Below are 54,392 nucleotides of genomic sequence, written 5' to 3'. Positions count from 1 at the left end.
TGCTTGACCGCCTGGCCGCAGCGCCCCACGTACAGGGCGCCGCGGTCGGGGCCGCGCGTGCTGCCGGTCGTCAGCGTGGCGTCGACGGCGCCGTCGAGGTCACGCGCCGCCACCGCGACCTCGGCGAGCTGCTCGGGGGTCTTGCGCGCGACGGTACGGCCGGACGACAGCGAGAGGCCGATGCCGCAGAACCTGCACTGGTCGTCGTTGCCCCAGTAGGCGCAGTGCTGCACGACGGTGCTCGCCACGGAGTCCAGGTGCAGGAGGGCGATCTGCCAGTACGGCACGCCGTCGGCGGTGCTCAGGTCGTAGAAGCGCGGACGGCGCTGGGCGGAGGCGTCGGCGAGCCGTACGCCGTCGCGGTAGATGCCGTACCCGTCGTCCTCGGCGCGCAGGACGTACGGGGAGTCCTTGGCGATGCCCTCGGTGGGCGCCGTGACGGGAAGCCCGTCCACCCAGAGCATCCCGCAGTCGGTGGGCCCTGCGCCGCCGGTGCGTCGCTCCATCTGCGCCTCGAGCCGCAGACCCCGGGCCTGGAGGTCGAGGATGAGCTCGCTGACATCGGTAGCCGTCACGACAGGCACCTCCCGTGCCGTACGACCGGATGCCCCGATTCTACCAAGATGGGATCGGCGTTAACTTTCCGATGCGAGCGCCTGCCGTACCTGGTCGATCGCGGCGAGCCAGGCGTCGCGCGAGGTGAACTCCTCCACGTGGACCGCCTCGCCGGTGACCTCCAGCCGGTAGGTGATGACGGGCACGGCGACCACCGAGCGGACCATGACGGTGCCGGTCGGGACGTGCACCTCCACCCACCGCGCCGAACCGCCGCGCCAGGCCGCGTCGTCGGGCTCCTCGAGAATCGCCCAGTCCAGGCCGGCGGCGCGGGCGCGCTCCACGGCCTGTGATCGGGAGGCGGTGAGCAACTCGCGGAACCGCTGGGACATCGCGGCCTCGATCACCAGCTGGGCGTCGAGCCCCTCCACGGAGACGCCCACCTCGTCGAGCCAGCCGCGCATCTCGCCCTCCGCGGCGGCCAGGGCCGCGTAGTCACCGGCCAGGGACAGGCGCCGGGCGAGCGCCCCCACCAGCTGCAACGCCCGCTGGTAGCGTTCGGCGTCGATCATCGCGAGCGGGAAGAGCCGGTCCTCGGCCGCGCGCAGCCGCCGGGCGAGCTCGGCGTACTCCGCGGGGATGGGACTGCTTGGCAAGAGCTTCACTCGTTCACTATCGTCAGTGTGACAAGTCGGATCCTAGACGGCATTCGGGTGATTCGCCAGGACGGCGAAGGGTGGACCCCGTGAACAGGACTGCGGTCGTCACGCTGGGCGGCGACGTCTCCACGCGCCGGGGACGGGCGGGGGCGGCGTGAAGCCGGCCGTGCGCGTGCTGCGCGACACCTACCTGGACTCGGTCCTGCAGCTCCTCGGCGCCCGGGCGATGCGCGGCGCCGACGGCGTGGAATGGGCGACGGCCGTGATGGCGACCGCGGCCAACCTCGACGCGCTGCGGCAGGAGGGGTTCGACCCGCCGGAGGCGTCGCCGTACGACCTGGTGCTCGCGGTGCGGGCCGGCGACCCGGAGGCCGCCTTCGCGGAAGGTGAGCGGGCGATGTTCGGCCCCCGCGAGAGCGGGCCGGCCGAGCAGCACCCGCGCTCGCTGGCGGAGGCGCTGGAGCGCCGGCCTGGCAGCACCGTGGCGGTCGTCTCCGTTCCCGGCGACTACGCCGCCCTGCACGCGCACAAGGCCCTCGGTCGCGGCCTGGACGTGCTGCTGTTCAGCGACAACGTCTCCGTCGCCGACGAGATCGCGCTGAAGGACCACGCGGTACGGCGGGGCCGCCTGCTCATGGGCCCCGGCGCCGGCACGGCCGTGATCGACGGCGTGGGGCTGGGGTTCGCCAACGTGGTGCGGCCCGGGCCGGTGGGGATCGTCGCGGCGGCGGGCACCGGGGCGCAGGAGGTCATGTGCCTGCTCGACCGCGCCGGTGTCGGCGTGTCGCAGGTCGTCGGCCTGGGCGGGCGCGACCTGACCGCCGAGGTGGGCGGGCGCATGGCGGCGCAGGCCGTCAAGAGGCTCGACGAGGACCCTTCGACGGAGCTGATCCTCCTGGTGTCCAAACCGCCCGACGAGCGGGTGATGCGGCGTGTGATGGCGGCCGCGCGCACGACGGCGATGGTCACGGCCCTGCTCGGGGTGGCGGGCGAGACGCTCGAAGGCGGCGTGGTCAGGGCGCTCGAGCTGCTGGGCAGGCCGGTGCCGTCCTTCGACCGGCGGCACGGCCCGACCGTGGACGTGGCCGCCTCCCGTCGGGCACCGGGGCGCACCACGGTGCGCGGGCTGTTCTCCGGCGGATCGCTCTGCTACGAGGCCATCGCGGTGCTGAGCGGCATCCTCGGCCCCATCTGGTCCAACACCCCGATCGACCCGGAATGCCGCCTGCCGGCGCCACCGGGTTCCCACGTCTGCCTGGACCTGGGCGAGGAGGAGTACACCAGGGGCCGGCCGCATCCGATGATCGATCCGGGGGCACGCGTCGAACTGCTCCACGAGAGCGGGCCCGACGTCGCCGTGGTGCTGCTCGACGTGGTGCTCGGCCATGGCGCGCATCCCGACCCGGCGGGGATCCTGGCACCGGAGCTGGCCCGCCTGGACGGCCCGCAGGTCGTCGCCCACGTCCTGGGCACCGCGCGCGATCCGCAGGGATACGACGAGCAGGTACGCGCGCTCGCCGAAGCCGGATGCGTCGTCACCGAGACCGCCGCGGGCGCGGCCCGCGCCGCGGCGGCGATCGCCCGCGGCGGGAGCGCCTCATGAGGCGTGTCGCGCTCCTCACCTACTCCACCAAGCCCCGCGGTGGGGTCGTCCACACCCTCGCGCTGGCCGAGGCGCTGGCGGACCTGGGGGTCGACGTGCACGTCTTCGCCCTGGGCAGCGAGGGCTTCTTCCGCCCGCTGAGGGTGCCGTTCACGCTGTTCCCTGTCACGGTCGCCGGCGACTCCCTGGAGGAGAAGGTCTTCGCCTCGGTGCAGGCCATGGTCTCGGGGCTGGCGAAGGTGGCCGGCGACTTCGACGTCCTGCACGCCCAGGACTGCATCACCGGCCGGGCCGCGCCGCAGGTGCACCAGCGGGTGGTGCGCACCGTGCACCACGTCGACGACTTCACCACGCCGGCCCTCGTCGACTGCCAGCGCCGGGCGATCCTGGAGCCGGACCACGTTCTGGTCGTCAGCGAGCACTGGCGCCGCGTGCTGCTCCAGGAGTTCGGGGTCCGCGCCCAGGTCGTGCGCAACGGCGTCGACCCTGCCAGGTTCCCGCCGGTCAGCGCGCGGCGGCGGGCCGGCCTGCGCGCCTCCGTCGGCGCGGCGGACCGGTTCCTGCTGCTGGCCGTCGGCGGCATCGAGCCGCGCAAGGGCAGCACGACGCTGTTCCGCGCGCTGGCCCTGCTGCGGGAGAAGCGGCCGGTGCTGGCGATCCTGGGCGGCCAGTCCTTCCGCGACTACGAGACCTACCGCCGCGACGCGCTGGCGCTGCTGGACGGCCTCGGCCTGGACGTGGTCCAGGTGGGGACGGTCTCCGAGGAACTGCTGGCGGCGTGGTACCGCAGCGCCGACGCCCTGGTGTACCCCTCGATCGAGGAGGGGTTCGGCCTGGTCCCGCTGGAGGCGCAGGCCTGCGGTCTGCCGGTCGTGGCCAGCGACCTGCCGGTGTTCCGCGAGTTCCTCACCGACGGCGTGGACGCCCTGCTGCCCGCCGTGGGCGACCCCGAGGCCCTCGCGGCGGCGCTGGAGCGGATCATGGCCGACGAGGCGCTGCGCGCCGTCCTGGTCGAAGGTGGCCGCCGGGTCGTGCCGCGTTTCACCTGGGCGGCCACCGCCGCCCGGCACGCCGAGATCTATCGGTCCATCGCGTGATCGTGGCCGGCGGGGCGGGCGGCGAGGAGCGCCGCCCGCTCGCGGACCTGCCCCTCGACCGCGAGCACCCGTTCCAGCGCCTCGAACCAGCAGACGTAGTACGGGGCCTGCGGCCGGGCCGCGATCCGCGCGATCAGCGCCTGGCGGAAGTCCTCCCAGGTGAAGGCGCCCGCCTCGCAGGCCGCCACGGCCAGGCCGAACGCCCGGCCCTCCCACGGCTCGGCGAACACCAGCTCGCCGTTCGAGCGCGGCGGCGCCGCCGGGCTGCCGACGTCCAGCCGGATGGGGAGCGTCATGGCGTCACCTGCGCCACGCCCACCATCGCGTCGCGCGTGACGAGCGGCACGAGCTGGTCCTCCGGGAGCCCTTCGGTCCCGGGCGGCCGGGCGGGGAGCACGAAGTAGCGCACCTCCGAGCTGCTGTCCCACACCCGGACCTCGACGTCCTCCGGCAGCCGCAGCCCCATCTCGGCCAGGACGGCTCGTGGCTCGCGGACCATCCTGGACCGGTAGGCGGGGTCCTTGTACCAGGAGGGCGGCAGCCCGAGCAGCGGCCAGGGATAGCAGGAGCACAGCGTGCAGACCACCACGTTGTGGACGGCGGGCGTGTTCTCCAGGACCACGATGTGCTCGCCCTGCGGCCCCTTGTAGCCGAGCTCGGCGACGGCGGCGGTTCCGTCGGCCAGCAGCCGCTCCTTGTATCCGGGATCCGTCCACGCCCTGGCCACCACGTGCGCGCCGTTCAGCGGCCCGACGTCCCTCTCGTACATCGCGATGTACTTGTCCATGACCGCGGAATCGACCAGGCCGCGCTCGACCAGCAGCTGTTCCAGCGCCTCGACGCGCAGCTCGATCGGCACCCGTTCGTCCGTCATGGCGCCTCCTCCAGGTAGTCCTCGTAGAGGTCGACGTTGAGCGCGGACGGCTCGGCGTCCGCGTCGAACAGCTCGGCCGAGGTGAAGCGCACCGTGTACACCCACTGCGGGTTCTCGCCCTGGAAGTGGGCGTTGGTGTCGGGCAGGACCTGCGCGGGCTGGACGATCACCACGGTGCCCGTGTGCCCCATCACGTACCGCGGCAGCCGCGTGTGCCCCGGCGGGTCGAAGGCCCTGGCCCGTACGGCGGCGCCCACCGCGAACCGGGGCGCCGACGACACCTCCCGCAGGGAGCCCGCGGCGGTAGGGGCGTAGTCCGGCCTGGTCGGCTCCGGCGGACCCGGCTCCTCGGCCGTGCCCCCCGACAGGTTGGCGGCCCGCGCCTCCACGGTCCCCGGCGCGATGATCGAGCTGTCGAGGAGCAGGTTCTCCGCGCCGTGCAGCCACCGGCCGTAGTAGCCGTCGTCCAGGTAGTCCGGCCGGTCGAGCCGGTTCATCGCGTGCCGGAAGGCGTCGAGGTTCGTCCCCGACAGCCGCATCGACAGCAGGGCCAGCGCGAAGGCCCTGGCCTGCCAGGGCTCGGCGAAGACCGGCTCGTCCGGGGTGGGGACGGGCGCCCGTCCCCAGCCCTCGGTGCCCCCCATGTCGTGGATCCCGGTGGCCTTGCTGATGCCGGTGGCCTTGTTCATCGTCGCCTCCCAGCCGCCCCGCCGGGTGGGGGCTCGCCCGCACCCCGGCAGCGGGCGGGTGCTAGACCGTCCAGGTGTTCAGCTGGAACGCGCCTTCCTTCCACGCGGTGAGCGCGGCGTCGAGCACGTCGAGCGGGTTGAACGGCGTCACGCCGGGGATCAGGTCGTCCTCGCGGAAGCCGTACAGGGCGCCCATCGCGAACCGGCAGGCGTAGATCGTGGCGCCTTCCTTGATGAGGGTCTTGATCTGGTTGTTGATCGCGAGGTGCCCGGGGAAGGCTTCCTGGCCGACGCCGGGGTAACCCCGCGTGCCCGACGCCAGCAGCACGCCCGGGCCGTACAGGATGATGCGCACGTCGAAGCCCTTGCGTACCAGGCGCGTCGAGGTGAGCAGGTTGACCAGGGCCACCGAACCCTCGTACGGGACGGTGTGGATGAAGACGTAGGCCTTCTGCCCCGCCTCGGCCCTGACGTCGGTGAACACCTTCTCTTCGGTGTCGTACAGGGTCTCGCCTTCGGCTGGCAGCTCGGTGGTGACGGTCTTCGGCATGGTGACCTCCTTGACTAGACGGCCTTGACTAGACGGCGGGGCCGGCCGGCGTCGTCGGCCCGGGCCAGTGGCGGCGGTGGCTGCCGGGCATGGCGGCCAGCACCCTGCGGCGGACCGGCCACGGCGTGAGCCGGTAGACCGGGACGAAGATCCTGCGCCAGAAGAAGGGGCCGCGGGCCGGCGGCGGGGCGGTGCCGTGGGCGCGCGCCACCCGTGCCTGCGCGTCCCTGAGGAGGCACTGCTGGGCGTTCTCGCGCAGCCATCGGCTGATCACGTCGCCACCCCGGCTTGCGCGGCCGTCACGATGGGCTCGTTGAGCGCGCCGATCGGCGGTGAGTAGACGTTCTCCATCGACGCCAGGTCGCGCAGGGTGATGCCCTTCCTGACGGCCAGCGCCAGGAAGTCGGCCCGCTCCTTGATCCCCTCGCCGCCGACCATCTGCGCGCCGATCAGGCGCAGCGTCCGCGGCTCGGCCAGGAGCTTGACCGTGACCGGCCGGACGCCGGGGAAGTAGCGCGCCCGCGAGATGCCGGTCGCCTTGCCGACCACGTGCGGGACGCCCAGCGCGGTGGCCGTCACCTCGCCCAGCGCGGCCCCGCCGATCATCCACGTGCCCGCGACCATCCCCCACGGCACGTAGACCGGCTGGTAGGCGCGGTCCCCGCCCGCGGCGTTGGTGCCGGCCACCTTGCCCTGGGCGTAGGCGTGGCTGCCGGTCAGGCCCTGCAGGGGCAGCCCGCCCAGCCCGTGCGGGATCTCGCAGACGTCGCCCGCGGCCCAGACGTCCGGCGCCGACGTGCGCATGTGGTCGTCGACGACCAGCCCTCCCGTCATGCCCGTCCTGAGCCCGGCGGCCACGGCCAGCGCGGTGTTGGCCACCTTGTGCGTGGCCACCACGACCAGTTCGGCGGGCAGTTCGCCGTCGCTGGTCGCCACGGCTCTGACGTGCCCCTCGCGGTCGCCGGCGAAGCCGCGGAGCGTGGTGTTCCAGTGCATCGTCACGCCCATGTCGGCCCAGGACTCCTGCACGGGGGCGACGATGTCGGGATCGCACAGCTCGCCGAGCGCCCACGGGTGCGGGTCGACGACGTGCGTGTCGATGCCGCGGTGGGCCAGGGCGGTCACCATCTCCAGGCCGAGCGGGGAGGCTTCGACGACGACCGCGTGCCGTACGCTGTCGAGGATCTTGTCCCACTCCATGGCCCTGCGGATGTTCTTGACGTAGTACAGGCCGCTGAGATCCTCGCCTGGCACGCCGGGGGGTTCGTAGTCGAAGCCGGTGGCGATGACCAGCGCGTCGTAGCCGACCTCGACCGGGCCCGCGTCCGGGCCCTCGACCTGGACGGTCCGGGCCGCCGGGTCGAAGCCCAGCACCGTCGTCTCGTACCTGACGTCGATGCCCGCGTCGACGTAGGCCTGCTTCTCGGCCAGGAACAGCGACGCGAAGTCGGGGATCTCCCTGCCGTGCACGTACGGGATGCCGCACGGGCTGTATCCCACGTCCTCGAACGCGGTGTAGACGATCACTTCCGCCGCCGGCGCAGCGGCCTTCGCCGCCCCCGCCGCACCGATGCCGGCGGCGCCCCCGCCTATGACAACCGTCCTCCGTGCCATGGACTCGACTCCCGCCCGTACGGCACAATGTTCGTACATTATAGAGGACTTCACGTTGACTATCCTGCATGGCGCTTCGTGATGGCAATGACGAGGGGATTTCATGACCGAGGGTCACCAGGTCGACGAGATCGTCAGCCAGATCGGCCCCAAACTGCGCGCGCTCCGTACGGCGCAGCGCCAATCCCTGCAACAGCTGGCCGCCGTCAGCGACGTGTCCGCCGCCGCCATCCACAAGATCGAGCGCAACGGGATGGTTCCGACGATCACCACGCTGCTCAAGCTCGGAGCGGCGCTCGGCGTCCCCGTCCGGTACTTCGTGGAGGAGGACGAGCAGCCGTCGGAGCCGGTGCACTACACCCCGCGCGATCGGCGCCCCACCGTCTACACGCCGCACGAGGGCCTGGCGCTGGCCGGGATCACCGGCTCCTACCGGCAGTTCCAGACGGCGGCGGCCATGGCGACGGTCACGCCCGGCGCCTCCAGCGGCGCCAAGCTCATGCAGCATCCGGGCGAGGAGCTGGTCCACGTCACCGAGGGCACGCTGACCTTCCGCGTGGGCGATCACACCTTCCCGCTGTCCGAGGGTGACTCCCTGCACTTCTCCGGCGAGGTGCCGCACCGCTGGGCCAACGACGGCGACCAGCCGGCCAGGGCGATCTGGATCGCGCTGCGCAACGGCTAGCCGGCCGTGGTGTGGCGGACGGTGATCCGCGGCGGTACGCGCAGCGTGTTGGTGACGTAGCAGACCCGCTGCGCGGCCTCGACGAAGCGCTCGGCCTGCTCGTCGGTGAGAGAGGAGACGACGTCGATCGCGATGTCGCTGTAGCGGGTCCCCTCGTAGGTCCCGGTGACGCTGACGTCGAGCGCGGCCGGCTCCTCGCCAACCTTCCTGGCGCTGTGCACCAGCGCCAGCGCGAAGCACGACGCGACGGCCGCCAGCAGGTAGTCGGTGGGCTGCGGGCCGGTGTCGGTGCCGCCCGCGCTCTCCGGCTCGTCGACCAGCAGCCGGAAGGAGCCGGCGGTGACGTCGACCCGGTAGCCGCCCCGCCACCGGGCCTCGACCGTGCGCGTGCTCATCGCGCCTCCGCCAGCGCCAGCAGCGCCGCCCGGAACGCCGCCGCGGGCGCCGTCGCCACGCCCGCGCCGATCTGGCCGGACCCGTCGCGGGCGTGCAGGATGCCGGTGTTGACGCGTGGCGTGATCCCGGTCTCGACCACCTCGCGAACGTCCACGCCCAGGGGCGTGCCGCGGAAGTCCGTCACGGGCAGCTTGAACCTGGTGCTCTCGGCCACGCAGATCCGGCGCATGTCGCCGGTGACGCGGGCGGCGTCGGCCATCGAGCCGCCGAGGAAGGCCGCCACCGCGGGCGCGCCCGCCGTCGCCGCGCCGCCGAGCCCCACCAGTTCGAGCACCGCGCTGTCGCCGATGTCGGGCGCGCCGTCCCGCGGCCCGTACCCGGCGTGGAACAGCGCGGCCTCGACCGGCGGGCTGCCGGCGACGAACCATCGCCGGTCCCCCGCCAGCTTCACGCCGTACGTCGTGCCGTTGCGCGCCATCGTCGTGACGACGCTGGACCCCTCGACGCGCTCGGCCGACAGCGTCAGCGCCTTCGCGCCGCCCATCGCCAGCGTGAGGAAGAACAGGTGGTTGGCCGACAGGTACGCGGCCAGCGGCACCGCGTCGTCGAGCGCGGCGATCTGCGGCAGCATCGAGCGCAGCAGCAGGTTGGTCGACGCCTGCACGCGCATGTGCACGTCGTCGCCCATCTGCACGCCCTGGGCGGCGATCGCGAACACGTCGATCGGCCCCATCCGCGCCACGATCTCCCTGAGCAGCGGACCGGCCACCGTACGGAGGAAGACGAGCCGCTCGACGGCCGCGGCCGACTCCCTGCCGAGCCAGGCCGTGTCGCCCGGCCCCTGACCCAGGGGGGCGAAGGCGCGCGTGCCGCCCGCGGGATCGTCCACCACCCAGACCGGCATGCTCGGCCCGAGCGCCGTCGCCAGCGGCACCACGGTGTCGTGCTCGTTGGCCGAGGCCGGCTCGACCTGCCCACCGGCCAGCAGCCGCTCGGCTCCGGCCAGGTCGGCGGCCCAGCCCTCCGCCACGACCGCGGCCCGCATCGACCGCCGCAGCGGATCGCACACCGCCTCCCAGGCGATCGGCGGCCCGGCGTGCAGGATCATGCGGTCGCCCATCCCGGGCACGACCTGCCCCGCCGGGCGGACGTCTACCGCGTAGGGAACCTCCCTGTCGAGCCTGCGCGCCACCTCGGCGTTCGCGCTGTCCAGATCGGCGGCGTACAGGCCGGTCAACGCCCGCACCAGCACCGGATCGCCGCCCGCCGGCGGCCCGGCGTCGACGTGGACCACCGTCGCGCCCTGCGCCGCCACCGCGTCGGCGAACACCCGCAGCCCCAGGTTGACGACCTCCATCGTGGCCACCTCCTCAGCGTCCGGCCAGGCGCGCGGCGCGGGCCAGGACCGCCTCCTCCGCCGCGCGGAGCGCCGCGCGGCGGGCCCCCGCCTCCTGGGACAGCTCGGCGGCCCGGTCGCGAACCCCTTCGATCATCGGCATCATGGCCGGCGGCGCGGCTCCGCCCAGAGCGGTGCGCGAGGCGACCAGCGCCTCGGGCGTGAGCCGCACCCGCAGCTCCGCGTCGTCGAGCGGCCAGGGACGACCCACGACCTCCCCGGCCGCGCGCGCGATCGCCGCGGCGTCCAGCGCCCCGCTCTGCCGTACGGCGTGCCGGACGACCCGGTGGGCGGTGCGGTAGTCGGCGCCGAAGCACCGCATGAGCAGTTCCGCCAGGTCGGTGGCCTGAGTGAACCCGAGGTCCAGGGCCTCGCGCATGCGTGCGGTGTCGGCCTCGAGCGTGCGGATCACTCCCGTGGTGAGGCGGGTGGCCCGGTGGGCGACGTCGAGGGCGCGCGGCAGCTCGCCGTACAGGTAGATGAGGTTGTCGCTGCGGGCCGACGGCGTCTTGACGACGGCGGTCAGGCCGGTCAGGCGGCCGAGCATGACGCCCGCCGTGCCGCGGATGACCGTGAGGGCGTACGGGTTGCGCTTCTGCGGCATGACGACGCTCGGCCGGCCGTACTCCTCGGCGAGCTCGACGAAGCCGAACTCGGCGCTGGCGAAGATCTCCAGGTCTTCGGCCAGCTTGTCCTGGGTGAGGAGAAGGCTGGTGGCCGCGGCCATGACGTGCGTGAACGGGTCGGTCTGCCACATGGCGTCGCGGGTGTGCGTGATCGCGCGGTCGAAACCGAGCGCCCGGGCGGTCGCGTCACGGTCGTCGAGGATGCTCGAGCCGTTGGCCGCCCCCGACCCGGCCGGGCCGGCGTTGACGTGGCCGAACTCGGCGAGCAGGCGGGCGGCGTCGCGCAGCGCGGGGTCGGCGAAGGAGAGCAGGTAGTGCCCGAACGTGGTCGGCTGGGCCTGCTGGAGGTAGGTGTAGTCGGGCATCAGGGTGGACAGGTGCCGTTCCGCCTGGCCGGCGAGGGTGGCGGCCAGGTCGGCGGCGGCGGTGACCAGTTCGAGGACCTGCCCGCGCACCCGGATGCGGAAGGCGGTGCGCACGGCCTCGCGCCGGGTCCGCCCGGCCCGCAGCCACCCCGCGTCGTCGCCGATCCGCTCGGTGAGGTGCCGTTCGCGGGAGATGTACGGCTCGCCCCTGCGGGGGTCGTAGCCGACGGCCTCGGCGGGCATCGTGGCCAGGTCGAGGAGCGCGCCCAGCAGCGGGCCGCGGACCCGCTCCGGCAGGATGCCCCGGTCGGCGAGCTCGACGCCGTGGGCCAGGTCGGCGAGACCCAGCGCGGCGTGCAGCCAGGGGGCGTCGGCCGCCTCCCAGGCATGGCCCGCCGCCACCAGTTCCTCCGCGGGCCCGCCGGTCATGTCGCCGCCCTCCCCAGCAGGTCGAGCGCGGCGGGAAGGCCACCGGTGTGCCAGAGCACGACGGGGGCGTGCGTGTCGGGCCGCAGCCGCGCCACGGCGGCCAGCGCCTTCGTGCCGTACTTGGCGTCGAACAGCACGCCGTCGGCGCGCAGGGCGGCCAGCATGATGGGCCCGTCCCGATCGCCCGCCGCCCCGGTGGCGTCGATCAGCTTCCAGTTCGTGACCGCTTCGTGGCCCATGCGGGCGACCAGGCCGAGGATCTCGTCCCGGATCCGGGGCAGCGGCCGGCTGACCGACACGCCGTAGACACGCCATCCGGCGCCGATGGCGGCCCTTCCGGCCAGCAACCCGGCGATCGACGCCCCCGATCCCACCGGCAGCACGACGGCCGCCTCGTCGAAGGGCAGCTGCGCGGCCAGTTCCTCGGCGGCACTGGCGAAGCCGAGCGCGCCGACCGGCGTGGCACCGCCGCGGGGGACGGCGTACGGGGCGCGCCCGTGCTCGCGCAGGTGCGCGGCGCGCTCCTCGATCAGCGTGTCGAGCGCGTCCCGGTCGGCGCCGGTGTAGTGCACCGTCGCCCCGGCGCACCGTGCCATCCGCACGGTGGCGGTCGGCTGCTCCCCTGCCGTCCCGGCGACCAGCACCTCGCAGTCCAGGCCGCAGACCGACGCCGCCAGCGCCGCCCCCGCGACGAAGTTGGACGCCGGCGACCCGCCTGTGACCAGCACGTCCGCCCCGCGTTCCAGGGCGTCGCCGAGCAGATACTCCAGGGCGCGCGCCTTGGCGCCGGCCAGCCCGAACCCGCACAGGTCGTCCCGCTTGAGGTACATGCCGGCCAGCCGCTGGAGCGGCGTCGGCAGCAGGGCCAGGGGCCGGCGCGGAGGGCTCATCGCGGCGCCTCCGGCGTGCCCCGGGCGACCACCGCGTCGACCATGGCCGCCGCGGTGGCGAGTTCCGGGCGCGCGGTCCAGCGAGCGAGGTCGGCCGGGTCGGCCACGCCGCTGGAGGCCAGCGCCGTCACCAGGTCGGCGTCCGCGCGCAGCGCCTCGTGCAGCAGGTCCTGGGCCCGGTGCTTGCCCAGCCGCCGCGACAGCTCGGCCAGGACGCGTTCCGACGCCCAGCCCGTCCTTGCGAGGTTGTCCGCCATGCGCCCGGCGTCGACGACGAGACCGTCGACGAGGTCGGCGGCCAGGGCGGCGGCCGTGCCCGCCGCGAGCGCGACGTCGGGCAGCGCCGCCCATTCCGCCTTCCAGGCGCGCCCGTCCCGCTCGTGGCCGCCGGCCATCCCTTCGACCAGGACGCTCGCCGCCGCCCTGGCGAGCCTGGCCAGGGTGTCGAGATGCTCGCTGGTCTCGGGGTTGCGCTTGTGCGGCATGGTGATGCTGCCGACGGTGGCCTCCGCCGTACGCTCCGACAGCTCCGCGATCTCGGCTCGCTGCAGCTCGTAGACCTCGTTCCCGATGCGGGCGAGCGTGGCCGCGACCATGCTCAGCACCGTCCCGAACTCCGCGACGCGGTCGCGCGCCGAGGTCCACGAGACGAGCGGATCGCGCAGCCCGAGCCTGGCGCAGAACCGCTCGCGCAGTTCCTGGCCGTGCGGTTCGAAGAAGCCCAGCACGCCGACCGCCCCGGCCAGCTGGCCCACCGACCACCGCCCCGCTCCCTCGGAGAGCCGGACGATGTGGCGTGCCACCTCGTCCGCCCAGGTCGCCGCCTTGAACCCGAAGGTGATCGGGGCGCCGGGCTGGCCGTGCGTGCGTCCGCTCATGACGGTGTCGCGGTGCCTGGCCGCCAGCCGCAGCAGCGACCCGTGCGTCCTGACCAGGTCGTCCTGGACGAGCCTGCCGACATCCCGCATCACCAGCCCGAACCAGGTGTCGGTGAGGTCCTGGACGGTGGCTCCGTAGTAGACGTACTCCCGCGCGGGCTCGGGCAGCAGCCGCTGCAGCCCGCGGATGAGTCCCAGTGTGGAGTGCGAGGTCCGCCGGGTCTCGGCGGCGACGAACGCCAGGTCGAGGCGCTCCGCCCGGGCGTGTTCGGCGATCTGCCCGGCCGCCTGCGCCGGGATCAGGCCGAGCTCGGCCTGCGCGGCGGCCAGCGCCGCCAGGATGTCCAGCCAGGTCTGCAGCCGCTGGTCGAAGACGGCCCGGAGCCGCGGCGTGCTCCACAGGTGGGCGTACTCCGGCGATTCGGTCAGACGGGTTGCCATGACGGCTCCCACCCCCGCGCCACGTGCTCCAGCGCCGCGCGCACCTGACCGAGCGTGGCGCCCCAGGGCACGACGACCAGCCCGTCCGACCGCTCGATCCGGTCCTCGAGCAGGCAGCACTTGGCCAGCGCCGGGACGCCGGGGTCGCCGGCGCGCGCCCTGGGACAGATGTCGACCGTGGCCGCCGCGGGCTCGCCGTAGAACCACTGGTGGATCTCGCGCGACCTGGCGCAGCCGAGCAGGGTCCACTTCGCGAGGTCGGGCCGCCGGTCCAGGTACGCGGTCGGCGTGCCGGCGACCGTCACGCCGGACCCGCCGCACGGCAGCAGGTACCGCTCGGCCGGGGCCCGCGCCGCGAGCTCCTCGAAGGCGACCGTGTCGGCCACCGGCACGATCGGCGGCAGGTCCTCCGCCACCTCGAGCAGGCGCCGCACCTGGTCGAGCAGCTTGGGCGGCTCCGGCGGAACGATCTCCCGTACGGCCAGCCGCAACGGGACGGGGTTCACGATGAAGCTGACGTGCGCGTACCTGCCCTCGACCACCACGGCCCGCGCGCCCGGTGCCCGCGCCAGCGCGACCCGCGCCAGCGTGGACGGCACCGCCGTATCGGCCTCCGGAGCCACGACGTAGGCGCACTCCTCCGGCGCCGCGAGCACCTCGACCCTCGTGACGGGCGAGAAGAGGGGTTCGTCCGACTCCTTCTCGACCCGCAGCAGCGCCGTGCCGCCCCGGGCGTCGCGGACCACCAGGAAGCGCGTGCGCCGGTATGCCTCCCGGCCGAGGAAGAACCGCTCGTCCAGCCTGTCGACCTGGGCCACGGAGACGCCCCGGTAGGCGCTCGGGACCATGTTGGGGGTCCCGTCGGACGTCGCGTGGGGGCTCCCGTCGGTCGTCTCGTGGGGCGTCATGGCAGGCGTCACGGCGGGTGTCAGGTGACGGAGAGCGCGGCGGTGTCCGCCCGCAGCCCCCGCCGCAGGGTGGCCAGCGGGAGCACGTCGTCGGGCGCGATGTTGGCGAGGTTGACCCCGGGGCCGAACCGGTTGATCAGCCACGCCTGCTGCGCCATGCGGGGCGCCTCGAACATCACCCGCTCGACACCGGCGGCGCCGACCGCGGCCTCGACGATGTCCTGCCGGGGACGGCCCGAGCCGTCGTAGATGCCGACCGTGCCGCTCTCCCGGCCCTCGGTGATCACCCACGTGGCACCGGCGGCCAGGTCCTCGGCGATCTCCTCCTGCCATTCGGCGGCCGACGCGGCGGCCCCGGCGTCCTTGCGGCCCGTCTCGGCGAACACGGTGAAGGCCTGGCAGGCGGTCTTGATGAGCTCGCGCTTGTCGTCCAGGCTCATCTCGACGACCCCGCGGGAGACCTCCACGGCGTCGAGCCCGGCACGCTCGGCCCAGGCCAGGCACTCCTCCGCCCTGCCCTGGGCCCAGGCGATCTCGAGCAGGGTGCCGCCGAGGCAGCTGACGACCCGGTGCTCGCGCAGCAGCCGCAGCTTCCGGTCGAGGCCGCGATCGAGGTAGGCGATGCCCCAGCCGAACTTCCAGACGTCGACGTGCTCGCCGGTGAACTCCAGCAGACCGGCAACGGCATCGGGGGCCAGGCCCCTGTCCAGGACGTGGGTACGGCCCGCCACGGTGGGTAGCTCGAGAAAACCAGGTCCCACGTTGTCTATGTTACGATTTGCGTTTACTTTCCGACAAGAGGCGGCCCGTTCCGGCAAGAGGTGGCCCGTCATGGCCGAGCTCGACGACGTCATCGCGGCAGTGGCGACAAGCCCGGCCATCCACGCCAAACGTGCGATCGGGCTGGTGTCCGAGGTGCTGGGCGCCTCCGGCTGGGTGGACGGGCCCGGCGACGACGGCGCCGCCGTCGACGTGAACGGCCGCACGGTCATCGCCTGCGGCGAGGCGCTGTGGCCGCCGTTCGTCCGCGCCGACCCCCACGGCGCGGGTGTGGCGGCCGTGCTGACCAACGTCAACGACGTGGCCGCGATGGGCGGGCTGCCCCTGGGGATCGTGGACACGATCGTCGCGGACGAGACCACCGCGCGCACGGCCCTGGAGGGCATGCGCTACGCCGCGCGCCTGTACGACGTCCCGATCGTCGGCGGCCATCTCACGATCTCCGCCGAGGCCGCCCCGTCGATCTCCGCCTTCGCCGTCGGCTCCGCGGACGCCCTGCTCTCCGCCACGCGCGTCCGGGCCGGCCAGGACCTGGTCGTGGCCGCCTGCACCGAGGGTGTGGTGCGGGAGGACTTCCCGTTCTTCCCCTCCTTCGACGAGCGCGGCCAGGAACTCGCCGGCGACGTCCGGCTCCTGGCCGGCATCGCGCGCGAGGGCCTGGCAGCGGCGGCCAAGGACATCAGCATGGCCGGGCTGGTCGGCTCCCTCGCGATGCTCCTCGAATGGGGCGGGTTCGGCGCGGACGTGAGCCTGGAGGCGCTCCCCGCGCCCCGCGGCGTGCCGCTGGCGTGGTGGTGCACGTGCTTTCCCTGCTACGGCTTCCTGCTGACCTGCGAGCCCGGCCGGACCGACGCCTGCGTGCGCGCCTTCACCTCCCGCGGCCTGTCCGCCGCCAGGGTCGGCGCCGTCGACGCGACGGGCGTGATCAGCCTCACGGCGGGCGGGCGCCGCCTCCCGGCCTTCGACCTGAACAAGGATCGCGTGACCGGCCTCCGGACGGCCTCCCCCGAACCGGGCCGGGACCCCAGAACACCCTCCGCCGAACCGGGCTGACCTCAGGACGAACTTCCCCGAACCGGGCCGGGATCCCAGGACGCCGTCCCCCGAACCGGGCTGACCACAGGACGAACTCTCCCGGGCCGGCCCGGGACCCCAGGCGAACTCCTCCGGGCCGGGCCGGGGTCTCCGGGCGAGCCCGCCCGCGCCCGGAACAGCACGGTCCTAAACTGGGCCTCACCGGGCACGGGGCACCTGCGCGGTCTTCCTCGCCCGGCGGCTCTGGCGCCGTCCGACCCGGACGCGTGCGCGGGCGGGGGGTGCCTGGTGGACATGCCGGCGATCTTGATCGTCACCGCGGCGATCTTCCTGTGGGGCGTCGTGTCGGCCCGCCTCCAGCGCGCTGATCTCACCGCGCCGATCGTCTTCGTCGCGATCGGCTGGCTGTTCGCCGCCGTCGGCCTGGTCGCCCCGCCGATCGAGGCCGCACGGATGTTCAAGCCCCTGGTCGAGTTCACCCTGGTGTGGGTGCTGTTCTCCGACGCGGCCGGCGTCCCCCTCGCGCAGGTGCGTCGCGACCTCGGCCGGTATCTGCGCCTGCTGGCGGTCGGGCTGCCGCTGTCCATCCTCGCCGGCTGGGCGCTGGCGAACTGGTTCTTCCCCGGCCTTGGCATCTGGCTCGCCCTCCTGGTGGGCGCCGCCCTGGCGCCGACCGACGCCGCCCTGGGGCTGCCGGTCGTCACCAACCCGGCCGTGCCGGTGGACGTCCGCCGGCTGATCACCGTCGAGAGCGGCCTCAACGACGGCATGGTCACGCCCGTGGTCATGTTCGCGATCGCCGGCGCGGCGTCGGCGGAGGGCGTCGAAGGCGCGCCCGGCCTGTGGGGGGCGCTCGCCGAGCTGGGCGTCGGACTGGCCGTGGGTGCCGGCGTGGGCCTGGCCGGCGGCTGGGCGCTGCGGTGGACGCGACGCCGGGGATGGGCCGCCGAGGACTTCGCCGGCATCGCCGTGCTCGCCCTGGCACTGGTCGCCTACGCCGCCTCCCTCGTGGTCCACGGCAACGGGTTCGTCGCGGCCTTCTGCGCGGGTCTCGCCTTCGGCGCGGTGGCGGGCCGGCGCGGCCCCGAGGAGCTGGTGTTCGTCGAGCAGACCAGCAGCCTGGTGTCCCTGCTGGTCTGGCTGGCGTTCGGCGCGTTCGCCGTGCCGACCATGATCGACCGTGCCGACCTCGTCCTCGTGGCGTACGCGATCGCGAGCCTCACGCTCGTGCGGATGGTGCCCGTCGCCCTGGCCTGCGCCGGCTCCGGCCTCGACCGCAACACCGTGCTGTTCGTCGGCTGGTTCGGCCCGCGGGGGCTCGCCTCGCTGGTCTTCGCGCTCCTCGCCGTCGAGGAGCTCGGGCCCGCCGCCGACCAGGCCGTCGCCATCATCGGAGGGACGGTGCTCATGAGCGTCCTGGTGCACGGCCTCAGCGCCGGACCGCTGGCGTCGCGGTACTCCAGAGCCCTCACACGCGGAGGCGACGGACCGGCGCCGGAGGAGAGGCAAGTCCTGGGCTGACCCGCGACCCCGACCGGCCGCCTCCTACCGCGTGCCCGGCACGACGCCGCACGCGCCCCTCTGCCCGCGCCCGCGCACGCCCGGCCCCCAGGGCTGGTCGGCACGACCGGACACCCGGCAGCCGGCCCTGGTCGGCACGACCGGACGCCCGACCGCCGAGCCTGGTCGGCACGACCGGACACCCGACCGCCGGCCCTGGTCGGCACGGCTGGCGGGCGGCGCCCCGTCAGGCACGCGTAGGGATTCGCGGATCGTCCGTCAACATCCCGTAGCGGCGGCACCCGCCATCCGCGCCGCGCCGGATAGTGGGAGTGATCCCACACCAGGAGGAGACCGTGACGGTGCGGAACCCCGAGCGCAGCCGACCCCCGGATACGCGGGCATCGCTGGGACGTGGCATGGAGCAGTTCCACCACCCCCGGCCGGTCTGCACCGGCTACCACGACCAGCTCCGGCCGACGCCGGAACGGCAGTTCCTGATGACCGGGCTGAGCGGAACCGTGCTGGAGATCGGGGCGGGCGACGGGGTGAAGCTGGCCTGCTACCCGCCGAGCGTCGACGAGATCATCCTGGTGGAGCCGGACGCCTTCCTCCGCGCCGCGGCGGCCCGGACGGCGGCCCCCGTACCGGTGCTCATCCTGGACGGTGACCTGGACCGGCTGCCCGTCCCCGACGCCTCCTGCGACAGCGTCGTCTGCTCGCTGGTCCTGTGCTGCGCGTCCCGTCCGGAGCGAACCCTCGCGGAGATCAGGCGGGTGCTGCGCCCGGGCGGACAGCTGCGCTTCTACGAGCACCAGCGGTCGGCCAGCCCGATCCTGGCGTTCGCCGAGGGCCCGGCCACGCCCCTCTGGTCACGCGCGGCCGGTGGCTGCCATCCCGCCCGCGACACGTGAGCACCGTCGACGGGGCAGGTTTCGTCATCGAGCGGCTGGACCGCTTCACCTTCCGCCGCGTCTGCCACGTGCTCGGAAGCACCCGCCCACGCCGGTGACGGGCTGGATGCCCGCGCAGTGACGAGCTGGACGCCCGCGCAGGTGACGGGCGCATTGCCCGCGCCGGTGACGAGCTGGACGCTCGCGCCGGTGACGGACTCGATGCCCGCGGCGATGCGGCCCGCGGCCGAGCACGGCCGCCAAGCAGGCACTGTTAAGTTTCTTTGCAAAGATCTTGATTGCCTGCTTGACATGCCAGGCCCTCCCCACTGAAATATCACATATCCGTAACGCGTGCTATGCGCCTCGCCCATGCCTGGCGTATCCGCGCCGATGTCAGTGGTTCCGCTGAATCTACCGCTGCCCGGCGCCTGCACCGAACCGCAACCCAGGCGGCCACGGCCGCCCCCTTCGGCGCCTGCGAAGCACGACCGAAGACGAATGGAGGCTCACCCATGACAACGACGCCAGGAATGGATCGCATCAGCATCGCCGGTCGTCGCCGTACGGGTGATCCTCGTCCTGACCTCACGGGCCTGCGGGTCGTCTATCGCGCCATGCGCGAGGATCTGCACAGGCTCACCGATCTCGTCACGGAACTGAAGGACGGCAGAGCGGCGATCCCGGCGGAGCGGGCTGTCGCGATCCACGAGTACATCGCGATCCTCACCGAGGAGATCGCCCGGTTCCACGACTACGAGTCCGGCAGCCTGTGGCCGGTCGTCGCCACGTCTGCGGGCGGGGCCATCAGCCTGGAGCCGTACCTCGCCCACCAGGTGGCGCTGGCCCCGCTGCTGGAGGAGGCGCGGGCGGCCGCGGCGAGGTTCGCGCACTCCCCCGCCGCGGGTGTGGCGCCGCTCGCCTCGGTCCTCAGGGTGCTCGGCGACCGGATCGAGGAGCACACGCTGCACAAGGAGCAGGACATCCTGCCGGTCATCGCGACCTACGTCTCCGTGGCCGACTACCGGATCCCGGGCAATCGCTGGCGGGAGGGCATCAGCCGGCGCCGGCTCAACTGGATCTCCTCCTGGGCCGAACGCTTCGCGACGGCGCAGGAGCGACGCCACCTCCACCAGACGGCCGGCGCCGTGAGCACCCAGCTCATCCCGGCGGTGCTGCGCCGGCGCGCCTTCAACGCCCTCGAACGCCGCGTCTTCGGCACGCGGGCGGAGGGCCCGCCCCGGCCGTCGCGGATCTGACAGCTCACGACGGCCCGTTCGATCAGGACTGCCCCAGGACCGCCGCCGACCGGATGACGCCGATCGGGTGTCTCCCCGCGGCCTGGTGGCCGGCCGGTGCCCGGAACGGATCCGTTGTCGGCGCGGCGGGGCGGAGGATGCCCGCCAGGTCGGCCACGCGCCCGTTCCGCCGGCGTGCCGGGTCCGCGCGCGCGTGCTAAGGTGTCGATCACTGATGTCAGGTACCGGATGAAGGGGAGGTGAGGTTTGATGACCGCGGTGAAGACCGCTGCGCTGCGCAGCGCCCGGACAATCCTCACGTCCCGGGCCCCGGTCTGACCCATTCCTGCCCTCCTGCCGTGAGCCGTCCGGCTCGTTCAGGCGGGTGACACCTGAGTCGCGCCGGGGTCCCTTCCCGCAAGGTGTCTCACGTTGACTTCTTCTTTCTCGAACTCATCCACCCTGTCCCGGTACGGCTGGACGCGAGCGCTCGACGATGCCTTCGCCGGCCACCGCGAGGCAGGCCTGGTTCCCGCGCGGATCCTGCGCGTGCATCGCGGCTCGTGCGACGCGATCGCCGAGCACGGCCTGGTCCGAGCCACGATCCCGGCGTCCAGGTCCGCAGATCCCCTGGACGCGCCGTGCACCGGCGACTGGGCCGCGCTGCGCCCCGACCGGGATCCCGAACTGGTGGCGCTGCTTGCGCGGCGCAGTTCGGTCGTGCGCGCGTCGGCGGCCCGTTCCTCCCACGGGCAGGTGCTGGCCGCCAACGTCGACACCGTCGTCGTCGCGGTCTCCCTGGCCGCCCCGTTGAACGCCGCCCGCCTGGAGCGGTTCCTCGCTCTGGGCTGGGCCGGCGGCGCCCGGCCGGTGATCGCCCTGACCAAGGCCGATCTCGCCGCGGACGCCGCCGCCGTGGAGAGCGAGGTCCGCTCGCTCGCGCCCGGCGTGGACATCGTGGTGACCAGCGTGGCCACCGGCCAGGGGATGGATGTCCTGGCCGCGCTGCTGGGCGAGGGCACCACGGTGCTGCTCGGGCCCTCCGGGGTCGGCAAGTCCAGCATCGGCAACGCCCTGCTGGGCGAGGAACTGCTGGCCACCGGCGCGGTGCGCGCGCAGGACGGCAAGGGCCGCCACACCACCGTCCGCCGCGAGCTGGTCCCCCTTCGGGCTGGCGGCGTGCTCATCGACACCCCGGGCCTGCGCGCGGTGAGCCTCCATGACGCGGCCGACGGCCTCGAGCAGGTCTTCGCCGAGATCGAACGGCTCGCCGAGTCCTGCCGCTTCGGCGACTGCGCCCACGACACCGAGCCAGGCTGCGCCGTACAGGCCGCCATCCGGGCGGGCGAGCTGGCCGAGCGCCGCCTGGACGGCTACCGCAAGCTGCAACGGGAGGCCGCCTGGGAGGCCGCGCGCACCGACGCGAGGCTCCGCGGCGACCGCGTCAACCGGCAGAAGGCCATCACCAGCCATCTGCGCGCGACCTACAAGTTCAGGGACCAGCAGCTGTGAACGGCGACGGCATCGTCCCGCCGCTTCCCCCGACTCACACCGAAACGGATACCACCGCCATGACCATCACCTGGTTCACCCGCTCCGAGACCGGCGCCGACCTCGGCCCGATCCGCGAGGTCAACCTCGCCGCCTTCCCCACCCCGCAGGAGGCCGACCTGGTCGAGGCGCTGCGCGCCGACCAGGGGGCCTGGATTCCCGGCCTGTCGTGGGTGGCGGAGGAGCCCGGCGGCGACGTCGCCGCGTTCGCGCTGCTCACCCGCTGCCACGTCGGCGACTCCCCCGCGCTCACCCTGGGCCCGTGCGCCGTACGGCCGGAACACCAGCGGCGGGGCGCCGGGTCCGCGGCCATCCGCGCGGCCCTGCAGGCCGCCCGCGAGCAGGGTGAGAGCCTCGTGCTCGTGCTCGGCCACGCCGAGTACTACCCGCGCTTCGGTTTCGTCCCGGCCTCCCGGTACGGCATCCGCCCGCCCTTCGACGTCGAGGACCGGTACATGATGGCGCTCGTCCTCGACGCCGCCCGGCCCGTGCCGGCCGGCACCATCAGGTATCCGGCCGCGTTCGGGGTCTGATCATGATCGCCTCGCGCACGTGCCCTGCCCTGGGCCCGTGCGCGGGGTGGCACCGTCTATATGCCTTGACGGGTGTCCGCGCTCGACGCGTGGCTCGAGCCGTACCGGAAGCTGTGGAACTCCGACCTCGACGCCCTGGGCAGCCGCCTCGACGCGACGGCCGGCCCGCGGCACGCCGACCCCGCGGAGGACTGAGCCACCATGACCGAAGCCACCGGATGCTGGACGGCCGCGGCCCGGGGCGGGCGCCACGAGGGCGCGCACACGGGCATGACACCGCCCTGGAAGGTCTACTACGACGGATATGTCGCGGCCGGCGTCCCGTCAGGGGCGCCCGTCCCCAGCCTGGACGACGCCGGCTGACCTGGGCGCGCGGCGCGGCTCCCCACCGGTGCGGGCCGGTCGTAGGAGCGTGCTCCCAGCCGCTGATCGTGCGGGCGCAGGAGGTCGCCCGGCGTCCGCGGGCGCAGCCTGGAGGGGTGAGAATCCTTCTTGCCGCCGCGCTGCTGTGGCCCGCACCGCCCCCGGCCGCCCCGCCTGACCTGCATCCGTGCGCCGCCGCGAGCACCCGATGCGAGGGCGAGATCTCCGTCCCGCTGAACTGGAGCGACCCGGGAGGCGAGCGGATCCGGGTGGCGTTCGCCTGGCTTCCGGCCGCGCGGGCCAAGGGCACCGTCCTCGCCGACCCCGGCGGCCCGCTGCCCGCTCTGCCGGCGTTACCGATCATCGAGGAGACGCTCGGTCCGGTGCTGCGCGACCACAACCTCCTGGTGGTCGAGCCGCGCGGGCAGGGCAGATCCAGCCCGCTGCGGTGCCAGGGGCTCGACCTCGCCCGGCCGTCCACCGTCGCGTCGTGCGCGGCCCAGCTCGGCCCGCGCGCGCAGTACTTCGCCACCGACCAGGCCGTGTCGGACCTCGACGCCGTACGGCAGGCGCTCGGCGTGCCGAAGGTGAGCTTCTACGGAAACTCCTACGGCACGCTGTTCGCCCAGGCCTACGCCGCCCGCTTCCCCGACCGCACGGCCGCGGTGTTCCTCGACAGCGTCGTCACCCCGTCCCCGGCGGGCCACGCGACCTGGCCGATCAGGTTCCGCCTGGACAACCTGGACCTGGTGTGCCGGTCGTCGTCCGCGTGCGCGCGGCTGCCCGGCGAGGCCGGCCGGACGTTCGCCCGCCTGGTGAAGCGGGTCCGCGCGCACCCCGACCCCGAGCTTCCCATGCGTGCCCTCGTCGCCTTGAGCCGGTCGCCGCAGGAGGCGACCGTCGGACGCGAGCTGGCCGCCGCGACCGTCTCCTACCTGCGCGGCGATCGGGCGCCCCTGCACCGGCTGGCCGAGGTCGTCAGGGCGATGCCCATGCCGCCGACCGCGGGAGCCGAGTGGGCCGGCTACGTCGCCTATCTCTGCAACGACGGCGCCTTCGCCTTCGACCGGACGGCCGGCGCGGCGCGGCGGGCCGCGCAGCTGGCCGCCTACCACGCCGGCGAGCGGCCGACCTACCCGTTCACGCTGGCCGAGCTCGGGGGCATGACGCCCGCCCACCTGTGCGTCGACTGGCCCACCCCGCGCGACGAGCCGCCCGTGCCACCGGCCGCCGCCTTCCCCGCCGTCCCCGCGCTGGCGGTCGCCGGCGACTTCGACACGCACGGTCCCGCCGAGGTCTCCCCGGTGATCAGGCGCTTCCCGCGCGGCACCCTGCTGCCCGTCCGCTACGGCGCGCACAGCATGGCCTGGAGCGAGGGCTGCGCCCGTACCATCCTGCGCGCCTTCCTGTCCGACCCCGGCCGAGCGCCGGCCGTCACCGGGTGCGACCTGGCGAACTACACCGCCATCGGGTCCTTCCCGCTGTCCGGCGCGGACGTGAAGCCCATGCCCGCCCGCACCCTCCCGGCGCGGGACCGGCGGCCGGCCGCCGTCGGCTACGCCACCGCGGCCGACGTCCTGTCACGCCGCAACCCGCTGTCCTTCCTCCACGCCGGTCTCACCGAGCAGGCGGGGCTGCGCGGCGGCCGTGTCACGTTCGCCGGCGACGGCCGCGTCATCCGCCTCGACCAGGTGCGTTACACCGCCGACGGCGCCGTGAGCGGCACGCTGACGCTGGGCGAGACCGTGAGCGCCGACCTGACCGTGGACGGGCGGGCGGTGAAACTGTCGTGGAAGCCTTTCCAGGCCACCGAGCGGACGGCGATCAGCGGCTCCGTGGACGGTCTGCCGTTCACCTCCCTCTCCTGAGAAGCCGGGTGGAAGTGGCCTCACGCCTTGAAATTAGAGCATTTCTCCAGAAAAATGCTCTGGCATGACGTCCACAGTGGTGGTGACCGGCGGCAACCGGGGCATCGGGTACGCGGTGTGCGAGCGGCTGGCGGCCGACGGGTTCAAGGTGCTGCTGGTCGCCAGGGATCCGGAGCGCGGCGCGCAGGCCGCGGCGGGCATCAGGGGCGATGTGGAGTGCGTGTCCGGCGACCTCACGACGGTCGCGTCCGTGCGGTCGCTGGCCGAGGAACTGCGCGCCCGATGCTCGCGCGTCGACGTGCTCGTGCACAACGCCGGGCTGTGGCCCAGCCGTCGCACGCTGACCGGCGACGGCCTGGAGGAGTCGTTCGCGGTCAACCACCTGGCCCCGTTCCTGCTCAACCACCTGCTCGAGGACAGGCTCGGCCGCGTGGTCCAGGTCAGCGCGGGACTCTACGTCAAGGGCAAGGCCGAGGTGGGCCGCACCTCCGTGGGCGCCGGCTTCCACCCGATCCGCACCTACGCCGACACCAAGCTGTGCAACGTGCTGATGCTGCCGCTGTTCGCCGAGCGCTGGCGCGAGTCCGGCATCACGATCGACGCCGTGCATCCCGGCGTGATCCGTACCGGTCTCGGCGACCGGCACGGACCCCTCGGATGGCTGCTCAAGCTCGCCAAACGCCGGTGGGCCACGCCCGAGGAGGGCGCCGCCCCCGTCGTACGGCTGGCGCGCGCGAGCGGCACCGGCCGCTACTTCAACCTGGCCGAGGAGATCCCGCTGCAGGGTCCGGCGCTGGACGGCGAGCTGGCCGAAGGTCTGTGGAAGGAGGCCGAGGCGCTAACGTCGGCGGGGTGACCAGGCACAGGCGCAGCGAGGAGACGGTCCGGCGGCTGCTCGACACGGCGCTCGAGGTCCACCCGGGCGACTTCACCCTGCGGGCCGTGACCACGCGCAGCGGCGTGAGCATGGGCAGCCTCTACCACCACTTCGGCAGCCTGGAGGGGCTGGCGGCGGCGCTGTACAGCCGGTGCATGGACGACCTCCTCGACACCCTGATCGCCGCCGTCGAGCAGTCCGCGAGCGCCCGCGACGGTGTACGGCAGGCGGTGCTGGCCTACCTGGGGTTCACCGCCGGCCACCCCGACAAGGCCCGCTTCATCCACGCCGCGCCGTACGCGATCGACCTCGGCCCGCACGCCGAGCGGATCGCGGCAGGCAAGGCGGCGCGCCTGAACAGGCTGGTCGCCTGGATACGCCCCCACATGGACGCGGGCACGGTCGCGAGCCTGCCGATGGCGCAGGTGGAGATGCTCCTGATCGGGCCGGTGGCCGAGGTGACCAGGCGGTGGCTGGCCGGCGCCCCGGAGATCGACCTGGCCGAGTCGGCCCGGCTGCTGCCCGACCGGATCTGGGCGTCGCTGCGCGCCGGGAGCGACACCAGTCGGCGCTGACGGCCGTTCAGATCGTCACCTCGGCCGGTGTCGTCGCGGGGTTCGGCGGAGTTCAGCGGGGTTCAGCGGGGTTCAGCGGGGTTCAGCGGTGAAAGCGCCAACGGGTCGCGCCGTGAGGCTCGGCGGTGGCGACCCCGATGGCGGTCTCGACCGCGAAACGGTAGACGTACCAGGGCGGCGGCCCCGCGCTCGGCGCGCTGTAGGGAGCGGTCAACGCCTCGCCCTCCACTTCGGCGGGCCACCCGCCCGCGCGGTAGCCGCCGGCGACCTTTTCCAGCGTCGCGCTGTCGGTGACCCTGGCCGCCTCACCGTCGAGGACCAGGTCGAGGCCCTCGAGCCGGACGGAGATCGTGCAGGCCGGGTTGGCCGCCAGATTGCGCGACTTGCGGGTGCCGGGTCCGCTGGTGAAGTAGATGTCCTCGTCGAGCCACAGGGCGCCGATCCCCGCGGAGTGGGGGCGGCCTTCGGGCCTGGTCGTCGCGAGGAACGCCGGGGTACCCATCTTGGGCAGGTCGGCCTCGAGGCGCTCGCGGGCCCTGCTCCAGGGCAGCGGCTTGTCGCCGTAGCGGTCGAGGTTGGCGGTCTCGATGGGCTCGCGGTGGGTCATCTCGTCCCTCCAGGTTCATCGCGGCCTTCCTCTTGGACTACCGCGTTTCCTCTTGGACTACCGCGCGACCGGAACTCATCCGTCGCACTGGTCCCACCATGACATGCCCGCTCGTCCACCGTACGGCCGGCGCGAGTTCGTTCCCTCGCACCCGTTGAAACACCATGTTTGCCATGGTGAGAGGGGGTACTCCTCGCGGAAACGGGGTGAGGAGGCGACGGTGACGCAGAGCAGCGGATTGCCCGCCACGGAACACCGGTCCCAGGTGAGAAAGGCCGCCACGGCCAGCGTCGTGGGCACCGCCATCGAATGGTACGACTTCTTCCTGTACGGCACGGCCGCGGCGACGGTCTTCGCCGACGTCTTCTTCCCGAAGTCCACCCCCTACGCCGGTACCCTGTCCGCCTTCGCCACCTACGCGGTGGGTTTCGTCGCCAGGCCGGTCGGTGCCGCGATCTTCGGACACTGGGGTGACCGGATCGGCCGCAAGGCCACGCTGATCATCACCCTGGTCATGATGGGCGTGTCCAGCGCGCTGATCGGGGTGCTGCCCGGCACCAACAGCATCGGGGTGATCGCACCCATCCTGCTCGTCGTGCTCCGCATCCTGCAGGGTATCGCGGTCGGCGGCGAATGGAGCGGCTCGGTGCTGTTGTCGATGGAGTGGGGCAACCAGCGCAGGCGTGGCCTGATGGCCAGTTGGCCGCAGATCGGCGTGCCCATCGGCCTCATCCTCGGCACCGGGGCGATGTCGCTGTTCGCGGCCGCCGCGGGTCCCGCCTTCAAGGACTGGGGCTGGCGCGTGCCGTTCCTGCTCAGCCTGGTGCTGGTCGCCGTGGGCCTGTGGGTGCGGCTGCGGGTTCTGGAGACTCCGATCTTCGCCCAGCTGCTCGAGAAGCGGCAGGTCGCCAAGCTGCCCGTCGTCGAGGTGCTCAAGAGGCACCCGAAGGAGGTCATCCTGAGCGCGTTGCTGCGGGTTTCGGAGCAGATGCCGTTCTACCTCTACACGACGTTCGTCATCACCTACATCACCGCCGAGCAGATCGGGATGAGCAAAACGTTCGCGTTCGCCGCGGTCACCTGCGCGGCGACCGTCGAGCTCGTCGCCATCCCGTACTTCGGGCATCTCAGCGACCGCGTCGGCCGCCGTCGCGTCTACGCGCTCGGCGCCATCGTGCTGGCGGTGATCGCCTTCCCCTACTACGCGCTGCTCAACACCGCCAACGCGACGGTGATCCTGCTGACGGTCATGATCGTGCAGCTCCAGCACTCCATGGAGTACGGCCCGCAGGCCTCCCTGATCGCCGAGAGCTTCCCCACCGGACTGCGCTACGGCGGAGCCGGGCTGGGCTACCAGCTCGCCTCGATCATCGCGGGCGGCCCGGCACCGCTGATCGCCACCTGGCTGCTGCATGACTACGGCTGGCAGGCGATCTCCATTTTCATGATCATCGGTGCGGTCATCGGCCTCGCCGCCACCCTGGCCCTGCCCGACCGTTCCAAGATCGACATCTCCGACGATCGCGCCTACGGCGTCAGCCACGCGTGATCCGAGGTCCGCCCGGTGCGGTCCGGGTGCCGCCGTGTCGCCGTGTCGCCGGCCCGGCGTGGTTCGGCTTCGGGTACCCGGGGGCCGGGCCGGCCGGTCCAGGCGGGCGCGGCACACCCGCCGAACCCTGGAGATCTCTTCTCCCGTCGCGCGGATGGACGACCTGAGCGTTGGCGCGGCTTTCGTCGCGGCGGCCGCCGGCGGGCCAAGGACCCGCCGGCGACGCGAGCGGTCGTCAGGCCGGACGCCCCGCGGGTCAACGTCGAGGGGCTTTGCCCGCGGCCTTGGTCCTGGTGACGATGGCGCCGAACAGGGCGAGGCCGCTGATCACGATGCGCGGCGCGCCCGGCTTGCCGCGCCGGGTACCGCGCTTGCCGAACAGGCCGAACAGGCCGAAACCTCTGACCTTGACCTCGATGTCGTCGGGGATGACGATCTCGGTGCCGCCCCACAGGGCCAGGGCGTTGATCCGGGTCTCGTGGGCGGTGAAGACGGCCTCGGTCAGGTCGATCACGCCGCCGCCGAACATCGACAACACGGAGAAGGTGCGCGGGACCACCCACTGCCCCTCGTGCTCGAACCCGCCGAACACGCCCAGCGCGACGCGGGAGGTGGGCTGCTGGTCCACCACGAGCAGGTCGGTGCGGCCGGGTTCGGGCAGATCGCGGCTCACGCGTTCGAGCTCGGCGTGGGTCTTGGCCGTGTAGACCTGGGTGAGCCGCTGGTCCAGCTCGGCCAGGTCGATCCGGCCCTCGGCGGCGGCCACCCGCACGCGGTCGGCGGCGCGGTCGCGCTCGTGGTCGGAGGCCCGCACCTGCTGGTCCTCCGTGCGCCCGGGATGCTCCGTCATCTTCAGTCCTGTCATGTCCGATCCGCGCCTCGACCCACGCGAGGGCGCCGCCCGGTTCGGGGCGGCTGGGGACATCTTATTAGCCAACTGGAGAATAAGGCGGACCGGCCGGGTCAGTCGGCGGGCTCGAGCCCCGATTCCTCGACCATGTGCGCCGCCAGCATCGCGGTGAGCTGGGCCCGGAACTCCCTCTCGTGCGCCGGGTCGTCCGGGTCGTGCCCCATGCCGGCCAGCCACGATCGCTTGCCGATCGCGAAGCCGTACGCCGCGGACACGCCCATCAGCGCCACCGCCTCGACGCGTGCCCGGCTCGGCGCCAGCCGTCCGGCCAGCGCGGAGCGGATGCCCGCCTCGATCGCGTCGATGAGCTGTCGCAGGTCCGGCCGTACGGCCCCCTGGTAGTCGGCGTGCATCTCGGCCCAGACGAACAACCGCAGGTAACGCTCGTCCGCCAGGGTGTCGAAGAGCACGCCCATGATCCCCGCCGCGGTGGGCACTCCTTCTTCGGCTCGGATGCGCTCGTGTATCCGCTGCTGGATGCGCGCCTCCTCGGCCATCAGCACCTCGCGGACGAGCGCGGCGTAGGTGCCGAAGTAGTGGGTCACCAGCCCATGGGCCACCCCGGCGGCCTCGGCGACCTGTCTCAGCCTGACGTTGTCGGGGCCCCGCTCCTCGATCAGCCCGGCGGCCGCCGCCAGCAGTTCCGCACGCGCTTCCTCGGGGGCTCTCCTGCGCCGTCTGGGCTTCACACCCCCACCCTATTGGCCGGCGTCCGACAGCCCGACCGGCCGACGCACCCGGCTGCGCCTGCGGCGCGCGGGCACGAGGCGAGGACGGGCGCCCGAACCGGCCGGCGGCCCGGCTCAGCGGATCCTCCTCGAACAGCGGCCCACCCGGGCCCGGGCCGGCGTCGAGCCGGACACGCGTCTCGCGGCGGTCGCGGTCCCGCTCAGGAGGCCACCGGCAGCCCGGCGTTCCGCCATTCGGGCAGGCCGTCCTCGAGCGTCCTGGCGTCGTACCCGAACCCGCGAAGCCGGCGCACCGCGTCAGGGGCCATCACGCAGAAGCGTCCTCGGCAGTAGGCCACGATCGTCTTCTCCCGCGGCAGCTCGGACAGCCGGGTGGCGACCTGGTCGTGCGGGATCGACAGCGCGCCCGGGATGTGTCCCGCCGCGAACTCGGTCTCCGGGCGGACGTCGATGACGACGACCTCGCCCGTCTCCAGCATCTCGGCCAGCCGCGGACGGCTCACCGGCTCCAGGTCCCGATCATCTCCCAGGTACTCGCGCGCGGCGCGCTCGACGTCGGCCAGCGAGGAGGCCGCCAGGACCTTCATCGTCTCGACGAAGGCGTGGACCGAGTCGTCGGAGAGCCGGTAGAAGACGCGGGTGCCTGCCCGCCTGGTCTTCAGCAGGCCGGTCGAGTAGAGCACCTTGAGCTGCGCGGAGGTGTTGCTGAGCTTGAGGCCGCACGCCGTGGCCAGGTCCTCGACGCTTCGCTCCCCCTGCGCCAGCACGTCGATCAGCTCGAGACGCAGCGGGTTCGCCAAGGCTTTGCCCAGGCGGGCGAACTGCTCGTAGAGCTGGGACTTGCGTGCCCGGTCACCCATCCAAAGTCCTCCAAATAGTTTTGGAATATTGTAGCAGTGAGACCCAGGGAGGAAACATCATGGGCTTCTCACCATCGCAGGTGATCCCGCTCGTCGACGAAGGTCTCGGCAACACCGCGTACCTGGTGGACCTGGGCGACGGGCGCGCCCTGACCGTGGACGTACCCAGGGACCTGCGGGCCGTGCACCGTACCGCCGGCCGGCTCGGCCTGACCGTCGCGTTCGCGGCCGACACCCATCTGCACGCCGACTACCTGTCCGGCTCGCTCCAGCTGGCCCACGACGCCGGGGCGACGGTGCTCGCCTCCGCCGCCGGCCGGCGGGACTTCCCGCACAGGCCACTGCGCGACGGGGACGAGGTCGACCTGGGCGGCTTGACGCTGCGCGCCCTGGCGACGCCGGGCCACACGGCGGAGCATCTGTCCTTCCTTCTCCTGGACGGCAACGCGCCGCTGGGCGTGTTCACCGGGGGGTCGCTGATCGTCGGCTCCGCCGCGCGGACGGACCTCGTCTCACCCGATCAGACCGAGGCGCTGACCCGGGCCCAGCACGCCTCCCTGCAACGGCTGAGCCGGCTGCCCGACGAGGCCGCCGTGTGGCCGACGCACGGCGCGGGCTCGTACTGCTCGGCGCCTCCCCGCGCCGAGCGCACCTCCACGATCGGCGACGAGAAGCGCGCCAACCCCTTGCTGCGGATCGCGGATCCGGAGGTCTTCGCGCGTCGGCTCGTCGAGGGGCTGGGCAGCTATCCGGCCTACTTCTCCCGGCTGCCGGAGATCAACCGGCGCGGCCCCGGCATCATCACCTCGCGCCCGTCGCTGCGCCCGATCGACCTCGGCACGGCGCTCGGCGCCAAGGCCATGGTGGTCGACGTGCGCCCCGTCCTGGACTTCGCCCGGGGCCACCTCGAGGGATCGGTCTCGATCCCGTTGCGCGCGCAGTTCGGCACCTGGCTCGGCTGGATCGTGCCCGCCACCCAGCCGTTCGTCGTCGTGCGCGGTCCCGAACAGGACCCGGAGGAGATCGTCTGGCAGTCCTTGAAGATCGGCCATGAGAACCTGATGGGCGAGGTCGTCGACGTCCCGCGCGGCGCGGCCGGAACGATCGACGTCGTCGGCGCCGACCAGGTCGGTGACAGCCAGGTCCTGGACGTGCGCCAGGCCGCCGAGTTCCGCGACGGGCACCTTCCCGGCGCCCGCCATGTGGAGCTCGGCGCGCTGTCCGGCGCCGACATCGGCGACGAGCCGCTGGTGGTCATGTGCGGCCACGGTGAGCGGGCGGCGACGGCGGCGAGCCTGCTGCGCCGTACCGGGCATCGGCACGTGGCGATCCTTTCGGGCGGAGCGGACGACTGGGCGCGGATCACCCGCCTGCCCCTGGAGCGCGATCGATGAGCGGGACGACCCGGCTCGGGCTGCGCGCCAACCTCGCCCAGTTCGTCCTGCTGGTGGCCGTGAACGCGCTGGTCGGCGGCATGCTCGGGCAGGAGCGGACGGTCCTGCCGTTGCTGGCCGAGCAGGCGTTCGCCGTCCAGGCGTACACCGCGATCCTCACCTACATCGTCGCCTTCGGCACCACGAAGGCGGCGAGCAACTTCTTCGCCGGCACGCTCTCTGATCGCTTCGGCAGGAAGCCCGTCCTGGTCGCGGGCTGGCTGATCGGGCTGCCCGTCCCGCTCCTGCTGATCTGGGCGCCCGCGTGGGAGTGGGTCGTCGCCGCCAACGTGCTGCTCGGCGTCAACCAGGGGCTGACCTGGTCGACGACAGTGATCATGAAGATCGATCTCGTCGGCCCGCGGCGTCGCGGCCTGGCCATGGGGCTGAACGAGGCGGCCGGCTATGTCGCGGTCGCCCTCACCGCGCTCGTCACCGGCTACCTCGCCGAGCGGTACGGCCTGCGCCCGGCGCCCTTCCTGCTCGGGCTCGCCTACGCGGCCCTCGGCCTCGGCCTGTCCGCCCTTCTGGTGAAGGAGACGCACGGGCACGCGCGTCTCGAGGCGAGCCACGCCCACGGCCATGAGATGCGAACGTGGCAGATCTTCCTCACGACGAGCTTCAAGGACCCGTCCCTGTCGGCCGCCAGCCAGGCGGGCCTGGTGAACAACCTCAACGACGGCCTGGCCTGGGGGCTGTTCCCCCTGCTGTTCGCCGCGGGCGGTCTCGGCCTGTCGCAGATCGGCGTGCTCACCGCCGTGCTGCCTGCCGTCTGGGGCGCCGGGCAGATGCTCACGGGCGCGCTGTCCGACCGCGTCGGCCGTAAGCACCTCATCACCGCCGGCATGCTCGTTCAGGCGCTGGCGCTGGGCATCGTCGCCTCGGTGAACGACTTCACCGGATGGCTGCTCGCCGTCGCGTTGATCGGCGCGGGCACCGCGATGGTGTACCCCACCCTGCTCGCCGCGGTGGGCGATGTCGCCCATCCCTCGTGGCGCGCCAGGTCCGTGGGCGTCTACCGGCTGTGGCGGGACGGGGGCTTCGCCGTGGGCGCCCTGCTCGCCGGGGTGCTCGCCGACCTGTACGGCGTCCGCGCGGCCGTCTGGGTGATCGCCGCCATCACGGCCGCCTCCGGCGTGGTGGTGGCGGTGCGCATGCGGGAGACCCTGCCACGGTGAGACGCCCAGAGTGAGGACCTTTGGCACTACCGCGTGACCGCCGCCGGGCCGTCTCATGGAGAAGGTCATCTTACGGACAGACGTGTCAGGGAGTCGTCATGATCGTGGTCGGTGTCGATGGTTCGCGCGCCGGTCTGGAGGCCGTGGCCTGGGCGGCGCGGGAGGCCGCGCTGCGTGGTGTGCCGCTGCGCGTGGCGCACGCCATCTACGCATGGGCGTGCGAGACCGACCATGGCCGCTACTCGGAGATCGCCCAGTGGATGCGCCAGGGCGCCGAGGCGGTGCTGGAGGCGGGTGCCGACCGGGCACGCCGGCTGGAGCCGACGCTGACGGTGGAGACGGCGATCCTGCCGGGCGACCCGCGGGAAGCGCTGATCCGTGAGGGCGCGCAGGCGGAGCTGCTCGTGGTGGGCAACCACGGGCTGAGCGCCGTGCGCGGGCTGCTGGTCGGCTCGGTCGCGTACGGCGTCGCGGGCCACGCCTCCTGCGATGTCGTGGTGGTGCGGGAGTCTCCCGCCGTGACCAACGGGGAGATCGTCGTCGGCATCGACGGCACCGCGCAGTCCGGACACGTGCTGGAGTTCGCCTTCGCGGAGGCGGCGCTGCGCCAGGCCGATCTGCGCGCCGTCCACGTCTGGAACCGGTACGAGACCGGCGGCGGCATCCAGCCCGTGCCGGGCGACTGGCGCGAGACCGAGCAGCACGAGTTCAGGCAGCTCAAGGAGGCGCTGGCGGGCTGGTGCGAGCGCTACCCGGACGTCAAGGTGATCGAGGAGATCGTGCAGGGCCACCCGGTGGACGCGCTGCGGGCGGCGGCGCGAGCCGCCGATCTGCTGGTGGTCGGATCGCGTGGACGTGGCGGGCTGGCGGGAATGGCGCTCGGCTCGGTCAGCCACGCCATGCTGCATCACGCCCCGGGGCCGCTGGCGGTCATCCGTCAAACGCGGTGACCGGGGCCGCTCGGGGCTTCCGGCCTCGGGCCGTGCGGACCTGTGGGCGATCGGGAACCGGTGCGCCGGGACGGGCCCGACGGGTCGCGCGGGCGGCGGGTCCGGCCGGGCCTGTCGGGGTTCGGTACTGAAGGAGAGGCGGACATGAAGGTCAGGACGATCCTGCTCGCCGCCGCGGCGGCCGCCGTGCTCGCGGCCCGTCCGTGGCTGCGGCGCTGGGGAGCCACCATCGTCGAGGAGTACGCGCCGATGCCCGGTGACGACCTGGGTACGGCCGCGCCGCGCGCCACCAGGGCCGTGACGCTGCAGGCGCCGCCGAAGGCGGTGTGGCCTGAGCTGCTGCGGGTGACCGGATTCGCGGCGAGCGCCCGGCCCGAGCGGGAACCGGCGCGGGTGACCGGGTTCACGGCGGGCGCCCGGCCCGAGCCGGGGCTGATGCCGGTGACCGGGTTCGCGGCCGATTCCTTCCCCGAGCCGGAGGTCGGCGTGACGGTGCCCGGACGGCTGGCGCGGATCGGCTGCACCGTGGCCCGGGTCGAGCCGGGGCGGGCGCTGGTGCTCACCCGTGACACCGGCGGCACCACGGTCATCCGCTCGGCCGTGCTGCGCGACCTCGGCGACGGCCGTACCAGGCTGATCGCCCGCACGTCCCTGCGGACGGCGGCGGGCGCGACCGGGTGGCTGTCCGGCCTCCGGGCCAAGGCGGCGGACCTGGTGACGACGTCCGGGCAGCTCCTGCTGATCAGCAGGCGCGCGGGCCGATCGGAACACCGTGCCGCCGGCGGCGACAGGGCCGGAGGTTCCCTCGCGACGGGTCCAACGCCCGTGTGCGGACCGCCGGCGCGCACGTAGCGTCGTGCCATGGCCGTCATCGACCTCACCAGGATCCGCGCTGCCGTCTTCGACACCGACGGGGTCGTCACCGACACCGCGCGCCTGCACGCGGCGGCGTGGAAGCACGTCTTCGACGGCTTCCTGCGCGGACGTTCCGCGCCCTTCCGCCGTGCTTCTGCGGGAGCTGCGGCGGCGCGGCTGCCTCACCGCCGTCGTCTCCGCGAGCCGGCACGGCAGGGCCGTGGTCACGTCCGCGGGTCTGATGCACCTGTTCGACGTGGTGGTCGACGGCGAGGACCTCGCCAGGTTCGCGCTGCCCGGCAAGCCGGATCCCGCCATGTTCCTGCGGGCGGCGAAACTCCTCCACGTGCCCGCGGCGCAGGCCGCGGCACCGCGCGCGGCCGGGGCACGCCCTCGGCCACCGGTCCCGGCCGAGGAACCGCTGTTCAACCCCGCGGGTTAGGCTATGAGGCGAAGCCGGAGCTGATCCCGCGGACCAGCCACCACGACGTGGAGCGGACCGGCCACGGCTCGACTCGAGCGCCGTGGTGCCCGCCCGGGGTGCTCGCCTGATCGACCGGGCCGCCACGGGGAGCCGGGGCCGACGGCCACGTGCCTTCTTCGTGGCGCACGCCGTACCTTCACCTTCCGACAAGGAGTGGCCATGACCGCGGGAAGCGACCTCGGACGCCGCATCGCACACCACCGCGAACGCCTCGGGCTCAGCTACGAACAGCTCGCCGACCGGACGATGCTGACGGCCGGCTACCTCCGCTACCTGGAGGAGTCCGCAGGGACACCCACGAGGGAGACGCTCATCCGCCTGGCCGAAGCCCTCGGGACCAGCGTGGACGAGCTGCTCGGCGGCGGCACGGACCGCCCGCCGGGGAAGGGCCCGGCGACGGCCCGTCCGACGGTGGAGGTCCTGGACGAGGAGGAGTGCAAGCGGCTCATCGCGCCGGGCGGCATCGGCCGCGTCGCCTTCAGCGGGCTGCGCGGGCCCACCGTGCTGCCGGTGAACTACCAGTTCGTGGACGACTCGGTGATCTTCAGAACCCGGTACGGCGGGCCGATGGACGAGGACCTGCGCACCGGGCTCGAAGGGGTGGACATCAAGATCGGCTTCGAGGTGGACAGGATCGACGAGGCCAGGCGCGAGGGATGGAGCGTGCTCATCCAGGGAGCCGCCCACCACCTCAGCCCCGACCAGGTCCCGCAGGTCGACGTGACGCCGTGGGCCGGCGGCGAGCGGGAGCTCTACATCCGCGTCGTCCCGGCGCAGATCACCGGGCGGCGCATCCACGCGCTCTGAACGGCCTCGGCCCCACGGAAGGCTGAATGCCCGTGACGCCCGGAAGGTCGGGACTTTCGCCTCTGCACCGGCCGGCGCCCCAGCGGCCAGGCTGGATGTCATGCAGACAGACGACTCCGGCCTTCAAGTCCTCTCCACGGAGGAGTGTCTCGAGCTGCTGGCGTCGGCCGACATCGGGCGCATCGTCTTCACCGACCACGCGCTGCCGGCGGTGCAGCCGGTCAACTTCTACCTCGACGACGCCTCCATCGTGATCAGGACCAACCTCGGGTCGAAGCTGGCGGCGGCCACCAGGCAGGCCGTGGTGGCATTCGAGGCCGACGAGTTCGACAGCGACACGCACACCGGCTGGTCGGTCACCGCGGTGGGGCGGGCGCGGGCCGTACAGGACGACGACGAGCGGGCTCGGCTTTCGCGGCTGCCGCTCCGCCCCTGGACGCCGGGAGACAGGAGCCACTTCATCGTGGTCCGCATCGAACAGGTGTCGGGGCGCAGGATCATCGCGGAGCCGGCGGGCGCGGCGAACGCCCACTCGTGACAGCCGGGACTACGGGGCCATCGCGTTGCGCACCCTGGCGCCGAGCCACAGCGCCATGGTGGCGGCGAAGAGCGCCGCGAGGGCCAGCTCGCTGGCGGTGACCAGCACCATGGCGGTCGACACGAGCGCGACGACTCCCAGCACGCGGGCCAGGACCGTGTAGAACAGCGTGGCGGGCGAGCGGGGCCTGGCGTCGCGGTCGACCCTGCCCAGCGCGCAGCCCCCGACCAGGCCCACCAGCACGATCGTCGCGGCGGCCCCGCCCACGGTGCGGACCACGGGCACCTGCGCCCCGCAGAGAAAGGCGGCGTAGACGGCCACGTTCGCCCCGGCCAGCACTGTGGCTCCGGCGTCTTTCCAGGTCAACCCCATGCTCTTGCCCACCTCCCGCTCCGCAACGACATTCTCAGGGCGAGTCCGGGGGCGGTAGGGCCATAAGACCTCTTCCCTCCGAACCCGCACCACCGGCACCTGCGCGAACCCTCCCGACAGGTCGGCCGGCGGACGTCGAGGGACTTTCGGCCCTGCCGTTCATGTCACCGAGCCAGCACGCTTGAACGAGGGGGGCAGGAAAACCCTGTGACGCCCGACACGCACCCGAGAGGCCACCACGCCATGGCACGATCGATCGGCACCTACGCCGCCAGCCCGTTCGAAGCGGAGCTGGCCGCCCTGAGAAGACGCGTGAGAACGCTGGAGGAGCAGGTGGAGACGCTCAGACGTGAGCTGGAAACCGCCGCCCTCCAGCGGAACCTGACCGGTTCCTGATGTGGCCGGCGTCCCACGAGCGCACGCCGCCGAGGACTCAGATGAGGACCGACCCCGCCGGGCAGCACCGGCGGCACGCCCCGTTCGAGCTGTCGTACCGGCCTGACGGCGGGAGCACGACGGTCACCTGCCGTGGCGAGGTGGACATCGCCACGGCGGGCCGGCTGGAGGGCCTGCTGGCCGACGTGCTGAGCCGGTCACGTCCCGACGTCGTCCTCGATCTGCACGACGTCACCTTCCTGGACGCCAGCGGGCTGACCGCGCTGATCCGCGGCGATGACCGGGCGCGCGGCGTGGGTGGCCGCCTGCGACTGGCCAACGTTCCCGGCCACGTCGCGCGGATCATCCGGATCACCGGTCTCGACCGGCGCTTCGACACCGGGTGACCGGCCGCTCACGACGTGGCCTCTCGCGTCACCGGGACGACGGCGACCGGGCAGCGGGCGTCGCGCAGCAGCGTGCCGGCGAGACGGCCGAGCTCTCCACGCCGGGGGCGGCCCACCACCAGCAGGCTGGCGTCCCGCGGTGGCTCGGTCCCGGTGTGCGCCGGGACCTCGGGGTATCGCTCCCGCCATGTCGCGGGAAGCGGTGCGAGGGCGAGCACGGACAGCCGCTGCAGCGACGCCTCCCTGAAGGCGAACTCCAGGACGGCCTCCTCGGCCTCGGTCGCCACGACGGGGCCGGGATGCGCGATCGACGGCAGCGGGCCCGGACCGCGGACCACGACGACGGGACAGCTCGCGTACGTCGCCACCTGGGTGGCCACCGAGCCCAGGACGGCGAGCGGGAGCCCGCCCAGGCCGCGCGAGCCGACGACGACCAGGTCGGCCTCGCCGGACAGCGTGACGAGCCGCTCAGCCGCCTTCCCCTCGTACAGGTCGGTCTCGACCTTGCCGACCGAGCTGACGTGCCTGGCGCAGTCGGCGCCGTGCCACAGCACGTGCTCGGCGGCCTTGCGCAGGTGGAGCTTGGCCTCCTCGTCGGCCTCGCCGTACGGCCACTGCCAGGCGTGGGCGACGGTGAGCGGCAGCCTGCGCAGCTCGGCCTCGTCCATGGCCCAGTCCAGGGCCTGCATGGAGTAGTCGGACCCGTCATAGCCCACGACGACGTTCATGGCCGTGCCCTCACTCTGTGCGTCATACCGCCAGCCTCGTCGGCGCCGGGCCCCGGCGACTAGGGACTTTCGCCCCCTGCGCGCAGGTACTCCGGCACTCCCGGCCGGCTCCGGCCTGCGGAAGTGTCGTCAGCGGGAGGTGCGCCACGCACCATGCCGAGCCCTGGGAGAGGTTCACGATGACTGACGGTTATGACGTGCTGCTGCGTGACGGCGACATCGCCCATGTGCGCCCGCTCGCGCCCTCCGACCGGCAGGCGTTGCACGAGCTGGTCGACCGGTCCTCCCCGCGCTCGGCCTACCTGCGATTCTTCTCCAGCGGCCGGACCACGGCCCACGCCTACATGGACACGGTCACCGACGACGGCTACGGCGGTCACGCGCTGGTGGCGACCCTGCGGGGGCGGCTGGTGGCGGTCGTCGAGTGCATTCCTCTCACTAACGGCCTCGCCGACCTGGCCATCCTGATCGACGACGCCGCCCAGGGCAACGGGCTGGGCACGCTGCTCCTGGAGCACGCCGCCCTCGACGCCGCCGACCACGGTGTCAAGGAGCTGAGCGCGGAGGTCCTGTCGGAGAACGTGCGGATGCTGCGGGTCCTGAACGACCTCGGGCTCGACGTCAGGCGGCACGTCGACGGCAGCGTCACGCAGATCCGCATCTCCCTCGCGCCGACCGGCAGGCTGGCGGCCACCATCGAGGCGCGGGACCACGCCGCCGAGCGCGCCTCGATCACCCGGGTGCTCGAACCCCGTTCGGTGGCGGTGATCGGCGCCAGCCGTGATCCCCGCGCGATCGGGCGCCGCGTGCTGGACAACCTGGTCAAGGGCGGCTTCGAAGGACCGGTCTACCCGGTCAATCCGCGAGACCCCGGCTGCTACCCCAGCGTGCTGGCCATCCCGGGCGAGGTGGACGTGGCCGTCGTGGCCGTACCCGCGGCGCGCGTGCCGGAGGTCGCCCGCGAGTGTGCGGAGGCCCAGGTCGCCGGGCTGGTGGTGCTGACCGCGGGCTTCGCCGAGAGCGGCGACCGCGAGGCCGAGCAGGACCTGCTGAAGGTCTGCCGTACGGCGGGCATGCGCCTGATCGGCCCCAACTGCCTGGGCATCGCGAACACCGCCATCGGCCTGCACGCCACCTTCATGGACCGCCGGCCAGAGAAGGGACCCGTGGGCCTGATGTCGCAGTCGGGCGCGATCGGCGCGGCCCTGCTGGACCAGCTCGGCGTCTCGACCTTCGTCTCGGTCGGCAACAAGGCGGACGTGAGCGGTAACGACCTGCTGGAGTACTGGGCCGACGACGCCGCCACCTCGGTGATCGCGCTGTACCTGGAGTCGTTCGGCAACCCGCGCAGGTTCACCCGCATCGCCCGCAGGGTGTCGGCCGCCAAGCCGATCCTGCTGGTCAAGAGCGGCCGGTCCGACTCGGGCGGCAGGGCGGTGCGCTCGCACACCGCGGCCGCCGCCACCCCGGACATCGCGGTCGACGCCCTGGTCCGCGCCTCCGGCGTCATCCGGCTCGACACGCTGCAGGACCTGGTCGACACCGCCAGGCTGCTGTCCCACCAGCCGCTGCCGCGGGGCAGGCGCGTGGCGATCGTCGGCAACAGCGGCGGCCCCGAGGCCATGGCGGCCGACGCCTGCGAGCGGTACGGGCTGGTCGTCCCCGAGCTGCCGGCCGGGCTGGTGGACGGACCGCCGGCCGCCGCGCTGGGCAATCCCGTGGATCTCACCGCCGAGGCGAGCGCGCGGCAGCTCGGCGCGGCCGTGGCGGCCCTGGCGACCAGCCCCGAGGTGGACACCGTTCTCGTCGTCTACACCCCTCCCTTCGGATCCGGCCTGGAGGCCACCCGCGAGGCCATCGCGGCCGCCACCCGATCGGCGACCAACACCGTCCTGGCCTGTGTCATGGGGCACGGCGGGCTGATCGACGGGCGCGTGCCCGCCTACGCCTTCCCCGAGCAGGCCCTGGCCGCGCTCGCCCACGCCGTTCAGTACGCCGAGTGGAAGCCCGAACCGGTCGGCGAGCTGCCGGCCGCCGACGTCGAGACCGCCCGGAAGATCGTGCGCGGCGAGCCCGAGGGGTGGCTCTCCCCCGCGGCCGCCGCCCGGCTGCTCGGCTGCTACGGCATCAGCGTGTGCGAGTCGCTGCCCGCCGACGGTCCGCAGGCCGCCACCGATGCGGCCGGCCGAACCGGCCTGCCCGCCGTGCTCAAGGCCGTGGGGCCGGTGCACAAGAGCGACGCCGGCGGCGTCCGGCTGAACCTGCGGACCCGGCAGGAGGTACGGCAGGCCTACCTCGAGATGGCCGCCACCGTCGAGGGCATGACCGGCGCGATCGTCCAGCGCCAGCTGCCGGCCGGAGTGGAGATCATCGTCGGCGGCGTCAGCTATCCCGCGTTCGGGCCGCTGGTCATGGTGGGCATGGGCGGGATCGCCGCCGACCTGCTGGCCGACCGCGCCTTCAGGGTGCCGCCGCTGAGCGCGGCCGCGGCCGCGGAGCTGGTCGGCGAGCTGCGCTGCGCGCCCCTCCTGTACGGCTACCGCGGCGCCGCGCCGGTGGACGTCGCCGCCCTGACCGACCAGATCGCCCGCGTGAGCCGGCTGCTGGACGACCTGCCCGAGGTGGCCGAGCTCGACCTCAACCCGGTCATCGTGACCGAGCGGGGCGCGGCCACGGTCGACGCCCGGATCAGGCTGGCCCCGCCCGAGGACCGGCCCTCGCCGTTGCGCCGCCGCCTGCGCTGACCAACGGCGGACACGCAGGGACTTCGGACCCTACAGCACCCGCCCTTCCGGGCCTGGGATGGAGATGGGGAGGAGCCATCATGCGCACCAGAGTGAACGACATGGTCGACGCGGTCGACGACCTGGCCTCGGCCGAGGACGACAGCCCTGCCCGGGGTGGCCGGTAGCCATGTTCGTCCGCGAGGTCATGACCAGTCCCGTGGTCACCGTCCGCCGCACCGACCTGGTGCGGCGGGCCATCCGTCTCCTCCACGGGCACGACATCACCGCCGCTCCCGTCGTAGACGAGGCGGGCCGGGTGATCGGCATCGTCAGCGAGCTGGATCTGCTTCGCGGCGAGTTCGACCCCGACCCGCGAGCGCACGCCCTGCCCGTCCACGGGTCGGCCGAGCCCCCGCCGTCGACCGTCGGCGAGGTGATGACCGGCAAGGTGATCACCGTCACGGAGAACACGGACGTCACCACCGCCATCGAGCTCATGGTCGGCCAGCGGGTCAAGAGCCTGCCGGTGATCCGCGGCGACGCGCTGGTCGGCATCGTCAGCAGGCGCGACCTGATGGCGCTGCTCGCCCGCCCCGACTCGATGCTGCGCGACGACGTGCTCGCGGCGCTGCGGGAGCAGTACCCTCGGTACCCCGGCGACGGGGTGAACGTCCAGGACGGCATCGCCGAACTGGCCGGCCCCGCCGACGACGTCGCCGACGTGATCGCCAGAACCGTCCCCGGCATCGTCCGGGTCACCCGCAGGAGCGCGCCATGAGGGCCACCGTCCAGGACGTGATGACCACCGGCGTCGCCGCCGTCGAAGCCGACGCCCCCTTCCATGTGATCGCCGAGCTGCTCATCGCGCGGGGCGTCAGCGGCGTCCCGGTCGTCGACGACAGCGGCCATGTGCTCGGCGTCGTGTCGGAGGCCGATCTGCTGTGCAAGCAGGAGTTCAAGGAGCGCTACTACGGCGACGTCTACCGGCCGCCACTGCGCGCACGGCTGCGCCACCGCACGGGCACCCCGCGCAAGGCGACCGGCGAGACCGCCCGCGAGCTGATGACCTCTCCCGCGGTCGTCACGACACCCGGATCCTCCGTGGTGAGCGCCGCCCGGCTGATGGACGCCCGCGGGGTCAAGCGGCTGCCCGTCGTGGACGCCGACGGCCGGCTCGTCGGCGTCGTCAGCCGGCGCGACCTGCTCAAGGTGTTCGTCCGCCGGGACGAGGACATCAGGGCCGAGGTCGTCAGGGCGCTGGGGGCGCGCACCGCGGCGCGGGTCGACGTCGTCGTCGAGCAGGGCGTGGTCACGATGACCGGCACGACCGGCACGCTCAGCGAGGCGCTCCTCGCGGTTCGCGACGCCGAGAACGTCGACGGCGTGGTCGCCGTCCACGACCAGGTGACGTGGGGGCGCGACGACGTCGGGGCGGCCGACCTGCCGACATGGGACGGCGCCTGACCAGCGGCGCCTGACCAGCGGCGCCTGACCAGCGGCGCCTGACCAGCGGCGCCTGACCAGCGGCGCCTGACCGGCGGCGTCTGACCGGCGGACCCCAGAGACAACGAACGCCTGCTGGGCGGCGTCAGTCAGGACCAGGACGCTGACCGGGCGGCGGCGATCGCGGCCTGGCCGAAGCTGATCTCGCCGTCGTTGACCGGGATCCGCTCGCCGATGTACGGGTCGAAGCCCGCCGACTCCAGGCGGGCCAGCAGGTTCCGCAGGGTCGCGACGCCGTCGTACACCCACAGCCCGGCCCTGCGGTCGAGCCGCCAGGCGAGCGGCTCGGCCGTACCGGTGGCGCACTGTTCGAGCCTGAGGGCGGCCTCGCCCTCGAAGGTGGTGATGTCGCAGAGGCCGAGCAGCGCCGCTGCGGCGGCGAAGAGGTGACCCGCGCTCGAGGAGACCGGGCATCTGGCGTTGCGCGCGATGAGGTTCCTGACGATCGCCGCGTCGGTGGCCAGGTCGCCCGGCACCGGCGCAGGGTGGGCGGTCTCTCCGCCGATGAGATAGCCGAGCGCCATGCGGGCGGGCCGGCGGACGGCCGCCACGCCGCCGGGCATCGGCGCGTGCGAGAAGCGGCCCAGCCGCCGGTATCCGGTGTAGTGGGCCAGCAGCAGCTCGCCGCCCCAGAACGTGCCGTCGTCGCCGAGCCCGACTCCGTCGTAGGCGAGGCCGAGGAAGGGACCGGGCAGCCCGTGCTCGGCCGCGACCGCCGCGACGTGCGCGTGGTGGTGCTGGACGGCGACGCGGCGCGGCCACCGCTGGGCCCAGCGTGGTGGACACGTATCCGGGATGCAGATCGTGCGCGGCCAGTTCGGGTTCGATGCCGTGGACGTCGCGCAGCCACGTCAGCTTCCTGTCGAAGGCGTCCAGCGTCGCGTCGTCCTCCAGGTCGCCGAGATGCGGGCCGAGCACGGGACCGGCGCCTCCCACTCGGTGGTGTCCGCCGTGCCGACGGCGTTCCTGGTGCTCACCGGGGACCTCTCACATCAGGGGCGGGACGAGGTAGAGGTCGTCGCGCGGGAAGGTCAGCTCGGGGACCACGTCCACGACGCCTTCCAGCCGCCTGATCTGCTCGACGAGCGCGATGGCCTGCGAAGCGCGTTCGACGTGGCCGCCGACCGTGACGACCCCCTTGTGGACGGTGATCGTGAAACCGGCGCCGATCAGCTGCCTGACCTCCGCCTCCAGCTCTTCGGCCGGGCGGATGAAGACGCGCAGCACGTCGGCCTCGTGGAGGGTGCCGACCATGCGCCCGGTGACCGCGTCGATCACGGGCAGCTGCCTGATGCGGCTGTCGTGCATCATCCTGGCGGCGTCCTTGACGAGGGTGCCGGGGGTGACGGTGATCGCGGGCGTGGTCATCAGCTCGGTGGCGGTCCTGCCCGCGGCCTTCTTGTGCTCGGCCCGGGTCGTGGCGCTCTCGAAGATGGAGGTGGGGTGCCGTACCGTGTCGATCTCCTTCAGGAGCAGGTCGTCCTGCGAGACGACGCCCACCGGGCGGCGGTCGGCGTCGATGACGGTGACCGCTCCCACGGCGTAACGCTTCATCGCCGCCACGATGTCGGCGAACGTCGCGCTCTCCAGCACGGCGATGGCGACACGGCCCATGACGTCCTGGACTTGAATGGCCATGGTTTCCTCCTAGGGTCGGCTACCAGCCTGCTCGTCCGCGGTCCGCGGCGGCAGCGGCGAACGTCCCGCCAGGCCAGGCCTTAGGTCCCGGATCTCGGGCGGGTCCTCGCCGTGCTCGCGGGTGTAGGCGCGGGCGCGCAGCCTCGCCTCGGCCATGTCCTGGCGCAGATGCGCCTGGGCGGTGCCGAGGCCCTCGACGCGGTCGATGACGTCCATGACCAGGTGGTAGCGGTCGATGTCGTTGAGCATGGCCATGTCGAACGGCGTGGTCGTGGTGCCTTCCTCCTTGTAGCCGCGCACGTGCATATGGGCGTGCCCGTGCCGCCGGTAGGTGAGCCGGTGGATCAGCCACGGGTAGCCGTGGAAGTTGAAGATCACCGGCCGGTCGGTGGTGAACAGCGCGTCGAACTCGGCGTCCGACATGCCGTGCGGATGCTCCGACGGCTGCTGCAGCCGCATCAGGTCGACGACGTTGACCACCCGCACCTTCAGCCGCGGCAGCCGCTCCCGGAGGATCGCCGCCGCGGCCAGCGTCTCCATCGTCGGCACGTCGCCCGCGCAGGCCAGCACCACGTCCGGTTCGGCCCCGGCGTCGGTGGAGGCCCACGGCAGGATGCCGAGACCGCGGGTGCAGTGGACGATCGCCTCCTCCATGGTGAACAGGTCCAGCACCGGCTGCTTGCCGGCGACGACCACGTTGACGTAGTCGCGCGAGCGCAGGCAGTGGTCGGCGACCGACAGCAGCGTGTTGGCGTCCGGCGGCAGGTACACCCGCACCACGTCGGCCTTCTTGTTGACCACCACGTCCAGGAACCCCGGATCCTGGTGGGAGAAACCGTTGTGGTCCTGCCGCCACACGTGCGACGACAGCAGGTAGTTCAGCGACGCCACCGGCCGCCGCCACGGGATCCGCCTGGCCGTCTGCAGCCACTTGGCGTGCTGGTTGAACATCGCGTCCACGATGTGGATGAACGCCTCGTAGCAGGTGAACAGGCCATGCCTGCCGGTCAGCAGATAGCCCTCCAGCCAGCCCTGGCACAGGTGCTCGCTCAGCACCTCCATGACACGCCCGTCGGGGGCCAGATGGTCGTCGCCGGGCAGCAGGATGGCGTTCCATGCCCGGTTCGTGGTCTCGAAGACGGCCGACAGCCGGTTGGAGGCGGTCTCGTCCGGGCCCATCAGCCGGAAGGTGCGCGGGTTGCGGGCGATGACGTCGCGCAGGAAACCGCCGAGGACGCGGGTGGGCTCGCTGGTCCGCGTGGCGGGCTCGGCCACCTCCACCGCGTAGTCCCTGAAGTCGGGCAGGCGCAGCGGGGTGAGGAGCTCGCCGCCGTTGGCGTGCGGGCTGGCGCTCATCCTGCGCTCTCCGCGCGGGACGGTCGCCAGCACCTCCGGCATCGGCCGTCCTCCGGAGTCGAACAGCTCCTCGGGCCGGTAGGAGCGCATCCACTCCTCCAGCAGCGCCAGGTGCTCGGGGTTCTCGCGCACCTGGGCGAGCGGCACCTGGTGGGCGCGCCAGGTGCCTTCGACCTGGACGCCGTCCACGACGGCGGGTCCCGTCCAGCCCTTCGGCGTCCGCAGCACGATCATCGGTGGCCGGCCGGCCTGCCCGTCCCTGAAGTCGCGGATCTGGTCGAAGACCACGTCGAGCGTCGCGGCCATCTCCTCGTGGGACGGGCCGACGACGTGCGGGCGGTAGCCGTACCCCTCCATGAGCTTCAGCAGCTCAGCCTCGGGGATCCGGGACAGCACCGTCGGGTTGGCGATCTTGTAGCCGTTCAGGTGCAGGATCGGCAGCACCACACCGTCCCGCGCCGGGTCGAGGAACTTGCCCGAGTGCCAGCTGGCCGCCAGCGGGCCGGTCTCCGCCTCGCCGTCCCCCACCACGCAGGCGACGACGAGGTCCGGGTTGTCGAAGGCGGCGCCGTAGGCGTGCGCCAGGGAGTAACCGAGCTCGCCGCCCTCGTGAATCGAGCCGGGCGTCTCCGGCGCGACGTGGCTGGGGACGCCGCCGGGGAAGGAGAACTGGCGGAACAGCCGCCGCATCCCCGCCTCGTCCTGCGAGACGTCCGGATACCGCTCGCTGTAGGAGCCCTCCAGCCAGGCGTGCGCCACCGCCGCCGGCCCCCCGTGCCCCGGGCCCACGACATAGATCATCTCCTGGTCACGCTCGGCGATGATCCGGTTGAGATGGGCGAAACAGAAGTTCAGCCCCGGTGTGGTCCCCCAGTGACCCAGCAGCCGGGGCTTGACGTGCTCCGGCCTCAACGGCTCCCGCAGCAGCGGGTTGTCCAGCAGGTAGATCTGCCCGACGGAAAGGTAGTTCGCCGCACGCCAGTAGGCGTCGATGTCCTTCATACCCGCCACACTCGTCCGGCCGCCGCCGCGTGGATAGGGACCTTGGTCCTCAACCGCGAGGCATCTACGTGAATGAGAGTTGCTCGCCGCCGCAGACCGGGCCGACTTCCGCTTTCTCAAGGAGACGATCGAGGTCAGCGGCTCCCTGCTGTCCAAGCACGTGCTCGTCCTCGAGGAGGCGGGCTACGTGAAGGTGTCCAAGGGCTTCGTGGGAAAGCGGCCCCGCACCTCGCTGTCCCTCACCGACGAGGGCAGGGCCGCGTTCGCCACCTACACCGCCGTCCTACGGAGGATCACCGGTGCCTGAACCCACCGCCGGCCACGACGCCCACAACATCATGAAGCAAGCCGTCTGATCGACGCCGGCACCCCCGTGAAGCGCTGAGCTTCACGGAGGCCGCCCTGCCGGGGGCTCTCAGGCGGTGCGGACGACGGCGACCGGGCAGGTGGCGTGGTGCAGCACGCCCCTGCTGACCGAGCCGAGCAGCGCCCGCTCCACGGGGTTCCTGCCGTGGCTGCCGACGACCACCAGATCGGCCTGTGCCGACGCCTCGGTGAGCGCCTGCACCGGGTGCGCCTGCCTGACGTCCTCGACGACCTCGACCTCCGGGTGGTTCGCCCGGCAGGCGGCGATCGTCTCGGCGACGACCTTCAGCTGCCGCTCCCTGATCTCGTCCAGGTCGTAGACGAGCCCGGGAGAGTAGACGTGCACCGGCAGCTCCCACGCGTGCAGCGCGCGCAGCCTGCTGCCGCGCAGCTTCGCCTGCTCGAACGCGTAGGCGAGCGCCGGCTCGCCGCCCGGCGCGTCGTCCACGCCCACCACGATCTCGCCCCGCGCCGGCTCCGGAGCATCGCGTACCACGACCACGGGGCAGGGCGAGTGACCGGCCACGTGCATGCTGACCGAGCCGAGCAGCATGCCCGTGAAACCGCCCAGGCCCCTGCTGCCGACCACGACCTCGGCCGCCTCGCCCGCGGCCTCGACCAGGACGGCCGAGGGAGAGCCCTGGACCAGCCGCGTGTCCACCGTCACCTCGGGCCGGCGCGCCCGTACGACCGCCTCGGCCTCGGCCAGCAGCTTCTGCCCCGCCTGGATCAGGGTGTCCGGCCACTCCTGCGCCGGGAACGCCGCGATCTGGTACGGCCAGCGGTCCACCGCGTACACGATCCGCAGCGGTACGCCCAGGCGCAGCGCGTCGTCGGCGCCCCACTCCACGGCGGCCTTCGCCGCGGCCGAACCGTCGAACCCAGCAACGATCATGGCTCCTCCTTCGTCTTCCCCATCGCACCGCCGAAGCCCCCCGCAGCGACAGAGGCGAAGGTCCTCGAACACGGAGGACCGAAGTAGGGTGATCCAGTGATCAGCGTCCTGGTGCTCAACACCGGCTCCTCGTCCTTGAAGTACGAGGTCATCGATGTCGAGAAGGGGACCCGGCTGAGGCGCGGGCTGACCGAGAACGTCGACGACCACGGGGCGGCGGTCTCGGCCATGCTGGAGTCCCTGGAGGACGTCAGGCCCAGGGCCGTCGGTCACCGCGTGGTGCACGGCGGCACCAGGTTCCGCGAGCCCGTCCTGGTCGACGAGCGGGTGACGGCGGCGATCGAGGAGCTCACCCCCCTCGCGCCGCTGCACAATCCGGCCAACCTCACCGGCATCCGCCTCGTCGCCGCCGCCTATCCCGGGGTGCCGCAGGTGGCCGTCTTCGACACCGCCTTCCACCACACGCTGCCGGCCGAGGCGCACACCTACGCCGTCCCCCGCGACTGGGGCGTGCGGCGCTTCGGGTTCCACGGCACGTCCTGCGCCTACGTCTCGCGCGAGGCGGCCCGGCTGCTCGGCCGGCCGCTCGACGAGGTCAACCTGATCGTGCTGCACCTGGGCAACGGCGCCAGCGCCACGGCCGTCGCGGGCGGGCGCAGCGTCGACACCTCGATGGGGCTGACGCCGCTGGAAGGCCTGGTGATGGGCACCCGCTCGGGCGACGTCGACCCCGCGCTGCCCGGCTACCTGTCCCGGGTCGCGGGCATGGACGTGCGCGACGTCGAGGACGCCCTCAGCCGCGACAGCGGCCTGCTGGCGCTGGCCGGAGCCGGTGACATGCGCCGCGTACGGCAGGCGGCCGACGAGGGCGATCCGGCCGCCGTGCTGGCCCGCCGGGTGTACGCCTATCGCATCCGCAAGTACGTCGGCGCCTACTACGCCGTCCTCGGCCGGGTCGACGCGATCGTCTTCACCGGCGGGATCGGCGAGCACGACGACGGCACGCGCGCGGCCGCGCTGTCCGGCCTGGACCGCCTCGGGATCGCCGTCTCACCGGAGCGCAACCAGGCCGGCGAGACCTTCGTCTCCCCGCCGGAGGCCGACGTGGCGGTCGTGGTCGTGCCCACCGACGAGGAGTGGGAGATCGCCCGCCAGGTGATCGACGTGGTGGGCCGGGCCTGAGCCGGCGCTCAGCGGAAGATCGCCTGGTCCACGACGAACCAGATGAAGTCCTCGTCCTCCCATGAGCATCGCAGCTCGCCCGGGATCGTGAAGCCGCCGGACGTCGTCTCGGCCGCGCACGTGGCGGTGAACCTCTCGTAGCGATCCTCGTGCCAGCGGGAGAGGTGGACCGACTCCAGACGGCCGTCGGGCGCGACGGTCAGGGTCACGTCGTGGTCGTGGACGCGTGCGACGACCCGCCGCTCGTCGACCGGCTTCCACAGCACCGCGGGGTCGAGCGCGACGGCGGGCACCATGACGAACTCGGCCGCCAGCCTGCCGAGCGCGCTGCGGGCCACGCCGGGGCCGTCGTCCGACATCACCGGGAAGAGGCCGAGCAGCCGCCACCGCATCTGCGCCGACCCGTCGAGGTAGCGGTCGAAGCCGGTCACCAGGTGGGTGCCGGCCGCCCAGACGTAGCCGGTCAGCGGGGCGAGCGCCTGCCGGGCGTGGAAGTCGCGCCAGGAGGTGCCGAGTTTGATCGCGCCGTGGCTGCCGAGCACGACGGAGGTCCGCAGGGGCGTGCCCGGCCGTACGGCGCGGGTGAGCCAGCGCCTGGCGGGGTCGGGGAGCGCGTGCGCCTCGGCGGGGTCGAACGGGCGCGGCTCGGGCGTCGGGGTCTGCAGGACGGCCCAGTCGTGTCTGGCCCGGTCGGTCAGGCCCGGCGGGGCCACGACGACGCTCATGACGGGTCCGCCACGGGCGGCACGGCGCGGTCTTCGGTCATGGCTCCATGGCACCGCGCGGACGGTGGCGCGGCTGGGGGCGAAGGTCCCCGATGGGCAGGACTTTCGTCCCGCCCGCGGGGTGCCGGGGCCGGACGCGGGGCCGGTGCCGTTGGTCCGCGCGGGTAGGGCCCTTCGACCCTGCCCTTCTCTCCCGAACGGTCGCACCGTGGAGAAGGAAAGGAGGGCGTGACATGACCGAGCAGATCGTTGTCGGGACGGACGGCTCGCCGGACGCGGCCGTCGCGGTCGCATGGGCGGCCGAGGACGCCGAGCGCAAGGGGGCTCGGCTGCATGTCGTCCATGTCGTCGACTACGCCCGCTACAGCACGCCTCGTTTCTCGTCCATGAACCTGCAGGACGAACTGACGAAGGCCGGCCAGGCACTGCTGGAGCACACCGCCAGGGACGTGCGCGACAACCGGCCCGGCCTGGCGGTGACGACCCAGCTGGCCGTCGGGCATCCCGTGGCCGAGCTGAGCGTCCTGTCCAAGGACGCGGCCGAGCTGGTGGTGGGCACCCGCGGGCTGAACGCCCTCGCGGGCGCCGTCCTCGGTTCGGTGAGCCTGGGAGTCGTCAGCCATGCGCGGGGCGTGGTGGTCGTGGCGCGCGAGGCGTCGCCGGCCGGCGACGAGGTCGTGGTGGGGGTGGACGCCTCGGAGGCCAGCAGGCCCGCGCTGGCGCACGCCTTCACCGAGGCCGCGCGGCGCCGCGTGCCGCTGCGCGTCGTGCACGCGTGGCAGGTCCCCGTCCACTTCATCTCCTTCGACAGGGACGCGGCGCTGCAGGCCCAGACCCGCGCCCTGCGTGACCTGGTCGCCCCGTGGCGCGCGGAACGGCCCGACGTGAAGGTGATCGAGGACCTGGTGTGCGCTCCGCCGATCATCGCCCTGGTCACCGCCGCCAAACGGGCCGGCTTGCTCGTGGTGGGCAGCAGGGGCCGCGGTGGCGTGAAGTCCGCCGCGCTGCTCGGCTCAGTGAGCCACGGCGTCCTGCACCGCGCGCGCTGCCCGGTGGCCGTGGCCCGGTGATCTCGTGGCCCGGTGATCTCGCGGTCCGGCGATCTCCCTGGTGGGGTGGTCCGCGGGCGGCCGTCACCGCACGAGGACCGGGACCCGCTGCACCTGGTTGTTGGCCATGCCCTGGCGGTTCCACGGCTGCTCGACCGGCTGGACGTCGCCGGCGGCGTCGCGCGCCCTGACGCACAGCTCGTGGCGTCCCGGCTCCTGCGCGTGCCACGTCCACCGCCAGGACCGCCAGGCGTACCGGCCGGGTTGCGGATCCAGCTCGGCCGCCGACCAGGTCGCCCCGCCGTCGGCGCTGACCTCGACCCGCGTCACCGCTCCCCGCCCCGACCAGGCCCGGCCGATCAGCTCGTGGACGCCGCGGTCGACGACGCGCTCGCGGGTCTGGAAGTCGGGAAAGCCGGGAGGCCGCATGAGCGCACGCGGCCTGATCCTGGTCACCGGCTCGCCCACGTCGTCCGGTCCCTGCTTGATCCGGTACGCCGTGGCGTTCTGGAAGCCCTGGAACGGCGTGTCGAGCACCGAGACGCGCACGAGCCATTTCACCTGGGCCATGCCGTACCAGCCGGGCACCAGCAGGCGGAGCGGAGCGCCGTGCTGCGGCGGCAGCGGCTGCCCGTTCATCGTGTGCACCAGCAGCACGTCCTCGCGCAGCGCCTCGGCCAGCGGCAGGCCGCGCGTGTAGTCCTGCTCGACGCCGCGTTCGACGCCGTGGTCGGCGCCGGTGAACGCCACGTCGGCGCCGCCGTCCCGGATGCCCGCCTCGCGCAGCAGCGGCGCCAGCGGGGTGCCGGTCCACTCGGCCGTGCCGACCGCCTCGTCCAGCCAGGGCTGGCTGATCGGCCGGGGGTCGAGCCGGGCCCGGCCGTTGCCGGCGCACTCCATGGTGACGCGCTGGGTGACCTGCGGCCTGGCCTGGAGCTCGGCGAGGTCGAGGGTCAGCGGGTGCCGGACGTGGCCGTCGATCCGCAGCCGCCACTCACCGGGGTCGAGGTACGGGATGTCGTAGTGGATCAGCAGGTAGTGCAGGCCCACCGGGGTGACGTCGTAGCGCAGCGCCTCCAGCGGCATGCCGTGGTTGCGCGCCGCGAGCCGGAGTTCGTCCAGCGAGATGCCCTCGCCGGGATCCGCCACTCGCGCGGGCGGGCTCACCGATGTGTCGACAGTGGCCATGTCCACCACCCCTTGTCCCGTGCTACCCCCTCGGGCAAGCGGGTGTCCAGCTCCCGGACGGCAAATTCCCGGTCGACCGCGATCGGCCCGGGCGCCGTCAGCCGGTGGGCTCCTTGCGCGGGCGGACCACCGCGACGGGGCAGTGGGCGTGGTGGAGCAGGCCGTGGCTGACCGAGCCGAGCACGGCGGAGGCGAGCCCGCCCATTCCCCGGGACCCGACCACGACCAGGGCGGCCGTCCGGGAGGCGTCGACCAGCGCGGCGACCGGATGCTCGCACAGGAACGACTCCTTGACCTCGATGTGGCCGTGCTCGTCCCGCCACCGCGCCACCCGCTTGCGCACCAGGTCGGCGGTGTCCTCGGCCACCCGGTCCGCGATGTCGCCGTAGCCGGTCGCGTACGGCGCGGTGACCGGCATCTGCCAGGCGTGCACGGTGTGCAGCCGGACGCCCCGCGCGAGCGTCTGCTCGAGCGCGTAGTCCAGGGCCGCCTCGGAGTGCTCCGACCCGTCGATGCCCACCACGACCTCGCCGTGCTCCGGCCGTTCCGGCTCGCGCACGATGACGACCGGCACGTCCGCGTGCCCGGCGACGGCGAGCCCGACCGAGCCCAGCAGCAGCGCGCCGAACCCGCCGAGCCCTCTGCTGCCCAGCACGATCGACTCGGCGGCGGCGGCCTCGCCCAGGAGCGTCTCGACGACGTGTCCGGGCAGCAGCTCCGTCGTCACCCGCACGCCGGGAGCGGCCAGGCGCGCCCGCTCGGCGTCGGCCGCCAGCGACTCCTGGCACGACACTGTCTGCTCCGGTACGCCCCAGCGTTCGCACACGTGGACGATCCTCAGTGCGCGCTTCCTGCGGCCCGCGTCGGCCGCGGCCCACTCGACCGCTCTCGACGCCGGCTGGGATCCGTCCGTCCCTGCGACGATCGTCTTCGCGTTCGTCATGGCAGCCTCCTTCTCCTCCCCTCAGCCTGGCAGCCGCGTGGCCAGGCGGGAGGAGGCGGAGGTCCCCGAAGCGGGTGACCTTCGGCCCCTGGGAGCGGGCGGCTACAGCGGCACGCTCCAGTGGATGCGGGTGCCGCCCGTGGCCGGCGAGCCGACCTCCATGACGCCACCGCACCGGGCGGCCCGCTCCTCGAGGTTGCGCAGCCCGCTACGCCTGCCCTCCTCCTGGATGCCGACCCCGTTGTCCTCGACGACGAGGGTCAGCGTGTCGTCGGCGACGATCACGCCGACGTCCGCCCTGGTGGCCTTGGCGTGCCGTACCACGTTGGACAGGGTCTCGCGCAGGACGGCGAGCAGGTGCTCGGCCACCTGCTCGGGAATCTGGTGATCCACCTGGCCTTCCATCCGCAAGCCCGGCATGAAGCCGAGGTGGCCGCGGGCGTCCTCGACCATCTCGACGATCTGGGCGCGGAGGCTGGGCGCCTCCGGCCCCCTGGAGACCTGGAGGGCGAAGATGGTCGAGCGGATCTGCCGGATCGTCTCGTCCAGGTCGTCGACCGCCTGCTGGACGCGCGCCGCCGCCTCCGGCCGCTCGACCATCCGCAACCCGCCCATCAGGGTCATGGCCGTGGCGAACAGCCGCTGGATGACCACGTCGTGCAGGTCCTTGGCGATGCGGTCGCGGTCCTCCAGCAGGCGCAGCCGTTCGGCGTCCCTGCGGGTCTCGGCCAGTTCGAGCGCGATGGCCGCCTGTCCGGAGAAGGCCATCATCATCGCCAGGTCACCGCGGGCGAACGGCAGCCGTCCTGGCCGTTTGACCATGGCGATGACGCCCCGCAAGGACTGCGGCGCGCCGAGCGGCACGACGAGCGCCGGGCCCGCGCCCAGCCGGCTGAGCGGCGACTCCGCCGGCAGGTGCCAGCTGATCTCGATCAACGGCTCGCCGGTGGTGAAGACATGGCCGGTGACGCTGCCGTCCACGGGAACCGAGGAGACGCGGAGATCTTCGGCCTGCCGGCCTTCGGCGACCTCGATCGTCAGGTTCTGCCCGGCGTCGTCGGGCAGCATGACCAGGACGTCGTCGGCGTCGGTCATCGCCTTGGCGCTCGACGCCAGCATGCTGAGCACGTCGTGCGAGGCGGCCCCCGACAGCAGGCTGGTGGTGATCTCCGAGGAGGCCTGCAACCACGTCTCCCTGCGCCGCGTCTC

59 protein-coding genes and 1 pseudogene (1 of these 60 running past the window's edge) are annotated in these 54,392 nt (G+C 73.2%); 30 read left to right on the top strand and 30 right to left on the bottom strand.

Going from position 1 to position 54,392, the window contains the following annotated elements:
* Both ACWEVS_RS29935 and ACWEVS_RS29930 read right to left on the bottom strand, forming a co-directional pair.
* Window positions 1–575 carry the 5' portion of an MSMEG_0568 family radical SAM protein gene (locus ACWEVS_RS29935; RefSeq protein WP_449923726.1) on the bottom strand. 529 nt of this gene lie to the left of the window's left edge, so the window shows 575 of its 1,104 coding nt (coding positions 1–575); its start codon is at window positions 573–575; its stop codon lies beyond the left edge, outside the window.
* 60 nt (window positions 576–635) lie between these two features.
* On the bottom strand, window positions 636–1,220 hold the full coding sequence (locus tag ACWEVS_RS29930) for a hypothetical protein (protein WP_452554213.1): 585 nt from the start codon (window positions 1,218–1,220) through the stop codon (window positions 636–638).
* Between the two features lie 148 nt (window positions 1,221–1,368).
* On the opposite strand from ACWEVS_RS29930, the gene ACWEVS_RS29925 reads away from it, so the two are divergent.
* Both ACWEVS_RS29925 and ACWEVS_RS29920 read left to right on the top strand, forming a co-directional pair.
* Window positions 1,369–2,817: an FdrA family protein gene (locus tag ACWEVS_RS29925; protein WP_452554212.1), complete on the top strand. Its 1,449-nt coding sequence runs from the start codon at window positions 1,369–1,371 to the stop codon at window positions 2,815–2,817.
* Complete coding sequence (locus ACWEVS_RS29920; protein WP_452416206.1) at window positions 2,814–3,914, top strand: MSMEG_0565 family glycosyltransferase; 1,101 nt, start codon at window positions 2,814–2,816, stop codon at window positions 3,912–3,914. Before ACWEVS_RS29925 ends, ACWEVS_RS29920 begins: the two co-directional genes overlap by 4 nt.
* Here the strand turns inward: ACWEVS_RS29920 and ACWEVS_RS29915 are convergent.
* From ACWEVS_RS29915 to ACWEVS_RS29890, 6 genes are all read right to left on the bottom strand, one after another.
* A complete protein-coding gene (locus tag ACWEVS_RS29915; protein ID WP_452554211.1) occupies window positions 3,896–4,210 on the bottom strand; it encodes a nitrile hydratase accessory protein in 315 nt (104 codons plus the stop codon). The genes ACWEVS_RS29920 and ACWEVS_RS29915 overlap by 19 nt on opposite strands.
* Entirely contained in the window at window positions 4,207–4,788 is a 582-nt protein-coding gene (gene nthA, locus ACWEVS_RS29910; protein ID WP_452554210.1) for a nitrile hydratase subunit alpha, read from the bottom strand. The genes ACWEVS_RS29915 and nthA overlap by 4 nt, the downstream gene beginning before the upstream one ends.
* A complete protein-coding gene (gene nthB / locus ACWEVS_RS29905; RefSeq protein ID WP_452554209.1) occupies window positions 4,785–5,477 on the bottom strand; it encodes a nitrile hydratase subunit beta in 693 nt (230 codons plus the stop codon). The genes nthA and nthB overlap by 4 nt, the downstream gene beginning before the upstream one ends.
* A 61-nt stretch (window positions 5,478–5,538) precedes the next feature.
* The gene (locus ACWEVS_RS29900) at window positions 5,539–6,027 is read right to left on the bottom strand and encodes an MSMEG_0572/Sll0783 family nitrogen starvation response protein (RefSeq protein WP_449923745.1); all 489 of its coding nucleotides are present in this window, start codon (window positions 6,025–6,027) and stop codon (window positions 5,539–5,541) included.
* A gap of 28 nt (window positions 6,028–6,055) precedes the next feature.
* Complete coding sequence (locus ACWEVS_RS29895) at window positions 6,056–6,301, bottom strand: hypothetical protein (RefSeq protein ID WP_452554208.1); 246 nt, start codon at window positions 6,299–6,301, stop codon at window positions 6,056–6,058.
* Window positions 6,298–7,641, bottom strand: coding sequence for an FAD-dependent oxidoreductase (locus tag ACWEVS_RS29890; RefSeq protein ID WP_452554207.1), 1,344 nt, complete (start codon window positions 7,639–7,641; stop codon window positions 6,298–6,300). The genes ACWEVS_RS29895 and ACWEVS_RS29890 overlap by 4 nt, the downstream gene beginning before the upstream one ends.
* Window positions 7,642–7,744: 103 nt before the next feature.
* On the opposite strand from ACWEVS_RS29890, the gene ACWEVS_RS29885 reads away from it, so the two are divergent.
* Complete coding sequence (locus ACWEVS_RS29885; RefSeq protein WP_449923750.1) at window positions 7,745–8,326, top strand: cupin domain-containing protein; 582 nt, start codon at window positions 7,745–7,747, stop codon at window positions 8,324–8,326.
* Here ACWEVS_RS29885 and ACWEVS_RS29880 read toward each other — a convergent pair.
* Genes ACWEVS_RS29880 through ACWEVS_RS29850 form a run of 7 tightly spaced genes read right to left on the bottom strand, consistent with a single transcriptional unit; the run spans window position 8,323 to window position 15,416 of the window.
* Complete coding sequence (locus tag ACWEVS_RS29880; protein ID WP_452554206.1) at window positions 8,323–8,721, bottom strand: OsmC family protein; 399 nt, start codon at window positions 8,719–8,721, stop codon at window positions 8,323–8,325. The genes ACWEVS_RS29885 and ACWEVS_RS29880 overlap by 4 nt on opposite strands.
* Window positions 8,718–10,079, bottom strand: a complete 1,362-nt coding sequence (locus tag ACWEVS_RS29875) for an oxamate carbamoyltransferase subunit AllG family protein (protein WP_449923755.1) — start codon at window positions 10,077–10,079, stop codon at window positions 8,718–8,720. Before ACWEVS_RS29875 ends, ACWEVS_RS29880 begins: the two co-directional genes overlap by 4 nt.
* Before the next feature lie 13 nt (window positions 10,080–10,092).
* Entirely contained in the window at window positions 10,093–11,538 is a 1,446-nt protein-coding gene (locus ACWEVS_RS29870) for an argininosuccinate lyase (RefSeq protein WP_452554205.1), read from the bottom strand.
* Window positions 11,535–12,428: a 1-aminocyclopropane-1-carboxylate deaminase/D-cysteine desulfhydrase gene (locus ACWEVS_RS29865; protein WP_452554204.1), complete on the bottom strand. Its 894-nt coding sequence runs from the start codon at window positions 12,426–12,428 to the stop codon at window positions 11,535–11,537. The genes ACWEVS_RS29870 and ACWEVS_RS29865 overlap by 4 nt, the downstream gene beginning before the upstream one ends.
* Entirely contained in the window at window positions 12,425–13,747 is a 1,323-nt protein-coding gene (locus ACWEVS_RS29860) for a lyase family protein (protein WP_452554203.1), read from the bottom strand. The genes ACWEVS_RS29865 and ACWEVS_RS29860 overlap by 4 nt, the downstream gene beginning before the upstream one ends.
* Entirely contained in the window at window positions 13,732–14,655 is a 924-nt protein-coding gene (locus ACWEVS_RS29855) for a DUF7714 family protein (protein ID WP_452554202.1), read from the bottom strand. Before ACWEVS_RS29855 ends, ACWEVS_RS29860 begins: the two co-directional genes overlap by 16 nt.
* A 20-nt stretch (window positions 14,656–14,675) precedes the next feature.
* Window positions 14,676–15,416 (bottom strand): phosphosulfolactate synthase, encoded by a 741-nt coding sequence (locus ACWEVS_RS29850; RefSeq protein WP_449923769.1) that lies wholly within the window; start codon window positions 15,414–15,416, stop codon window positions 14,676–14,678.
* Between the two features lie 70 nt (window positions 15,417–15,486).
* Between ACWEVS_RS29850 and ACWEVS_RS29845 the strand changes: the two genes are divergently transcribed.
* The 11 genes from ACWEVS_RS29845 (at window position 15,487) to ACWEVS_RS29795 (ending at window position 25,868) form a co-directional block, all read left to right on the top strand.
* Window positions 15,487–16,488 carry an AIR synthase related protein gene (locus ACWEVS_RS29845; protein WP_452554201.1) on the top strand — a complete coding sequence of 334 codons (1,002 nt, stop codon included), beginning with the start codon at window positions 15,487–15,489 and terminating at the stop codon, window positions 16,486–16,488.
* 276 nt (window positions 16,489–16,764) lie between these two features.
* Complete coding sequence (locus tag ACWEVS_RS29840; protein WP_452554200.1) at window positions 16,765–17,991, top strand: cation:proton antiporter domain-containing protein; 1,227 nt, start codon at window positions 16,765–16,767, stop codon at window positions 17,989–17,991.
* A gap of 398 nt (window positions 17,992–18,389) precedes the next feature.
* Complete coding sequence (locus ACWEVS_RS29835) at window positions 18,390–18,884, top strand: class I SAM-dependent methyltransferase (protein ID WP_452554199.1); 495 nt, start codon at window positions 18,390–18,392, stop codon at window positions 18,882–18,884.
* 494 nt (window positions 18,885–19,378) lie between these two features.
* The gene (locus tag ACWEVS_RS29830; protein ID WP_449923783.1) at window positions 19,379–20,122 is read left to right on the top strand and encodes a hemerythrin domain-containing protein; all 744 of its coding nucleotides are present in this window, start codon (window positions 19,379–19,381) and stop codon (window positions 20,120–20,122) included.
* Window positions 20,123–20,533: 411 nt separating this feature from the next.
* Window positions 20,534–21,613, top strand: a complete 1,080-nt coding sequence (rsgA, locus tag ACWEVS_RS29825) for a ribosome small subunit-dependent GTPase A (protein WP_452554198.1) — start codon at window positions 20,534–20,536, stop codon at window positions 21,611–21,613.
* Window positions 21,614–21,672: 59 nt separating this feature from the next.
* Window positions 21,673–22,185 carry a GNAT family N-acetyltransferase gene (locus ACWEVS_RS29820; protein WP_452416226.1) on the top strand — a complete coding sequence of 171 codons (513 nt, stop codon included), beginning with the start codon at window positions 21,673–21,675 and terminating at the stop codon, window positions 22,183–22,185.
* A gap of 72 nt (window positions 22,186–22,257) precedes the next feature.
* Window positions 22,258–22,380, top strand: coding sequence for a hypothetical protein (locus ACWEVS_RS29815; RefSeq protein WP_452554197.1), 123 nt, complete (start codon window positions 22,258–22,260; stop codon window positions 22,378–22,380).
* A gap of 6 nt (window positions 22,381–22,386) precedes the next feature.
* Window positions 22,387–22,548, top strand: a complete 162-nt coding sequence (locus ACWEVS_RS29810; RefSeq protein WP_449923795.1) for a hypothetical protein — start codon at window positions 22,387–22,389, stop codon at window positions 22,546–22,548.
* 116 nt (window positions 22,549–22,664) lie between these two features.
* Entirely contained in the window at window positions 22,665–24,416 is a 1,752-nt protein-coding gene (locus ACWEVS_RS29805) for an alpha/beta fold hydrolase (RefSeq protein WP_452554196.1), read from the top strand.
* A gap of 64 nt (window positions 24,417–24,480) precedes the next feature.
* Window positions 24,481–25,272 carry an SDR family NAD(P)-dependent oxidoreductase gene (locus ACWEVS_RS29800; RefSeq protein WP_452554195.1) on the top strand — a complete coding sequence of 264 codons (792 nt, stop codon included), beginning with the start codon at window positions 24,481–24,483 and terminating at the stop codon, window positions 25,270–25,272.
* Window positions 25,269–25,868, top strand: a complete 600-nt coding sequence (locus tag ACWEVS_RS29795; protein ID WP_452554194.1) for a TetR/AcrR family transcriptional regulator — start codon at window positions 25,269–25,271, stop codon at window positions 25,866–25,868. The genes ACWEVS_RS29800 and ACWEVS_RS29795 overlap by 4 nt, the downstream gene beginning before the upstream one ends.
* A gap of 82 nt (window positions 25,869–25,950) precedes the next feature.
* On the opposite strand, the gene ACWEVS_RS29790 is transcribed toward ACWEVS_RS29795, so the two are convergent.
* Window positions 25,951–26,475, bottom strand: coding sequence for a pyridoxamine 5'-phosphate oxidase family protein (locus ACWEVS_RS29790; protein ID WP_449923805.1), 525 nt, complete (start codon window positions 26,473–26,475; stop codon window positions 25,951–25,953).
* A gap of 220 nt (window positions 26,476–26,695) precedes the next feature.
* Between ACWEVS_RS29790 and ACWEVS_RS29785 the strand changes: the two genes are divergently transcribed.
* On the top strand, window positions 26,696–28,024 hold the full coding sequence (locus tag ACWEVS_RS29785; RefSeq protein ID WP_452416235.1) for an MFS transporter: 1,329 nt from the start codon (window positions 26,696–26,698) through the stop codon (window positions 28,022–28,024).
* Between the two features lie 256 nt (window positions 28,025–28,280).
* Here ACWEVS_RS29785 and ACWEVS_RS29780 read toward each other — a convergent pair whose 3' ends face one another.
* From ACWEVS_RS29780 to ACWEVS_RS29770, 3 genes are all read right to left on the bottom strand, one after another.
* The gene (locus ACWEVS_RS29780) at window positions 28,281–28,889 is read right to left on the bottom strand and encodes a DUF1707 SHOCT-like domain-containing protein (RefSeq protein WP_452554193.1); all 609 of its coding nucleotides are present in this window, start codon (window positions 28,887–28,889) and stop codon (window positions 28,281–28,283) included.
* A 98-nt stretch (window positions 28,890–28,987) separates the two neighbouring features.
* Complete coding sequence (locus ACWEVS_RS29775) at window positions 28,988–29,623, bottom strand: TetR/AcrR family transcriptional regulator (RefSeq protein WP_452554192.1); 636 nt, start codon at window positions 29,621–29,623, stop codon at window positions 28,988–28,990.
* 200 nt (window positions 29,624–29,823) lie between these two features.
* Complete coding sequence (locus tag ACWEVS_RS29770) at window positions 29,824–30,483, bottom strand: ArsR/SmtB family transcription factor (protein ID WP_452416238.1); 660 nt, start codon at window positions 30,481–30,483, stop codon at window positions 29,824–29,826.
* 59 nt (window positions 30,484–30,542) lie between these two features.
* Here ACWEVS_RS29770 and ACWEVS_RS29765 point away from each other — a divergent pair, with 59 nt between their 5' ends.
* The 7 genes from ACWEVS_RS29765 to ACWEVS_RS29735 all read left to right on the top strand — a co-directional run bounded on the left by ACWEVS_RS29765 (window position 30,543) and on the right by ACWEVS_RS29735 (window position 36,728).
* The gene (locus ACWEVS_RS29765; protein ID WP_452554191.1) at window positions 30,543–31,877 is read left to right on the top strand and encodes a rhodanese-like domain-containing protein; all 1,335 of its coding nucleotides are present in this window, start codon (window positions 30,543–30,545) and stop codon (window positions 31,875–31,877) included.
* Window positions 31,874–33,094, top strand: coding sequence for an MFS transporter (locus tag ACWEVS_RS29760; protein WP_354917549.1), 1,221 nt, complete (start codon window positions 31,874–31,876; stop codon window positions 33,092–33,094). Before ACWEVS_RS29765 ends, ACWEVS_RS29760 begins: the two co-directional genes overlap by 4 nt.
* 98 nt (window positions 33,095–33,192) lie before the next feature.
* Window positions 33,193–34,044 (top strand): universal stress protein, encoded by an 852-nt coding sequence (locus tag ACWEVS_RS29755; protein WP_449923825.1) that lies wholly within the window; start codon window positions 33,193–33,195, stop codon window positions 34,042–34,044.
* Between the two features lie 144 nt (window positions 34,045–34,188).
* The gene (locus ACWEVS_RS29750) at window positions 34,189–34,896 is read left to right on the top strand and encodes a hypothetical protein (protein ID WP_449923828.1); all 708 of its coding nucleotides are present in this window, start codon (window positions 34,189–34,191) and stop codon (window positions 34,894–34,896) included.
* Between the two features lie 151 nt (window positions 34,897–35,047).
* A complete protein-coding gene (locus ACWEVS_RS29745) occupies window positions 35,048–35,341 on the top strand; it encodes an HAD family hydrolase (protein WP_449923830.1) in 294 nt (97 codons plus the stop codon).
* Window positions 35,342–35,542: 201 nt separating this feature from the next.
* Window positions 35,543–36,190 carry a helix-turn-helix domain-containing protein gene (locus tag ACWEVS_RS29740; RefSeq protein WP_449923833.1) on the top strand — a complete coding sequence of 216 codons (648 nt, stop codon included), beginning with the start codon at window positions 35,543–35,545 and terminating at the stop codon, window positions 36,188–36,190.
* A gap of 100 nt (window positions 36,191–36,290) precedes the next feature.
* Window positions 36,291–36,728, top strand: coding sequence for a pyridoxamine 5'-phosphate oxidase family protein (locus tag ACWEVS_RS29735; RefSeq protein ID WP_452554190.1), 438 nt, complete (start codon window positions 36,291–36,293; stop codon window positions 36,726–36,728).
* Between the two features lie 9 nt (window positions 36,729–36,737).
* On the opposite strand, the gene ACWEVS_RS29730 is transcribed toward ACWEVS_RS29735, so the two are convergent.
* Window positions 36,738–37,100, bottom strand: a complete 363-nt coding sequence (locus ACWEVS_RS29730) for a hypothetical protein (RefSeq protein WP_452554189.1) — start codon at window positions 37,098–37,100, stop codon at window positions 36,738–36,740.
* 243 nt (window positions 37,101–37,343) lie between these two features.
* On the opposite strand from ACWEVS_RS29730, the gene ACWEVS_RS29725 reads away from it, so the two are divergent.
* Window positions 37,344–37,496 (top strand): hypothetical protein, encoded by a 153-nt coding sequence (locus ACWEVS_RS29725; RefSeq protein ID WP_449923840.1) that lies wholly within the window; start codon window positions 37,344–37,346, stop codon window positions 37,494–37,496.
* 41 nt (window positions 37,497–37,537) lie between these two features.
* Window positions 37,538–37,882 carry an STAS domain-containing protein gene (locus tag ACWEVS_RS29720; RefSeq protein ID WP_449923843.1) on the top strand — a complete coding sequence of 115 codons (345 nt, stop codon included), beginning with the start codon at window positions 37,538–37,540 and terminating at the stop codon, window positions 37,880–37,882.
* 8 nt (window positions 37,883–37,890) lie between these two features.
* Here ACWEVS_RS29720 and ACWEVS_RS29715 read toward each other — a convergent pair whose 3' ends face one another.
* Complete coding sequence (locus tag ACWEVS_RS29715) at window positions 37,891–38,610, bottom strand: universal stress protein (RefSeq protein WP_452554188.1); 720 nt, start codon at window positions 38,608–38,610, stop codon at window positions 37,891–37,893.
* Between the two features lie 179 nt (window positions 38,611–38,789).
* On the opposite strand from ACWEVS_RS29715, the gene ACWEVS_RS29710 reads away from it, so the two are divergent.
* From ACWEVS_RS29710 to ACWEVS_RS29700, 3 genes are all read left to right on the top strand, one after another.
* The gene (locus ACWEVS_RS29710) at window positions 38,790–41,354 is read left to right on the top strand and encodes a bifunctional acetate--CoA ligase family protein/GNAT family N-acetyltransferase (RefSeq protein WP_452554187.1); all 2,565 of its coding nucleotides are present in this window, start codon (window positions 38,790–38,792) and stop codon (window positions 41,352–41,354) included.
* A 169-nt stretch (window positions 41,355–41,523) separates the two neighbouring features.
* On the top strand, window positions 41,524–42,114 hold the full coding sequence (locus tag ACWEVS_RS29705; RefSeq protein WP_449923854.1) for a CBS domain-containing protein: 591 nt from the start codon (window positions 41,524–41,526) through the stop codon (window positions 42,112–42,114).
* Window positions 42,111–42,800 carry a CBS domain-containing protein gene (locus ACWEVS_RS29700; RefSeq protein ID WP_452554186.1) on the top strand — a complete coding sequence of 230 codons (690 nt, stop codon included), beginning with the start codon at window positions 42,111–42,113 and terminating at the stop codon, window positions 42,798–42,800. The genes ACWEVS_RS29705 and ACWEVS_RS29700 overlap by 4 nt, the downstream gene beginning before the upstream one ends.
* A gap of 128 nt (window positions 42,801–42,928) precedes the next feature.
* Here ACWEVS_RS29700 and ACWEVS_RS29695 read toward each other — a convergent pair whose 3' ends face one another.
* The 4 genes and pseudogenes from ACWEVS_RS29695 to ACWEVS_RS29680 form a co-directional block, all read right to left on the bottom strand.
* Window positions 42,929–43,456 carry a Kae1-like domain-containing protein gene (locus ACWEVS_RS29695; RefSeq protein ID WP_452554252.1) on the bottom strand — a complete coding sequence of 176 codons (528 nt, stop codon included), beginning with the start codon at window positions 43,454–43,456 and terminating at the stop codon, window positions 42,929–42,931.
* 211 nt (window positions 43,457–43,667) lie between these two features.
* A pseudogene (locus ACWEVS_RS29690) lies at window positions 43,668–43,757 on the bottom strand (hypothetical protein); the annotation flags it as partial.
* Window positions 43,758–43,826: 69 nt separating this feature from the next.
* Window positions 43,827–44,477, bottom strand: coding sequence for a CBS domain-containing protein (locus tag ACWEVS_RS29685; protein WP_449923862.1), 651 nt, complete (start codon window positions 44,475–44,477; stop codon window positions 43,827–43,829).
* A 9-nt stretch (window positions 44,478–44,486) separates the two neighbouring features.
* Complete coding sequence (locus ACWEVS_RS29680; RefSeq protein WP_452554185.1) at window positions 44,487–46,835, bottom strand: phosphoketolase family protein; 2,349 nt, start codon at window positions 46,833–46,835, stop codon at window positions 44,487–44,489.
* A 79-nt stretch (window positions 46,836–46,914) separates the two neighbouring features.
* Between ACWEVS_RS29680 and ACWEVS_RS29675 the strand changes: the two genes are divergently transcribed.
* The gene (locus ACWEVS_RS29675; RefSeq protein WP_452416255.1) at window positions 46,915–47,142 is read left to right on the top strand and encodes a winged helix-turn-helix domain-containing protein; all 228 of its coding nucleotides are present in this window, start codon (window positions 46,915–46,917) and stop codon (window positions 47,140–47,142) included.
* Window positions 47,143–47,250: 108 nt separating this feature from the next.
* Here the strand turns inward: ACWEVS_RS29675 and ACWEVS_RS29670 are convergent, their stop codons facing one another.
* On the bottom strand, window positions 47,251–48,096 hold the full coding sequence (locus ACWEVS_RS29670) for a universal stress protein (protein ID WP_449923872.1): 846 nt from the start codon (window positions 48,094–48,096) through the stop codon (window positions 47,251–47,253).
* Window positions 48,097–48,192: 96 nt separating this feature from the next.
* Between ACWEVS_RS29670 and ACWEVS_RS29665 the strand changes: the two genes are divergently transcribed.
* Window positions 48,193–49,278: an acetate/propionate family kinase gene (locus ACWEVS_RS29665; RefSeq protein ID WP_452554184.1), complete on the top strand. Its 1,086-nt coding sequence runs from the start codon at window positions 48,193–48,195 to the stop codon at window positions 49,276–49,278.
* Between the two features lie 8 nt (window positions 49,279–49,286).
* Here ACWEVS_RS29665 and ACWEVS_RS29660 read toward each other — a convergent pair whose 3' ends face one another.
* A complete protein-coding gene (locus ACWEVS_RS29660; RefSeq protein ID WP_452554183.1) occupies window positions 49,287–50,003 on the bottom strand; it encodes a DUF6544 family protein in 717 nt (238 codons plus the stop codon).
* Window positions 50,004–50,236: 233 nt separating this feature from the next.
* On the opposite strand from ACWEVS_RS29660, the gene ACWEVS_RS29655 reads away from it, so the two are divergent.
* Window positions 50,237–51,073 (top strand): universal stress protein, encoded by an 837-nt coding sequence (locus ACWEVS_RS29655; RefSeq protein WP_449923880.1) that lies wholly within the window; start codon window positions 50,237–50,239, stop codon window positions 51,071–51,073.
* Window positions 51,074–51,136: 63 nt separating this feature from the next.
* Here ACWEVS_RS29655 and ACWEVS_RS29650 read toward each other — a convergent pair whose 3' ends face one another.
* The 3 genes from ACWEVS_RS29650 to ACWEVS_RS29640 all read right to left on the bottom strand — a co-directional run.
* Window positions 51,137–52,240, bottom strand: a complete 1,104-nt coding sequence (locus ACWEVS_RS29650; protein WP_452554182.1) for a sulfite oxidase — start codon at window positions 52,238–52,240, stop codon at window positions 51,137–51,139.
* A gap of 97 nt (window positions 52,241–52,337) precedes the next feature.
* On the bottom strand, window positions 52,338–53,183 hold the full coding sequence (locus tag ACWEVS_RS29645) for a universal stress protein (protein WP_452554181.1): 846 nt from the start codon (window positions 53,181–53,183) through the stop codon (window positions 52,338–52,340).
* A gap of 102 nt (window positions 53,184–53,285) precedes the next feature.
* Window positions 53,286–54,392, bottom strand: a 1,107-nt coding sequence (locus ACWEVS_RS29640) for a sensor histidine kinase (protein ID WP_452554180.1), incomplete at its 5' end; no start/stop codon positions are given.

It is taken from the genome of Nonomuraea sp. NPDC003754 (assembly GCF_053605785.1).
The sequence above is the reverse complement of the archived record's forward strand: the minus strand, read 5'-3'. Positions and strand labels throughout refer to the sequence as shown.

Coding starts and splice junctions, on each gene's coding strand:
- ACWEVS_RS29760 (WP_354917549.1), top strand. CDS start 31,874: ATGAGCGGGACGACCCGGCTCGGGCTGCGCGCCAACCTCGCCCAGTTC.
- ACWEVS_RS29740 (WP_449923833.1), top strand. CDS start 35,543: ATGACCGCGGGAAGCGACCTCGGACGCCGCATCGCACACCACCGCGAA.
- ACWEVS_RS29830 (WP_449923783.1), top strand. CDS start 19,379: ATGACAACGACGCCAGGAATGGATCGCATCAGCATCGCCGGTCGTCGC.
- ACWEVS_RS29890 (WP_452554207.1), bottom strand. CDS start 7,641: ATGGCACGGAGGACGGTTGTCATAGGCGGGGGCGCCGCCGGCATCGGT.
- ACWEVS_RS29710 (WP_452554187.1), top strand. CDS start 38,790: ATGACTGACGGTTATGACGTGCTGCTGCGTGACGGCGACATCGCCCAT.
- ACWEVS_RS29645 (WP_452554181.1), bottom strand. CDS start 53,183: ATGACGAACGCGAAGACGATCGTCGCAGGGACGGACGGATCCCAGCCG.
- ACWEVS_RS29885 (WP_449923750.1), top strand. CDS start 7,745: ATGACCGAGGGTCACCAGGTCGACGAGATCGTCAGCCAGATCGGCCCC.
- ACWEVS_RS29765 (WP_452554191.1), top strand. CDS start 30,543: ATGGGCTTCTCACCATCGCAGGTGATCCCGCTCGTCGACGAAGGTCTC.
- ACWEVS_RS29870 (WP_452554205.1), bottom strand. CDS start 11,538: ATGACCGGCGGGCCCGCGGAGGAACTGGTGGCGGCGGGCCATGCCTGG.
- ACWEVS_RS29865 (WP_452554204.1), bottom strand. CDS start 12,428: ATGAGCCCTCCGCGCCGGCCCCTGGCCCTGCTGCCGACGCCGCTCCAG.
- ACWEVS_RS29670 (WP_449923872.1), bottom strand. CDS start 48,096: ATGATCGTTGCTGGGTTCGACGGTTCGGCCGCGGCGAAGGCCGCCGTG.
- ACWEVS_RS29800 (WP_452554195.1), top strand. CDS start 24,481: ATGACGTCCACAGTGGTGGTGACCGGCGGCAACCGGGGCATCGGGTAC.
- ACWEVS_RS29685 (WP_449923862.1), bottom strand. CDS start 44,477: ATGGCCATTCAAGTCCAGGACGTCATGGGCCGTGTCGCCATCGCCGTG.
- ACWEVS_RS29780 (WP_452554193.1), bottom strand. CDS start 28,889: ATGACAGGACTGAAGATGACGGAGCATCCCGGGCGCACGGAGGACCAG.
- ACWEVS_RS29770 (WP_452416238.1), bottom strand. CDS start 30,483: ATGGGTGACCGGGCACGCAAGTCCCAGCTCTACGAGCAGTTCGCCCGC.
- ACWEVS_RS29720 (WP_449923843.1), top strand. CDS start 37,538: ATGAGGACCGACCCCGCCGGGCAGCACCGGCGGCACGCCCCGTTCGAG.
- ACWEVS_RS29900 (WP_449923745.1), bottom strand. CDS start 6,027: ATGCCGAAGACCGTCACCACCGAGCTGCCAGCCGAAGGCGAGACCCTG.
- ACWEVS_RS29680 (WP_452554185.1), bottom strand. CDS start 46,835: ATGAAGGACATCGACGCCTACTGGCGTGCGGCGAACTACCTTTCCGTC.
- ACWEVS_RS29735 (WP_452554190.1), top strand. CDS start 36,291: ATGCAGACAGACGACTCCGGCCTTCAAGTCCTCTCCACGGAGGAGTGT.
- ACWEVS_RS29880 (WP_452554206.1), bottom strand. CDS start 8,721: ATGAGCACGCGCACGGTCGAGGCCCGGTGGCGGGGCGGCTACCGGGTC.
- ACWEVS_RS29920 (WP_452416206.1), top strand. CDS start 2,814: ATGAGGCGTGTCGCGCTCCTCACCTACTCCACCAAGCCCCGCGGTGGG.
- ACWEVS_RS29715 (WP_452554188.1), bottom strand. CDS start 38,610: ATGAACGTCGTCGTGGGCTATGACGGGTCCGACTACTCCATGCAGGCC.
- ACWEVS_RS29820 (WP_452416226.1), top strand. CDS start 21,673: ATGACCATCACCTGGTTCACCCGCTCCGAGACCGGCGCCGACCTCGGC.
- ACWEVS_RS29650 (WP_452554182.1), bottom strand. CDS start 52,240: ATGGCCACTGTCGACACATCGGTGAGCCCGCCCGCGCGAGTGGCGGAT.
- ACWEVS_RS29750 (WP_449923828.1), top strand. CDS start 34,189: ATGAAGGTCAGGACGATCCTGCTCGCCGCCGCGGCGGCCGCCGTGCTC.
- ACWEVS_RS29725 (WP_449923840.1), top strand. CDS start 37,344: ATGGCACGATCGATCGGCACCTACGCCGCCAGCCCGTTCGAAGCGGAG.
- ACWEVS_RS29810 (WP_449923795.1), top strand. CDS start 22,387: ATGACCGAAGCCACCGGATGCTGGACGGCCGCGGCCCGGGGCGGGCGC.
- ACWEVS_RS29860 (WP_452554203.1), bottom strand. CDS start 13,747: ATGGCAACCCGTCTGACCGAATCGCCGGAGTACGCCCACCTGTGGAGC.
- ACWEVS_RS29730 (WP_452554189.1), bottom strand. CDS start 37,100: ATGGGGTTGACCTGGAAAGACGCCGGAGCCACAGTGCTGGCCGGGGCG.
- ACWEVS_RS29875 (WP_449923755.1), bottom strand. CDS start 10,079: ATGGAGGTCGTCAACCTGGGGCTGCGGGTGTTCGCCGACGCGGTGGCG.
- ACWEVS_RS29755 (WP_449923825.1), top strand. CDS start 33,193: ATGATCGTGGTCGGTGTCGATGGTTCGCGCGCCGGTCTGGAGGCCGTG.
- ACWEVS_RS29790 (WP_449923805.1), bottom strand. CDS start 26,475: ATGACCCACCGCGAGCCCATCGAGACCGCCAACCTCGACCGCTACGGC.
- ACWEVS_RS29845 (WP_452554201.1), top strand. CDS start 15,487: ATGGCCGAGCTCGACGACGTCATCGCGGCAGTGGCGACAAGCCCGGCC.
- nthA (WP_452554210.1), bottom strand. CDS start 4,788: ATGACGGACGAACGGGTGCCGATCGAGCTGCGCGTCGAGGCGCTGGAA.
- nthB (WP_452554209.1), bottom strand. CDS start 5,477: ATGAACAAGGCCACCGGCATCAGCAAGGCCACCGGGATCCACGACATG.
- ACWEVS_RS29855 (WP_452554202.1), bottom strand. CDS start 14,655: ATGACGCCCCACGAGACGACCGACGGGAGCCCCCACGCGACGTCCGAC.
- ACWEVS_RS29655 (WP_449923880.1), top strand. CDS start 50,237: ATGACCGAGCAGATCGTTGTCGGGACGGACGGCTCGCCGGACGCGGCC.
- ACWEVS_RS29915 (WP_452554211.1), bottom strand. CDS start 4,210: ATGACGCTCCCCATCCGGCTGGACGTCGGCAGCCCGGCGGCGCCGCCG.
- ACWEVS_RS29705 (WP_449923854.1), top strand. CDS start 41,524: ATGTTCGTCCGCGAGGTCATGACCAGTCCCGTGGTCACCGTCCGCCGC.
- ACWEVS_RS29700 (WP_452554186.1), top strand. CDS start 42,111: ATGAGGGCCACCGTCCAGGACGTGATGACCACCGGCGTCGCCGCCGTC.
- ACWEVS_RS29835 (WP_452554199.1), top strand. CDS start 18,390: ATGGAGCAGTTCCACCACCCCCGGCCGGTCTGCACCGGCTACCACGAC.
- ACWEVS_RS29660 (WP_452554183.1), bottom strand. CDS start 50,003: ATGAGCGTCGTCGTGGCCCCGCCGGGCCTGACCGACCGGGCCAGACAC.
- ACWEVS_RS29840 (WP_452554200.1), top strand. CDS start 16,765: ATGCCGGCGATCTTGATCGTCACCGCGGCGATCTTCCTGTGGGGCGTC.